The 53,970-nt window shown below is 63.7% G+C and carries 61 protein-coding genes and 1 tRNA gene (1 of these 62 running past the window's edge); 34 read left to right on the forward strand and 28 right to left on the reverse strand.

Annotated elements, in window-relative coordinates:
- Positions 1-440: 440 nt before the first annotated feature.
- The 3 genes from FJW08_RS06190 to FJW08_RS06205 form a co-directional block, all read right to left on the reverse strand.
- Complete coding sequence (locus FJW08_RS06190) at positions 441-4,988, reverse strand: PAS domain-containing protein (protein ID WP_140809656.1); 4,548 nt, start codon at positions 4,986-4,988, stop codon at positions 441-443.
- A gap of 587 nt (positions 4,989-5,575) precedes the next feature.
- Positions 5,576-5,812, reverse strand: a complete 237-nt coding sequence (locus tag FJW08_RS06200) for a hypothetical protein (protein ID WP_140754557.1) — start codon at positions 5,810-5,812, stop codon at positions 5,576-5,578.
- Positions 5,813-6,004: 192 nt separating this feature from the next.
- On the reverse strand, positions 6,005-6,835 hold the full coding sequence (locus tag FJW08_RS06205) for a DUF2865 domain-containing protein (RefSeq protein ID WP_246682220.1): 831 nt from the start codon (positions 6,833-6,835) through the stop codon (positions 6,005-6,007).
- Between the two features lie 338 nt (positions 6,836-7,173).
- On the opposite strand from FJW08_RS06205, the gene FJW08_RS06210 reads away from it, so the two are divergent.
- A complete protein-coding gene (locus FJW08_RS06210) occupies positions 7,174-7,389 on the forward strand; it encodes a hypothetical protein (RefSeq protein ID WP_140754559.1) in 216 nt (71 codons plus the stop codon).
- A gap of 105 nt (positions 7,390-7,494) precedes the next feature.
- Here FJW08_RS06210 and FJW08_RS06215 read toward each other — a convergent pair whose 3' ends face one another.
- The 4 genes from FJW08_RS06215 to FJW08_RS06230 form a co-directional block, all read right to left on the reverse strand.
- Positions 7,495-7,863 carry a cell envelope integrity protein TolA gene (locus FJW08_RS06215; protein ID WP_140809660.1) on the reverse strand — a complete coding sequence of 123 codons (369 nt, stop codon included), beginning with the start codon at positions 7,861-7,863 and terminating at the stop codon, positions 7,495-7,497.
- 799 nt (positions 7,864-8,662) lie between these two features.
- Positions 8,663-8,737: transfer RNA gene (locus tag FJW08_RS06220), tRNA-Glu, on the reverse strand.
- 91 nt (positions 8,738-8,828) lie between these two features.
- Positions 8,829-9,236 carry a VOC family protein gene (locus tag FJW08_RS06225; RefSeq protein ID WP_140809662.1) on the reverse strand — a complete coding sequence of 136 codons (408 nt, stop codon included), beginning with the start codon at positions 9,234-9,236 and terminating at the stop codon, positions 8,829-8,831.
- Positions 9,237-9,272: 36 nt separating this feature from the next.
- A complete protein-coding gene (locus tag FJW08_RS06230; RefSeq protein WP_140809664.1) occupies positions 9,273-9,656 on the reverse strand; it encodes a fimbrial protein in 384 nt (127 codons plus the stop codon).
- A 26-nt stretch (positions 9,657-9,682) separates the two neighbouring features.
- Here FJW08_RS06230 and FJW08_RS06235 point away from each other — a divergent pair, with 26 nt between their 5' ends.
- Entirely contained in the window at positions 9,683-10,738 is a 1,056-nt protein-coding gene (locus FJW08_RS06235; protein WP_140809666.1) for an RluA family pseudouridine synthase, read from the forward strand.
- Positions 10,739-10,928: 190 nt separating this feature from the next.
- Positions 10,929-11,840 (forward strand): RNA polymerase sigma factor RpoH, encoded by a 912-nt coding sequence (gene rpoH, locus FJW08_RS06240; protein ID WP_015315375.1) that lies wholly within the window; start codon positions 10,929-10,931, stop codon positions 11,838-11,840.
- 84 nt (positions 11,841-11,924) lie between these two features.
- Here the strand turns inward: rpoH and FJW08_RS06245 are convergent, their stop codons facing one another.
- The 4 genes from FJW08_RS06245 to FJW08_RS06260 all read right to left on the reverse strand — a co-directional run bounded on the left by FJW08_RS06245 (position 11,925) and on the right by FJW08_RS06260 (position 14,457).
- The gene (locus FJW08_RS06245) at positions 11,925-12,797 is read right to left on the reverse strand and encodes an MBL fold metallo-hydrolase (protein ID WP_140809668.1); all 873 of its coding nucleotides are present in this window, start codon (positions 12,795-12,797) and stop codon (positions 11,925-11,927) included.
- Positions 12,798-12,943: 146 nt separating this feature from the next.
- Positions 12,944-13,603, reverse strand: a complete 660-nt coding sequence (locus FJW08_RS06250) for a peroxiredoxin (RefSeq protein ID WP_140509714.1) — start codon at positions 13,601-13,603, stop codon at positions 12,944-12,946.
- 204 nt (positions 13,604-13,807) lie between these two features.
- Complete coding sequence (locus FJW08_RS06255) at positions 13,808-14,173, reverse strand: cell division protein ZapA (RefSeq protein WP_140754571.1); 366 nt, start codon at positions 14,171-14,173, stop codon at positions 13,808-13,810.
- A gap of 11 nt (positions 14,174-14,184) precedes the next feature.
- Positions 14,185-14,457, reverse strand: coding sequence for a DUF4164 domain-containing protein (locus FJW08_RS06260; RefSeq protein ID WP_006200774.1), 273 nt, complete (start codon positions 14,455-14,457; stop codon positions 14,185-14,187).
- Positions 14,458-14,717: 260 nt separating this feature from the next.
- Between FJW08_RS06260 and tkt the strand changes: the two genes are divergently transcribed.
- The 7 genes from tkt to FJW08_RS06295 all read left to right on the forward strand — a co-directional run bounded on the left by tkt (position 14,718) and on the right by FJW08_RS06295 (position 24,321).
- The gene (gene tkt, locus FJW08_RS06265; protein ID WP_140809670.1) at positions 14,718-16,709 is read left to right on the forward strand and encodes a transketolase; all 1,992 of its coding nucleotides are present in this window, start codon (positions 14,718-14,720) and stop codon (positions 16,707-16,709) included.
- A gap of 213 nt (positions 16,710-16,922) precedes the next feature.
- Complete coding sequence (gene gap, locus FJW08_RS06270; RefSeq protein WP_140809673.1) at positions 16,923-17,933, forward strand: type I glyceraldehyde-3-phosphate dehydrogenase; 1,011 nt, start codon at positions 16,923-16,925, stop codon at positions 17,931-17,933.
- A gap of 187 nt (positions 17,934-18,120) precedes the next feature.
- Complete coding sequence (locus tag FJW08_RS06275) at positions 18,121-20,001, forward strand: potassium/proton antiporter (RefSeq protein WP_140754577.1); 1,881 nt, start codon at positions 18,121-18,123, stop codon at positions 19,999-20,001.
- 157 nt (positions 20,002-20,158) lie between these two features.
- Positions 20,159-21,355 carry a phosphoglycerate kinase gene (locus tag FJW08_RS06280; RefSeq protein ID WP_140809675.1) on the forward strand — a complete coding sequence of 399 codons (1,197 nt, stop codon included), beginning with the start codon at positions 20,159-20,161 and terminating at the stop codon, positions 21,353-21,355.
- A gap of 148 nt (positions 21,356-21,503) precedes the next feature.
- Positions 21,504-22,529, forward strand: a complete 1,026-nt coding sequence (locus FJW08_RS06285; RefSeq protein WP_140809677.1) for a class I fructose-bisphosphate aldolase — start codon at positions 21,504-21,506, stop codon at positions 22,527-22,529.
- A 177-nt stretch (positions 22,530-22,706) separates the two neighbouring features.
- A complete protein-coding gene (locus FJW08_RS06290) occupies positions 22,707-23,450 on the forward strand; it encodes a thioredoxin family protein (protein ID WP_140809679.1) in 744 nt (247 codons plus the stop codon).
- A 154-nt stretch (positions 23,451-23,604) separates the two neighbouring features.
- Positions 23,605-24,321 carry an SGNH/GDSL hydrolase family protein gene (locus FJW08_RS06295; protein ID WP_140809681.1) on the forward strand — a complete coding sequence of 239 codons (717 nt, stop codon included), beginning with the start codon at positions 23,605-23,607 and terminating at the stop codon, positions 24,319-24,321.
- Positions 24,322-24,347: 26 nt separating this feature from the next.
- On the opposite strand, the gene FJW08_RS06300 is transcribed toward FJW08_RS06295, so the two are convergent.
- Positions 24,348-24,509: a hypothetical protein gene (locus tag FJW08_RS06300; protein WP_140754587.1), complete on the reverse strand. Its 162-nt coding sequence runs from the start codon at positions 24,507-24,509 to the stop codon at positions 24,348-24,350.
- A gap of 116 nt (positions 24,510-24,625) precedes the next feature.
- Positions 24,626-25,579, reverse strand: coding sequence for a ring-cleaving dioxygenase (locus tag FJW08_RS06305; protein ID WP_140809683.1), 954 nt, complete (start codon positions 25,577-25,579; stop codon positions 24,626-24,628).
- A gap of 265 nt (positions 25,580-25,844) precedes the next feature.
- On the opposite strand from FJW08_RS06305, the gene FJW08_RS06310 reads away from it, so the two are divergent.
- The 4 genes from FJW08_RS06310 to FJW08_RS06325 all read left to right on the forward strand — a co-directional run bounded on the left by FJW08_RS06310 (position 25,845) and on the right by FJW08_RS06325 (position 27,961).
- Positions 25,845-26,012 (forward strand): hypothetical protein, encoded by a 168-nt coding sequence (locus FJW08_RS06310; RefSeq protein ID WP_015315361.1) that lies wholly within the window; start codon positions 25,845-25,847, stop codon positions 26,010-26,012.
- Positions 26,013-26,096: 84 nt separating this feature from the next.
- The gene (locus tag FJW08_RS06315; RefSeq protein WP_140809685.1) at positions 26,097-26,687 is read left to right on the forward strand and encodes a DJ-1/PfpI family protein; all 591 of its coding nucleotides are present in this window, start codon (positions 26,097-26,099) and stop codon (positions 26,685-26,687) included.
- 74 nt (positions 26,688-26,761) lie between these two features.
- Positions 26,762-27,169, forward strand: coding sequence for a hypothetical protein (locus FJW08_RS06320; RefSeq protein ID WP_140809687.1), 408 nt, complete (start codon positions 26,762-26,764; stop codon positions 27,167-27,169).
- 72 nt (positions 27,170-27,241) lie between these two features.
- Positions 27,242-27,961: a YafY family protein gene (locus tag FJW08_RS06325; protein WP_140809755.1), complete on the forward strand. Its 720-nt coding sequence runs from the start codon at positions 27,242-27,244 to the stop codon at positions 27,959-27,961.
- A gap of 201 nt (positions 27,962-28,162) precedes the next feature.
- On the opposite strand, the gene FJW08_RS06330 is transcribed toward FJW08_RS06325, so the two are convergent.
- The 3 genes from FJW08_RS06330 to FJW08_RS06340 all read right to left on the reverse strand — a co-directional run bounded on the left by FJW08_RS06330 (position 28,163) and on the right by FJW08_RS06340 (position 30,627).
- The gene (locus FJW08_RS06330) at positions 28,163-28,858 is read right to left on the reverse strand and encodes a DUF1013 domain-containing protein (protein ID WP_015315358.1); all 696 of its coding nucleotides are present in this window, start codon (positions 28,856-28,858) and stop codon (positions 28,163-28,165) included.
- A gap of 456 nt (positions 28,859-29,314) precedes the next feature.
- Entirely contained in the window at positions 29,315-29,455 is a 141-nt protein-coding gene (locus tag FJW08_RS06335) for a DUF1127 domain-containing protein (protein ID WP_140754595.1), read from the reverse strand.
- 161 nt (positions 29,456-29,616) lie between these two features.
- Positions 29,617-30,627: an NAD(P)H-quinone oxidoreductase gene (locus FJW08_RS06340; RefSeq protein WP_140809689.1), complete on the reverse strand. Its 1,011-nt coding sequence runs from the start codon at positions 30,625-30,627 to the stop codon at positions 29,617-29,619.
- Positions 30,628-30,749: 122 nt separating this feature from the next.
- Here FJW08_RS06340 and FJW08_RS06345 point away from each other — a divergent pair, with 122 nt between their 5' ends.
- The 3 genes from FJW08_RS06345 (at position 30,750) to FJW08_RS06355 (ending at position 32,575) form a co-directional block, all read left to right on the forward strand.
- A complete protein-coding gene (locus FJW08_RS06345; protein WP_027141877.1) occupies positions 30,750-30,944 on the forward strand; it encodes a DUF1192 domain-containing protein in 195 nt (64 codons plus the stop codon).
- Between the two features lie 88 nt (positions 30,945-31,032).
- Complete coding sequence (locus FJW08_RS06350) at positions 31,033-32,280, forward strand: MFS transporter (protein ID WP_140809691.1); 1,248 nt, start codon at positions 31,033-31,035, stop codon at positions 32,278-32,280.
- Positions 32,281-32,311: 31 nt separating this feature from the next.
- Positions 32,312-32,575, forward strand: a complete 264-nt coding sequence (locus tag FJW08_RS06355) for a metalloregulator ArsR/SmtB family transcription factor (protein WP_140754603.1) — start codon at positions 32,312-32,314, stop codon at positions 32,573-32,575.
- A gap of 32 nt (positions 32,576-32,607) precedes the next feature.
- On the opposite strand, the gene FJW08_RS06360 is transcribed toward FJW08_RS06355, so the two are convergent.
- Genes FJW08_RS06360 through FJW08_RS06370 form a run of 3 tightly spaced genes read right to left on the reverse strand, consistent with a single transcriptional unit; the run spans position 32,608 to position 34,094 of the window.
- Positions 32,608-33,072 carry an SRPBCC family protein gene (locus FJW08_RS06360; protein WP_140809693.1) on the reverse strand — a complete coding sequence of 155 codons (465 nt, stop codon included), beginning with the start codon at positions 33,070-33,072 and terminating at the stop codon, positions 32,608-32,610.
- A 37-nt stretch (positions 33,073-33,109) separates the two neighbouring features.
- The gene (locus FJW08_RS06365) at positions 33,110-33,433 is read right to left on the reverse strand and encodes a metalloregulator ArsR/SmtB family transcription factor (protein ID WP_135920007.1); all 324 of its coding nucleotides are present in this window, start codon (positions 33,431-33,433) and stop codon (positions 33,110-33,112) included.
- A 4-nt stretch (positions 33,434-33,437) separates the two neighbouring features.
- The gene (locus FJW08_RS06370; RefSeq protein WP_140809695.1) at positions 33,438-34,094 is read right to left on the reverse strand and encodes a glutathione S-transferase family protein; all 657 of its coding nucleotides are present in this window, start codon (positions 34,092-34,094) and stop codon (positions 33,438-33,440) included.
- Positions 34,095-34,354: 260 nt separating this feature from the next.
- Here FJW08_RS06370 and FJW08_RS06375 point away from each other — a divergent pair, with 260 nt between their 5' ends.
- From FJW08_RS06375 to FJW08_RS06385, 3 genes are all read left to right on the forward strand, one after another.
- Complete coding sequence (locus FJW08_RS06375; protein WP_140809697.1) at positions 34,355-34,873, forward strand: helix-turn-helix domain-containing protein; 519 nt, start codon at positions 34,355-34,357, stop codon at positions 34,871-34,873.
- A 76-nt stretch (positions 34,874-34,949) separates the two neighbouring features.
- Positions 34,950-35,183: a hypothetical protein gene (locus FJW08_RS06380; RefSeq protein WP_135863133.1), complete on the forward strand. Its 234-nt coding sequence runs from the start codon at positions 34,950-34,952 to the stop codon at positions 35,181-35,183.
- 165 nt (positions 35,184-35,348) lie between these two features.
- Positions 35,349-35,780, forward strand: coding sequence for a heme-binding protein (locus FJW08_RS06385; protein ID WP_140754611.1), 432 nt, complete (start codon positions 35,349-35,351; stop codon positions 35,778-35,780).
- A gap of 3 nt (positions 35,781-35,783) precedes the next feature.
- Here FJW08_RS06385 and FJW08_RS06390 read toward each other — a convergent pair whose 3' ends face one another.
- From FJW08_RS06390 to FJW08_RS06400, 3 genes are all read right to left on the reverse strand, one after another.
- Positions 35,784-36,185 (reverse strand): hypothetical protein, encoded by a 402-nt coding sequence (locus FJW08_RS06390; protein WP_140754613.1) that lies wholly within the window; start codon positions 36,183-36,185, stop codon positions 35,784-35,786.
- Between the two features lie 248 nt (positions 36,186-36,433).
- The gene (rpmF, locus tag FJW08_RS06395; RefSeq protein ID WP_008834724.1) at positions 36,434-36,616 is read right to left on the reverse strand and encodes a 50S ribosomal protein L32; all 183 of its coding nucleotides are present in this window, start codon (positions 36,614-36,616) and stop codon (positions 36,434-36,436) included.
- A gap of 141 nt (positions 36,617-36,757) precedes the next feature.
- A complete protein-coding gene (locus FJW08_RS06400; RefSeq protein WP_140809700.1) occupies positions 36,758-37,519 on the reverse strand; it encodes a transglycosylase domain-containing protein in 762 nt (253 codons plus the stop codon).
- A 78-nt stretch (positions 37,520-37,597) separates the two neighbouring features.
- On the opposite strand from FJW08_RS06400, the gene FJW08_RS06405 reads away from it, so the two are divergent.
- Entirely contained in the window at positions 37,598-38,515 is a 918-nt protein-coding gene (locus tag FJW08_RS06405; protein ID WP_140809702.1) for a polyprenyl synthetase family protein, read from the forward strand.
- 110 nt (positions 38,516-38,625) lie between these two features.
- Positions 38,626-40,965 carry a response regulator gene (locus tag FJW08_RS06410; protein ID WP_140809705.1) on the forward strand — a complete coding sequence of 780 codons (2,340 nt, stop codon included), beginning with the start codon at positions 38,626-38,628 and terminating at the stop codon, positions 40,963-40,965.
- 17 nt (positions 40,966-40,982) lie between these two features.
- On the opposite strand, the gene FJW08_RS06415 is transcribed toward FJW08_RS06410, so the two are convergent.
- The 5 genes from FJW08_RS06415 to FJW08_RS06430 all read right to left on the reverse strand — a co-directional run bounded on the left by FJW08_RS06415 (position 40,983) and on the right by FJW08_RS06430 (position 44,474).
- Positions 40,983-41,573 carry a Stf0 family sulfotransferase gene (locus FJW08_RS06415; protein ID WP_246682222.1) on the reverse strand — a complete coding sequence of 197 codons (591 nt, stop codon included), beginning with the start codon at positions 41,571-41,573 and terminating at the stop codon, positions 40,983-40,985.
- Positions 41,486-41,734, reverse strand: a complete 249-nt coding sequence (locus FJW08_RS32865; protein WP_246682224.1) for a Stf0 family sulfotransferase — start codon at positions 41,732-41,734, stop codon at positions 41,486-41,488. Before FJW08_RS32865 ends, FJW08_RS06415 begins: the two co-directional genes overlap by 88 nt.
- 99 nt (positions 41,735-41,833) lie before the next feature.
- Positions 41,834-42,688 (reverse strand): lytic transglycosylase domain-containing protein, encoded by an 855-nt coding sequence (locus tag FJW08_RS06420; RefSeq protein ID WP_140809707.1) that lies wholly within the window; start codon positions 42,686-42,688, stop codon positions 41,834-41,836.
- A gap of 4 nt (positions 42,689-42,692) precedes the next feature.
- On the reverse strand, positions 42,693-43,946 hold the full coding sequence (gene ispG, locus FJW08_RS06425; protein ID WP_140809709.1) for a flavodoxin-dependent (E)-4-hydroxy-3-methylbut-2-enyl-diphosphate synthase: 1,254 nt from the start codon (positions 43,944-43,946) through the stop codon (positions 42,693-42,695).
- A 348-nt stretch (positions 43,947-44,294) separates the two neighbouring features.
- Positions 44,295-44,474, reverse strand: coding sequence for a YdcH family protein (locus FJW08_RS06430; RefSeq protein ID WP_127278461.1), 180 nt, complete (start codon positions 44,472-44,474; stop codon positions 44,295-44,297).
- 239 nt (positions 44,475-44,713) lie between these two features.
- Between FJW08_RS06430 and FJW08_RS06435 the strand changes: the two genes are divergently transcribed.
- The gene (locus FJW08_RS06435) at positions 44,714-44,917 is read left to right on the forward strand and encodes a YdcH family protein (protein WP_140754631.1); all 204 of its coding nucleotides are present in this window, start codon (positions 44,714-44,716) and stop codon (positions 44,915-44,917) included.
- A 35-nt stretch (positions 44,918-44,952) separates the two neighbouring features.
- Here the strand turns inward: FJW08_RS06435 and FJW08_RS06440 are convergent, their stop codons facing one another.
- A complete protein-coding gene (locus tag FJW08_RS06440; RefSeq protein WP_140809711.1) occupies positions 44,953-45,741 on the reverse strand; it encodes an IclR family transcriptional regulator in 789 nt (262 codons plus the stop codon).
- 170 nt (positions 45,742-45,911) lie between these two features.
- Between FJW08_RS06440 and FJW08_RS06445 the strand changes: the two genes are divergently transcribed.
- The 11 genes from FJW08_RS06445 to FJW08_RS06495 form a co-directional block, all read left to right on the forward strand.
- Entirely contained in the window at positions 45,912-46,742 is an 831-nt protein-coding gene (locus tag FJW08_RS06445; protein WP_210241177.1) for a transporter substrate-binding domain-containing protein, read from the forward strand.
- A 77-nt stretch (positions 46,743-46,819) separates the two neighbouring features.
- Entirely contained in the window at positions 46,820-47,485 is a 666-nt protein-coding gene (locus FJW08_RS06450; protein WP_140809715.1) for an amino acid ABC transporter permease, read from the forward strand.
- Between the two features lies 1 nt (position 47,486).
- Positions 47,487-48,137, forward strand: coding sequence for an amino acid ABC transporter permease (locus tag FJW08_RS06455; RefSeq protein ID WP_140809717.1), 651 nt, complete (start codon positions 47,487-47,489; stop codon positions 48,135-48,137).
- A 4-nt stretch (positions 48,138-48,141) separates the two neighbouring features.
- Complete coding sequence (locus tag FJW08_RS06460; RefSeq protein ID WP_140809719.1) at positions 48,142-48,936, forward strand: amino acid ABC transporter ATP-binding protein; 795 nt, start codon at positions 48,142-48,144, stop codon at positions 48,934-48,936.
- A 37-nt stretch (positions 48,937-48,973) separates the two neighbouring features.
- Positions 48,974-49,435 (forward strand): RidA family protein, encoded by a 462-nt coding sequence (locus FJW08_RS06465; RefSeq protein ID WP_140809721.1) that lies wholly within the window; start codon positions 48,974-48,976, stop codon positions 49,433-49,435.
- Between the two features lie 26 nt (positions 49,436-49,461).
- A complete protein-coding gene (locus FJW08_RS06470; protein ID WP_140809723.1) occupies positions 49,462-50,667 on the forward strand; it encodes an aminotransferase class V-fold PLP-dependent enzyme in 1,206 nt (401 codons plus the stop codon).
- Between the two features lie 138 nt (positions 50,668-50,805).
- Entirely contained in the window at positions 50,806-51,027 is a 222-nt protein-coding gene (locus FJW08_RS06475; protein ID WP_140809725.1) for a hypothetical protein, read from the forward strand.
- Between the two features lie 43 nt (positions 51,028-51,070).
- Positions 51,071-51,610 (forward strand): sigma-70 family RNA polymerase sigma factor, encoded by a 540-nt coding sequence (locus FJW08_RS06480; RefSeq protein ID WP_140809727.1) that lies wholly within the window; start codon positions 51,071-51,073, stop codon positions 51,608-51,610.
- Entirely contained in the window at positions 51,607-52,509 is a 903-nt protein-coding gene (locus FJW08_RS06485) for an anti-sigma factor (RefSeq protein WP_140809729.1), read from the forward strand. Before FJW08_RS06480 ends, FJW08_RS06485 begins: the two co-directional genes overlap by 4 nt.
- A 98-nt stretch (positions 52,510-52,607) precedes the next feature.
- Positions 52,608-53,105 (forward strand): 5-(carboxyamino)imidazole ribonucleotide mutase, encoded by a 498-nt coding sequence (gene purE, locus FJW08_RS06490; protein ID WP_023773946.1) that lies wholly within the window; start codon positions 52,608-52,610, stop codon positions 53,103-53,105.
- On the forward strand, positions 53,102-53,970 hold the 5' portion of the coding sequence (locus FJW08_RS06495; protein ID WP_140809731.1) for a 5-(carboxyamino)imidazole ribonucleotide synthase. It continues 208 nt past the right edge of the window; the window shows 869 of its 1,077 coding nt (coding positions 1-869); the start codon lies at positions 53,102-53,104; its stop codon lies off the right edge, out of view. The genes purE and FJW08_RS06495 overlap by 4 nt, the downstream gene beginning before the upstream one ends.

Genomic DNA, 53,970 nt, shown 5'->3' on the forward strand with positions numbered 1-53,970 from the left:
AGTTTCATGTCAGCCCGGTAACGCGTCGCCCGGACCGAGAAAGGCGCCGATGTCGGGCGCCCGCGGCGCGGTCCGGGTTTACCGCCGGAATCAGGAGCTTGAGCCGTCCGACGGCTGGAATGACCCGGGATTCGACCGGGCGTTCCCAAGTGAAAAAAATCCGGACGGGAGCGCGTTGCTCGCAGCCAGAGCGTGTCATGGCCGGGCCATCGCCAAAAACAGGTCCGTTGGGGTAGAGTGACGCTGTTTCTTGCAGGCGGTCGCTGCTCCCGCCCGTAACCGAGAAGGGCGGAATTCGATTTTGCTATTGTCCCGGCTCGGCATCGCCTTGGATATGGTGCGATCGCACCATATCCATTGCACGCAGGGGTGGCAGCAAATCCGCAGCTGATTCCCTCGATTTTGTCTCGCCGGATCCTGCAATCCCGGCGACGCGGGTGCTAGCCCGCGTTGCGATGGACCTGACGGCCGGCGCCGACCCAGCGCTCGACCTTCTCGAGCAGGGCCCTGGGGCTGATCGGCTTGGGCAGATAGTCGTCCATGCCCGCCTCCAGGCAGCGTTCGCGGTCGCCCTTGAGCGCATGCGCGGTGACGCCGACGATCGGCACATGCGTGCCGGTCTCCTGCTCCAGCAGGCGGATCGCGGCCGTCGCTTCGAGACCGCTCATCTCCGGCATAGAGACGTCCATAAGGATCATGCACGGATTGAGCGTGCCGAAGGCGTCGAGCGCCTTGCGGCCATTGGCGACGATCTCGAAGCGGTAGCCGGTCTCGCCGAGGATCTGGGTGAAGACCATCTGGTTCACCTCATTGTCCTCGGCCACGAGGATATCCAGCCTTTGCCCGCCGCCGGAGGCAGGCAGCCTGGGACGAACCGGCGGCGGCTGCAGCTGCGCACGCTGCTCGGCTATCGCCAGAGGGGCCCGCGGGGCAATCTCGAGCGCCTCGCCCGCTGGCGGCTGAACGGTGTGGCCGCTGGTGGCGTGGCGATGGCGCTGAATGGTCGCGACCAAGGTTTCCAGGAGCGCCGAGGAGCGTGCCGGCTTGATCAGCTGCGCGTCGATGCCAAGATCGCGGTAGCTGGTGTTGGCAAGCGACTGGTCGACCGAGGTCAGCATGATGATCGGCGTATCCGCGAGGCCCTCGGTGTCGCGCACGATGCGCGCCATTTCGGCGCCGCTCATTTCAGGCATCTGATAGTCGAGCACGACGCAATCGACCGCCACGCCATAGGCCGCCGCGGCGATCAGCACCTTGAGGCCTTCTGCACCGCTTTCGGCCGCGCAGGAATCGAACGTCCACGAGGTCATCTGCTCGGTCAGGATGGCGCGGTTGACGGCATTGTCGTCGACGATCAGCACGCGTGCGCCCGTCACGTCCACCGGCGTGATGCGCTGTCCGTTCTGTTGCCCGGCCCCAGGCAGCGTCACTGTGAACCAGAAGGTCGACCCCTTGCCTTCGGCGCTCTCGACGCCGATGTCGCCACCCATCAGGTCGACCAGCCGCGAGGTGATGGCAAGGCCAAGCCCGGTGCCCTCGTGGCGCCGTGTCGACGACGTGTCGACCTGGCTGAATTTCTCGAACACCAGTTTCAGTTTTTCCTCGGGGATGCCGATGCCGGTATCGGTGACAGAGATCGTCAGCCTGGTTCCGGTCGGAACCCGTTCGCCGGTCACATCGACCAGCACGTGGCCTTCTTCTGTGAACTTCACCGCATTGCCGAGCAGGTTGGTGACGATTTGCCGGATCCGGCCGACATCGCCGATGAACAGGCTTTCGAGCCGCGGCTCGATGCGCACGATGAGCTCGAGATCCTTTTCCTTGGCCCGTGTCGACACCAGCGTCGCCACGTCCTCGATCGCCTCGGCGAGATTGAAAGGCGCCGGGTCGAGCACCAACTGGCCGGCATCGATCTTGGAGAAATCCAGGATGTCGTTGATGATGGTCAGGAGCGCATTGCCCGATTTGACGATGATGTCGGTGAATGTCTTCTGCTTCGGGTCGAGATTGGATTTGGCCAGGAGTTCAGCCATGCCCAGCACGCCGTTCATCGGCGTGCGGATCTCGTGGCTCATATTGGCGAGGAATTCCGACTTGGCGCGGTCGGCGAGCACGGCGCGCTGACGCGCCTCGCTGAGCTCCGCCTCGCGCTGCTTGAGCTCCGTGATGTCCGTGGTCGAACCGATCAGGTAGAGCGAACCGTCGGAGGCGATCATAGCGCCCTTGCGGGCGAACTGATGCCTGACGCTGCCGTCGGGAAGGCGCACCGTCTCCTCGATCTCCTGGGTCTCGCCGGTACGCAGCACGGCGAGATCGCTGGCTACGAAGGCCTCGCCATCCGGCCCGAAGATTTCGACGTCGGTCTTGCCGATCGCCTCCTGCTTGCTGAAGCCGGTGAGGTCGCACCAGCCCTTGTTGACATAGAACTGCCTGAGATCGGAGCGCTTGGCGTAGATCGACACCGGTACATTGTCGATCAGGCTGCGGAACACCTCGTTCTCGCGCATGCTCTCTTCCAGAGCTTGCTCGCGTGCCTTGACGTCGGTGATGTCGGTGCTGGAGCCGACCAGATGCACCGATCCGTCCGTGGCCACCAGACGGCTCTTGCGCGTCATCAACTGCCGCACGGTTCCGTCACGATGGGTGACGGGCTCCTCGACCTCACGCACACTGCCGTTCGTCACGACATCGGTGTCGTCCTGGCTGAAGCCCTCTGCTTCCTCGCCGCTGAACAACTGGCGGTCGGTCCGGCCGATGACATCGTCCTTGGCGAGACCGGTCAGCGCGCACCAGGCCTTGTTGACGAATTCGATGCTCAGGTCCTGCGCCTTGATGAAGGCGGCTACCGGCAACTCGTCCATGACATGCCGGAAGAGATCGATCTGGCGCATCGAGTGATGAAGCGCAGCCTCGCGACTCTTCAGGTCGGTGATGTCGACGCGCACGCCGATGAACGTGCCGTCGTCGGTGCGCATGTCGTAGACCTGGTACCAGCGTCCATCCGAATTGAGGCGCTCATAGGAGGAATTCGGCAGACGGTAACGGGCCAGGATGCCGTCAAGCCAGCGTTCGGAATCGACTTCGTACAGGCTGTCGATCCCAGGATCGCCGCTCGAACGGAAATAGCCGACCGAATGGCCGAACTCCAGCGCTTCGCGGATAGTGCGGCCGGGCTGCCAGAAGGGCTTCAGCGCCGGCAGCGTATTCTGCAGCCTGTGGTTGGCGAAGACGAACTTGTCGTCCCGATCGTAGATGATAACGCCGGCCGGCAGCGATTCAAGCACGTTGGCGAGATGCTTCCGCGCTTCCTGCGCTTCGGTCTCGCGCCGCTTCATGTCGGAGATGTCGAAGAGAAAGCCGGCTACATAGTCGCGGCCGCTTGCCATGCGGACGCGGTTCTTCCTGACGATGCGCGAACGGCTGGCGCCGCCCGCCTCGAAGTTTTCCTCCACTTCATATTGCCGCCCGCTGGCCAGCACCTCACGTTCGCTGCTTTCGAACAACGCGACGTCGGCCGGCCCTAGGAAATCGCCCCCCGGTTTGCCAAGCATGGCTTGCGGCGCCTGCTTGAACAGCGCCGCGAAGGCCTCGTTGACGAAGACGAAGCGCAAATTGTCGTCCTTGACGAAGATCGGATCCTCGACGGCGTTGATCACGGTCTCCGCCAGCCGCGCCTTTTCCAGCGCTTCGGCAAGTTCGGCCTCGCGGTCCTTCATGTCGGTGACATCGACATAGCAAATGAGCAGCTTGCCGCCGGCCAGCGGCGCCATCGACGCGATCAGCGTCCCGCCGTCTTTGCGCGGGAACTGCCACGATCCGGCGGTGCCGGCTCTGATTTCGGCCTCGCGCTCGGCGACATGCCGCTGCCATGTCGCGTCGTCCGAGCCATAGGGGTCGGTGTTGCGGCTCGCGTTCATCAGATCGCGGAAGCTGCAGCCGGTCTCGGCGTCCTGGGCGTCGATCTGCCAGAAATCGTAGAAGGCGCGGTTGATGATCTCGACACGCATGGCGGCATCGAGGACGAGAACGCCGATCGGCATCTGATCGACCATGGTGCGGAGGTTGGCAAACGTCTCGGCGATCTTGGCGTTGGCGTTCTCGATCTCGGCGTCACGGCGCTTGACTTCGGTGACCTCATAGTAGGTCAGCAGGCGTTTGCCTCCCGACAGAGCGGTGACGGAGAACATCATGGTCCGCCCGTCGGCGCGGACAAACTCCCGAGGCGCGACGGTACCGGCCCTGATCTCCTCGACGCGGGTGGCGAGGTAGCGCCGCCATTGCTCTTCGTCGATGTCGCCATAGATGCCGTTGCGGCGGTTGAGTTCCATCAACAGACTGAACGGAGCGCCGACGGTCACGGCCCCATCCGGAATCCCGGAGAGATCGCGATAAGCCTTGTTGACGATCAGCGTGTCGAGCCTGGCATCCAGAAGCACGACGCCCATATGCATGGCATCCATCGTCCGCTCGAGATCGCCAAGATGCTGGACGGACTCGCCGTCAGCTGGCGGTTCCATGGCCTCGAAGGCGCTGGCCAGCGCGGTGACGTTGCGGCCTATGCCGCGATAGCCGGCGAATTTTCCGTCGCTGTCGAAACGCGGGAAGCCTGACGTCAGCACCCAGCGGCAGTCGGGGCGGCCACCCTTCAGTTCGTAGACGAAGTCGCGGAACGGCCGGTGCGCCTGCAAATCCTCCAGATGCGCTGCCGCGCTGCGGTTGCCCTTCAGGACCTGATTGAGAAAATCGAAGCGGAACCGGCCAAGCACATCAGCCGGATCGATGCCCGTCGCCGCCTCGTAGTCTTGTGAAAGCCAGGAAAAGCGAAGTTCCGCGTCGGTTTCCCAGCTCCAGTCCGAGCCCGCTTCGACGAGCTGGCGCAGCGCGCCGGCGCAATCCACGTCGACGGATGATCCATCGCCGCCATGCGCGGCTGCCTTGCCGGGCTCGCGCTTGCCGCGCGCGCCGATTGCTTCGTTCGATTCCGCCATGCTGTCCCCACCCCGAAAATCAAGGCCGAACCCTCCCTCCGCGGTTCGTCGGCGAAATGTGCCGCAGAAGCATTAACGATCCGCTAACCTTAACGGCGCAACCGGCCGGTTCCTGCTGCGTTATTCCGTCCGGTTGTGGCGCGCAGCGAGGCCGCGCTATAAGCATGTGCAGGGGTGTTGCTAATGTATGGACGGATTGTGCCTTTCTTGCTGGGCGTGGCGCTGCTTTTCAGCGGTGGCTGCTCGCGCAGCTATGACGGCACGGTCATCATCCCGCGGCCGCTCGATGCCCGGCGGATCTGGGACCGGCCGCCGCCCAATGTCGATTACCAGCCTCAGGTGGACAATGGCGCCTTTCGGGGGCCACCCCAGCCACCCGGACGGGTTTCCGAGCGCAAGGTCCTGAAACCTGCACCGCACCGACGGCATCGGACCAGGGTATCGCCGCAGCCTCCGCCGTCATCGGGCCCCGAAAAACAACTCGCATGCCGGAACGTGAGCGCACCCGGCCAAAGGGTTCGCATGGTCTGCGACTAGGACGGCTTTGCATTTGACAGGATCGCAGAACCGCTCCAGCGGACAGCGTCCTAGAGCGATGCCGCGCCCTTCCTCGGTTCCTTGGCCCCCAGTCTGTCGAGCGCAAGCCGAACCTGGCGCAGATCGTCCTGCCAGCCGTCGTCGTCGCCCATCGGGCCCTCCGTCGCAGCCCGCTGCAGCCCGCGCGCCTCGGATTCGATCTTGCGCAATTCGGCGATCTTCTGGTCGGAAGTCAGGGAGCCGTCTTCGACGATCTCCAGTATCCTCATTTCCCTGAACGTGGCCATGGTGTTCCTCCTGCCTGATACCGACCACAACGCCGCGAGCAGGTCCCTGTTCCAGTCGGATCCTGGTTCCAGCGGGCACGCGACAGGCTCATCGAGGACGGCTACGCGCTCGAAAACGCCCGTGGTCATTCAGCCGGAAAGAACTGGACCGACCACACGCACGGTCCGCTTGCCGGCCCCTATCGACTGCGGCTAGGCGGCACCCGGAGCCTCGATATCGGATTCTGGAATTGCCGCGACGCTGCCGAGGTCCGACTTTGCCTGAGGTAAAGGGATGATGGCATTGGTCATGTTCGTGGGCGTCACCGTCCTGGCCGTCAGTTCGGCAACCCGCTGATAATAACGCTTGACGTCACAGGCCTTGAAATTGGCATCGTCACGATACCGGAAAGCTGCCGGCAACTCGGTGTATGGTTTGCGCGTGTCGAGCGCCACCATGCTGTCGGTTTCCTTGCTGATATCGCTCAGCGTGTAGAGATCGACCGCCGGATCGTCGCAGATGTAACGGCATTGATCGGCCATTTCCTTGAGATCGCCGCTGCCGGCGAATTGCGACTTTGGCGCGGGGAAGAAATACCCGTCCGAAAGGCGGACGCAAAACAGCATCGCATTGCCGCTGGTCGTGGCCCCGGCCGCCGCCGTCGCGGATTGGGCCTTCGGCGCCGGGCGCTCCTGCTTTGCCCCCGACGGACAGCCGAGCGCTGCGAACCGAGCCTGCGGGCCGGAATTGTCACGCCCGGAATTGGACGCAGTCGCGATCTGGCGCTGCACCTCAGTCTGGTTTCGAGCCAGGTCGGCGCAAGCGTTGAAGAAGCCGCCCGCGGCAGTTTGCGCGGTACACTTGCGCTGCCTCTCCAGGCCCTGAATCGCCGCGAGCTGGCGACGAAGCTGAGCCAGTGCCGGGCTCGCGCCTCCGCCGCGGCCAGCGGACAGCAACTGATTTCTGATCGCACCACAACTGTCCGCGTAGGAAGATGTTGTGCCGAACCCAAACGCAACGATCGATACCAGCGCGATCATCATGAAAAGACAGAAACGGGTCATCTGAATGCCACGATCCTTGTTGCCGATAGTCCGGAACCACGCTATTTCGACTTGAGTAAATTGCCACTAAATGAGATATACGTAACATTATAAGACTTCTGTCCGAGAAGAGCTTCATCTAGTGCAATATAATCCTGCCTGTAAATTCGATATTACATTTTTATTTCAAGATTGAGGCGAACCGGGAAGCAATGGAGACAGACCTGCGGCCGTCGGCAGGCCGTTGCGTCGAGCCATGCGATCAATCAGGCGTTACCGGTGTCTGGCCTTGAAACCTTTGCCCGCGCTGCTGCGTTCAAGGGCGAAGGAGAACGCAGATGTCGATCCACTTCACGGTATCGGAACTGACAAGAAACCTTTTTCACACTCTCGGGCTGGATCACGAACGTGCCCCGCGGCCGCTCAATCCCGAGCAAAATCTGTTGCTCGAGTGCTATCTGGCCGGGCAGATTCCGGAATCGGCCTGGAGCGACTATGTCTTCGAGACTCCGGACCTGGCACGGCATGCCGAAGTACGGCGGCTGAGCCGTTGATCCGGCGATCGGGGGAAAGACGTTCGACCCCGCTCTCCGATTCAGACGAACCAGCCAGGCTGCACGCTCATGCCCACTCCATGGCAGGCTTTTTTGGGTGTGCCGCTACTGTTTGGGCGAAACGAATTGCTGCGTGAACACGTTGCCGGCAATTCCTTGCGACAGTTCCGGCGATAAACTCAGCGGCGTGCAATTCTTCACCGCAGTTATTGCCGCATCGATGAACGACTGACGCGCCTTGTCGTCGCCGGCCACCTTGACGGCGGTTGGTCGCGGCTGTCCGATCAGAGTACCGTCGCGCTTGAAACTGAAGCTCAGGGTTACAGTCGAATTCCCGGAGTCGCCAGGCGGCGTCCAGCACGACTGGATCGCGGCCCCGACATCGTCCATGGTGTTGAGCGTTGCGGCAACCGATGTGCATACGACACCTGCCGACAGCACACCCGCAATCACCAGCTTTGCAATGCCTTTCATCGCAAGCCTCATCGTCACGACCAGCCGGCAATCCGCGTCGGACTGCCGGAATCGATGGTAGGGTCGATCGAGGCGATGGCAATATCCCTTGCCAAAAAGTTGTTCGGAGAGAGCCGAGCGCGAAGCCGCCGGGGCGCCTGGCCGTGGCCGATGCGAGCCAATGCCGAAAGCAAAAAGGCCGGCACTGAGCCGACCTTTCCTTTCCGCCTCGACGGTTGCGCCAGTACATCCGTGGTCGCGGGCCGAAAGCGAATTGTTTCCAGTAGACAGGCTATTGGTAAACCAAACCTTAACGTGCCGACCGTCTCACGCACCAAGCACGAATCGATAGCCGCGAAGATCGCCTCTTTGCGGTAGGATGGCCTATGCGACCGCCCTGAACTCGGCTTCCGGCATCGTCCCGAGCCCGGCGCACTCCGCGCACACCACGGTCTTTCCGGGACAACCGCTTTGATGCGTCCCATGCGGGCAGCAATGCCCTTTTGACGCATGCCATCTGGAGCAATCGAAAACCTTGCCGCCGCCATGGCAGTGCGCGCATGTCATCTTCACGGAAGTCATTCCAAACTCTACCCGAACCCAAAATCCGCGTTGCCGCGAAAGCTACCCCCCGCACGCAAGTATCAGAGATCGCAGTGCTTTCAAGCGCCGCGGCCTGACTTAAATTGGGTGGATTCGGGCATGGGAAATTCCCGGACTCTCGCCGGGCATTGCGCGCTCTTTCGAGGCATGCAGAGCCCATGCGGGTACTGGTCCGAAATCGTTGGATTGTCTGGAGATCAACGACCACGCCGTTGCTTGGTACGCCCAAGGGGAATCGAACCCCTGTTCCCGCCGTGAGAGGGCGGTGTCCTGACCGCTAGACGATGGGCGCGTTCAAGAACCGGCGATATAGGCTGACGGCCAGGAAAAAGCAACTGGGGTTCGGCGGCTTTACCGCATCGAATAAAAAGCGGTCCTCCGCGTTACCGCCTGGGCTCGATCAGGTCCCAGAGATTGCCATGGAGATCGACGAAAACGGCCACGGTACCATAGGGTTCGAAACGCGGCGCCTCGCGGAATTCGACGCCCTTGTCCAGCATGGCGGCATGGTCGCGGGCAAAGTCGTCGGTTTCGAGGAACAGGAAGACCCTCCCGCCGGTCTGGTTGCCGATGCTATTCCTCTGCGTCTCGTCGGACGCCTCGGCAAGGAGCAGCCTAGCGCCCTGCCCGTTGGCGGGCGCGACGACCACCCAGCGCTTGCCGCGGCCGAGATCGACATCCTCGAGCAGCAGAAAGCCCAACCGCCCGACATACCATGCGATCGCTTCGTCATAATCGGCGACGACCAGGGTCACGGTCGCGACACGGCGATGTTCGGCGAATCCGGTCATGTCTGCGGCAAGCTCGTTTGCGGCATTGCTGCCCGCCTATTTGTTGCGGATTGCAAAACGGCCGATCAGGCGGCGCTCGGCGATATCATAGACGAAGATCGCACGGCTGCCGTCGGCAAGCTCGGCATCGACAGAGAGACGATCGCCCGACAAGGACTGGCTGACCACCCTGGCGCCCACCGGCAGCACGATATCGCCGCTGGCCGGCTCGCCAGCCGTCGTCTGGACGTCGCCGGACAGCGGCGGGTTGGCCGATGGCGCCTTGCGGGCTTTGTAGACAAGGGCGCCGATCACCACCATAAGAGCAACAAACAAGAGGCCGAGATTGATGACCATGAAGCGGATGAGCTTGCCGCGCAGCTTGTCGACCTCGGGGTCAAGCGGCTTTTCCTGGTCTTCGTCGGCATCGGGCCGGGCCATGGCAAATATTCCGGAATGGTTTTTCGATGAGCGCTCATAGCGAAGAGGCCCCCGAATTGATAGAGGACCCGTTGATGGAGGCCGCGCCCACCTTGCTGGTCGCGGGCGCGGATGCGGCGGGCCAACGCCTGGACCAGTGGCTGGCAGCCGCCCTTGGCCCGGACATGTCACGCAGTCGCGTACAGATGCTGATCAGGCAAGGCGCCGTCGTCATCGACGGCAAGCCGGTCGACGAAACCAAACGCAAGATGAGCGCGGGCGAAAATGTGTCGGTCGCCATGCCGGAACCGGAACCGGCGCAGCCGCGGGGCGAGAACATAGCGCTCGACGTGCTCTACGAAGACGACGAGTTGATCGTCATCAACAAGCCGGCAGGGCTCGTCGTACACCCCGGCGCCGGTAACTGGACCGGCACCCTGGTCAATGCGCTGATCCACCATTGCGGCGACAGCCTGTCGGGCATTGGCGGGGTGCGCCGGCCGGGCATCGTCCACCGCCTCGACAAGGAGACCAGCGGCGTAATGGTGGTCGCCAAGACCGACCGCGCCCACAAGGCCCTGTCGGAAGCCTTTGCCGACCACGGCCTGACGGGCGACCTCGAACGCGCCTATCTGGCGCTGGTCTGGGGCATACCGCAGAGGCCGACCGGAACGATCGATGCGCCGCTTGGCCGCGCCGCCGACCGGGTGCGCCGCGCTGTCGTGCCGGAAGGCCGCGACGACGCGCGCCACGCCGTCACCCGCTTTGCCGTGCAGGAGCGTTTCGGCGAGGACCAGCGGGAATTCGCCACCGCAAGCCTCGTCGAATGTCGACTGGAAACCGGCCGCACCCACCAGATCCGCGTTCACATGGCCCATATCGGCCATCCCGTCATCGGCGACCCTGATTACGGCCTGGCGTTCCGCACCAAGGCCAATCGGCTGCCGGAGCCCTTGAAAAGTCAGGTCAAGGCATTTTCCCGACAAGCTTTGCATGCCTGGCTCCTTGCATTTCGGCATCCCACTACCCATCTAACGATGAGGTTCGAGGCACCGATGCCGAGGGATATGGAGAAACTCGTCGACGGCTTCAGCAAACTCTGAACCGACCATCAAAAAACCTGACTGTCATTGTTCACTTCAGCGTGACACACTGTTTCGTGTTGAACAAATGCCTGTCTTTTCTGGTTTTGTTCCTGTATAAGATCTGTTGTCGCGGGCGAGCCTTTTGGTGCTCGCGTCACATGCCCGCCGCGTTTCGGGGGCATCACTCCAATAGAGAGGGGGCGCTATCATGGCCCAGTCATTACCCAGTATCGTGTCCGGCGAAGGCGGCCTCAGCCGCTATCTCGAAGAAATCCGCCGCTTTCCCATGCTTCAGCCGCAGGAAGAGTACATGCTCGCCAAGCGTTATGCCGAGCATGAAGACACCACGGCCGCGCACAAGCTCGTCACCAGCCATCTCAGGCTCGTCGCCAAGATCGCCATGGGCTATCGCGGCTATGGCCTGCCGATCGGCGAAGTGATCTCGGAAGGCAATGTCGGCCTCATGCAGGCCGTCAAGAAATTCGAACCCGAGCGCGGTTTCCGCCTCGCCACCTACGCCATGTGGTGGATCAAGGCCTCGATCCAGGAATACATCCTGCGCTCGTGGAGCCTGGTCAAGATGGGCACGACCGCCAACCAGAAGCGTCTGTTCTTCAATCTCCGCAAGGTGAAGGGCAAGATCCAGGCGCTGGACGATGGCGACCTCAAGCCCGACCAGATCGCCGAGATCGCCACGCGGCTGAACGTTTCCGAGGCCGAAGTGGTGTCGATGAACCGCCGCCTGTCCGGCGACGCGTCACTCAACGCGCCGATCCGGGCGACGGAAGGCGAGTCCGGCGAATGGCAGGACTGGCTGGTCGACGACCACGAAAGCCAGGAAGAAATGCTGATCGAGCAGGACGAGCTGGAAAACCGGCGCGGCATGCTGTCGGGCGCGCTGGCCGTGCTCAACGACCGCGAGCGGCGCATCTTCGAGGCGCGTCGCCTCGCCGAGGAGCCACTGACGCTTGAGGAACTGTCGGCCGAGTTCGACATCAGCCGCGAGCGCGTTCGCCAGATCGAGGTGCGCGCCTTCGAAAAGGTGCAGGATGCCGTCAAGGCCGCCGCCAAGCGCCAGATGCAGGCGCTGCGCACCATCGAGGCACAGCCAGCGGCGTAAAGCCGGGATCGGCTACGAAACAAACGGCGGCGTCAGGAAACTGGCGCCGCCTTTTTGTACGCCGCAGCCGGAGCCACGGTTGCCTCAAAGCCCATCCAGCGGAAACTTGAGGTACCGCCGGCCATTGGGTTCAGGTTCCGGCAGCCGCCCGCCGTTCATGTTGACCTGCAGCGCATGCAGGATCAGTCGCGGCATCGGCAATGTGCGGTCGCGCGCCTCGCGCAGCGCGACGAACTCAGCCTCTGTGCGCGCGGCGACAAGATGGATGTTGGTGGCCCTCTGCGCTGCCACGGTGCTTTCCCACAGGGGCTCGCGGCCACCGGCCTGATAATCATGGCCGACGAAGACGCGCGTCTCGTCCGGCATCGCCAGGATGCCCTGGATCGAGCGCCAGAGCCGCGCGGCGCTGCCGCCGGGAAAATCCGTCCTCGCCGTGCCGCTGTCGGGCATGAACAGCGTGTCATGCACGAAGGCCGCATCCCCCACCACATAGGTGATCGACGCCAGCGTATGTCCGGGTGAGAACAGCACCTTGACCGGGAGGGTTCCGATCCGGAACGTCTCGCCCTCGGCGAACAGCCTGTCCCACTGCGTTCCGTCGGCAGGAAAATCCGGCCAGTTGTAGATGACCTTCCACAGCGCCTGGACGTCGACGATCCTGTCGCCGATCGCCATCGACGCTCCGGTCTTCTGTTTCAGGTAATGCGCCGCCGAGAAATGGTCGGCGTGCGGATGGGTGTCGAGGATCCATTCGAGCTCCAGCCCATTTTCCCCGACGAAATCGAGCAGGGCATCCGCGCTCCTCGTACCAGTTGCGCCGGATTTCTCGTCGAAATCAAGGATCGGATCGATGATGGCGCATCGCTTCGTCGCGGGGTCCGCGACGACATACTGGATGGCCCCGGTCGGCTTGTCATAGAAGCCGCTGACCAAAGGCCTGGCCAAAGCTACATCCACATCCGGCTCCCTTACCCCAAGGCCGGCAGGAACGATTTTCTCTACCGGAACCCATTGGGAGCATCGTTGTCCGCTCCTGCGGGCCAGTCAAGCATGACTTGGCTCGCAGGAGCGGAAAAGCCAAAAACTGTTCCGACACGCTGGCTTCAGGCGGAAGGCTGCTTGGTCTTCCTGAGATAGGGCAGGATGGTCTCGTAGGCGCCGAAGCGCTTGATTGCATCCTCGTTGGAAACGGCGGCCGTGATGATGACGTCCTCGCCCTGCTTCCAGTTCGCCGGCGTCGCCACCTGGTGCTTGGCGGTGAGCTGCATGGAATCGACCGCGCGCAGGATCTCGTCGAAGTTGCGCCCCGTCGTCATCGGGTAGGTCAGCACCAGCTTGATCTTCTTGTCCGGTCCGATGACGTAGACCGAGCGCACGGTAGCATTGTCGGCGGGCGTGCGGCCTTCCGAGGTTTCGCCGGCGCCGCCTGGCAGCATGTCATAGAGCTTGGCGACCTTGAGGTCCTTGTCGCCGATCAGCGGATAATGCACCGAATGGCCGGTCGCCGTCTTGATGTCGTCCTGCCATTTACCGTGGCTTTCGACCGGGTCGACCGAAATGCCGATGATCTTGACGTTGCGCTTCTTGAACTCACCCTCGAGCCCCGCCATCGTACCAAGCTCGGTCGTGCAGACCGGCGTGAAATTCTTCGGATGGCTGAACAGGATCGCCCAACCGTCGCCGATCCAGTCATGGAACTTGATGGTCCCTTGCGTGGTCTCGGCGGTGAAGTCCGGCGCGATGTCGTTGATACGAAGACTCATGACCTATCCCTACCCTTGTGAAATATAGCCGGCATTCTTTTGCCGGCCGGCGCCGGCACCTAATCGTACCACCGCAGCGTGACTGATTAAACGCCGGAGATGACGGCTATCGCCCGACGGGCAAAATTTTTCCGCGCCTGCGGGGCGAAAAATAGAGCGTGACATCGGGCATGAGACAGACGTCAGGGATCGGGGAGGCGCGCCTCAGGCCTTGTTGATCGCCAGCGACGTCGCCAGATCTTCCATGCGCTGCGCCAAGGCCCCGAGAGCGTTGGTCAGCACGCTGTCGCTCTTGTCGGCCTTGGTCAGCGCCTCGTCGCGCGTCTTGCGCAAGGTCAGCACCTCGCTCTCCATGCCCTTGACGCGCTTCTGCAGCTCGGAGAGCTCGTCCATCACCATGATGCCGGCCATGACGGTCAGCCGCTGGTCGCCGATCTCGCCAAAAGAATCCTTCAGATGCGAGACATAACGGTCGAAGCGTTCGGCGAGGTCGATCAGATGCTCTTCCTGGCCCTCGTCGCAGGCCATGCGGTACTGCTTGCCGTCGATTGAAACCGTGACCTGTGCCATCGGGCCAGCTCCTATCTGTCCAACACGGCGCGGATGGTTTCCATCGCGGTCACCAACCGTCGCGAAACTTCCTTGTTGGCGTCTTCCAGCCGTTCGGCGCGCGCTTCGGAATTGTCGAGCTCCTGCGCCAGCCGGGAGCGATCGGCATTCATCCGCTGCACTTCGGCCTCGGCTTCCGAATAGTCACGCTCATGCTCGAGCTTGGCCGCGACGGCGTTTTCCAGCCCTTCTATGGCCTTACCCAGCCTGGCGATTACTTCCTTGAGCGTGGTTTCCCCGGTCATGGCCTTCGTCCTGCCCTGCCCATCACCGAATCGTTCGCGTTCAGAACGCGTTATCCAGGAAACATTAGGCACCGGGTGAAGGCAACGTCAACAAAGCTCTCGCGACTGTCCCCCGCTAACGCTAAAGTAGGCCTGCCTGCGGCATCACAAGACCGGCAAATCTGCACCCGATTTGTTGACTAAAAGCCCGCGCCTGCTATGTGTCGCGCACCCTTTTCAAGGGCTCTCCCAAGCCCCCAAACCCCCACCCTGGAGGTACCATGACGTCGCGTGAACAACATGACCGGATGGCCAATGCGATCCGTTTCCTCTCCATGGACGCCGTCGAGAAGGCGAATTCCGGCCATCCCGGCCTGCCCATGGGCTGCGCCGACATCGCCACGGTGCTGTTCACCCGCTTCCTGAAATATGATCCCAAGGCCCCGCACTGGGCCGACCGCGACCGCTTCATCCTGTCGGCCGGCCATGGCTCGATGCTGCTCTATTCGTTGCTGCATCTGACTGGCTACGAAGACATGACCATCGACCAGATCAAGCACTTCCGCCAGCTGGGTTCGAAAACGGCCGGCCATCCCGAATACGGTCATGCCACGGGCATCGAAACCACGACCGGCCCGCTCGGCCAGGGCCTCGCCAATTCGGTCGGCTTCGCGCTCGGCGAGCGCATCATGAACGCCGCCTTCGGCAACGACCTCGTCGACCACTACACCTACGTGCTGGCCGGCGACGGCTGCCTGATGGAAGGTGTTTCCCAGGAAGCCATCGCGCTTGCCGGTCACCTCAAGCTCAACAAGCTGATCGTCTTCTGGGACAACAACAACATCTCGATCGACGGCCCGGTCTCGCTCGCCGACAACACCGACCAGGTCGCGCGCTTCCAGGCCTCCGGCTGGAACGCCAGCCACATTGATGGCACCGATCCCGAAGCCATCGCCTATGCCATCGAGGCCGCCCGCCATTCCGACAAGCCGACGATGATCGCCTGCAAGACGACCATCGGCTTCGGCGCGCCGACCAAGGCCGGCACCAACAAGGCGCACGGCTCGCCGCTCGGTGCCGACGAGATCGCCGGCGCGCGCAAGTTCTTCAACTGGGATTCTCCGCCCTTCGAAATCCCGGCCGACATCCTCGATGCCTGGCGCACCGCCGGCAAGGCCGGCGTCAAGGCGCGCACAGACTGGGAAGGCCGCCTCGCCAAGGCCGATCCGAAGCTGAAGGCAGAGTTCGAGCGCCGCACCGCGGGCAAGCTGCCGGCGAACTTCGACGCCGTCATCGTCGACTACAAGAAGAAGCTTACGGCCGACAAGCCGAAGGTCGCCACCCGCAAATCCTCGGAGATGGCGCTGGAAGTCATCAACGGCGCGGTACCGGAAACCATCGGCGGTTCGGCCGATCTGACCGGCTCCAACAACACCAAGACCAGCCAGACCAAGAACATCACGCCGGACGATTACGGCCAGCGCTATGTTCACTACGGCATTCGCGAGCATGGCATGGCCGCGGCCATCAACGGTTTGACGCTGCATGGCGGCCTCATCGCCTATGGCGGCACCTTCCTGTGCTTCTCCGACTATGCCCGCCCGTCGATGCGGCTTGCCTCGCTGATGGGCATCCGCTCGATCTTCGTCATGACCCATGATTCCATTGGTCTGGGCGAAGACGGCCCGACCCACCAGCCGGTCGAGCACATGGCGGCCCTTCGCGCCATTCCCAATCACAATGTGTTCCGTCCGGCCGACGCGGTCGAAACCGCTGAATGCTGGCAGATCGCGCTCGAATCCGAAAAGACGCCGTCGACGCTGGCGCTGACCCGTCAGAACCTGCCGACCGTGCGCACCGAGTTCACCGAAAACAACCTGAGCAGCCTGGGGGCCTATGAACTCGCCGCCGCCAGCGGTGAAGCCGCGGTGACGATCTTCGCCACTGGCTCCGAGGTCGAGATCGCGCTCGGCGCCCGCGACCTTCTGGAAAAGCATGGCCACCCGACCCGTGTCGTCTCGGTGCCTTGCTTCGAACTGTTCGACAAGCAGAGCGACGCCTATCGCAAGAAGACGATCGGTTCGGCACCGATCAAGATGGCGATCGAGGCCGGCATCCGCCAGGGCTGGGATCATCTCATCGGATCCGATGGCATCTTCATCGGCATGACCAGCTTCGGTGCCTCGGGCACCATCGAGCAGCTCTATCCGCATTTCGGTATCACCGCCGATGCGGCTGCCAAGGCAGCGGAAGCCCGCCTGCACGGCAAATGAGGCCCGGGCATGTCGCCCAAAAGTGTATAGCGGTTTTGGGATAACGACATGCACGAAACAAAATTACCGGCGAGATCGCGTGAAAAGCGGTTTCGCCGGACTGGCCTAACCTAATCGATTTAAATCTAGCCCGCTGCGGCTGGATTCTTCGCCCGTCCGCCGCTATGAAGCTGCGGACCAATCGTCTGCCTTCCAGCTCCCAGGGAGAGAACAATGACCGTCAGAGTTGCCATCAACGGATTTGGCCGCATCGGCCGCAACATCCTGCGTGCCATCCATGAGTCCGGCCGCAGGGACATCGATGTCGTCGCCGTCAACGATCTCGGCCCGGTCGAGACCAATGCCCACCTGCTGCGCTTTGACAGCGTGCACGGCCGTTTCCCCCATGAAGTGTCGGTCGACGGCGACCAGATCACCGTCGGCAGGGAGAAGTTCAAGGTCACCGCGATCAAGGACCCGACGCAATTGCCGTGGAAGGAACTCGGCGTCGACATCGCGCTCGAATGCACCGGCATCTTCACCGCCCGCGACAAGGCCGCCGCCCACCTGACCGCCGGCGCCAAGCGCGTGCTGGTCTCGGCGCCTGCCGACGGCGCTGATCTGACCGTCGTCTACGGCATCAACCACGACAAGCTGACCAAGGACCACATCGTCATCTCGAATGCGTCCTGCACCACCAACTGCCTGGCGCCGCTCGCGGCCGTCCTGCACGAGACGGTCGGCATCGAAAAGGGCATGATGACGACGATCCATTCCTACACTGGCGACCAGCCGACGCTGGACACCATGCACAAGGATCTCTACCGCGCCCGCGCCGCCGCCCTGTCGCAGATCCCGACCTCGACCGGTGCCGCCAAGGCCATCGGCCTCGTCCTGCCCGACCTCAAGGGCAAGCTCGACGGCATCTCGATCCGCGTGCCGACGCCGAATGTCTCGGTCGTCGACTTCAAGTTCATCGCCAAGCGTTCGACCACGGTACAGGAAATCAACGAGGCGGTGATCGCGGCCTCCAACGGCAAGCTGAAGGGCATCCTCGGCGTCACCCATCACCCGAACGTGTCGATCGACTTCAACCACGATCCGCGCTCCTCGATCATGGCGCTCGACCAGACCAAGGTGATGGACGGCAACTTCGTTTCGGTGTTGTCGTGGTACGACAATGAATGGGGCTTCTCCAACCGCATGGGCGACACCGCCGTCGCCTTCGGCAAGACCATCGCCTGATCGAAGATCCGTCTTCTCGACACTCGAAACGCCCGGCTTCGTCCGGGCGTTTTTCGTTTACCGGAGCAGCAGCGCGAAAATCAGCGGCGCTGGGCAAAAAACCACCCTCCCGCCTTGCACTGGTCACGCCTTCGCCCCACTCTGCCGTAAAGCCAGGAGGCAGAGGAATTCGAGGGGCAAATCACGGATGGAGCATGCGATCTATCTCGTCACGCTGGTTGGCACAGCGCTTGTCGTCGCCGCCGCGTTTTCGAGCCTGATCGCCTTCCGCTTCGGCGCCCCGCTCCTGCTCCTGTTTCTGTGCATCGGGCTCGCCACCGGAACCGACGGCCTCGGCATCCAGTTCGACAACGCCCGTATCGCCTATTTTGCCGGCTCACTGGCGCTCGCCGTCATCCTGTTCGATTCCGGTTTCGGCACGCCGCTCAACGCTTTGCGGCAGGCGGCAGGACCAGCCCTGTCGCTGGCGACCTTCGGCGTGCTTCTCACCACCGGCCTGTTCGGCGCCGCCGCCTACTACCTGCTCGACCTCAGCTGGCTGGAATCCTTCCTGCTCGGCGCCGCCGTCGCCTCGACCGACGCGGCCGCGGTGTTCTTCCTGCTGCGCGCCGGCGAGATCAATCTGCGCGAGCGCGTGCGCTCCACGCTCGAGGTGGAATCGGGCACCAACGATCCGATCGCCATCTTCCTGACCATCACGCTGGTCGAGGTCATCGCCGCCCATGCCAATCCCGAAGCCAATGTCCTGGTCACCAATCTGATCCTCGGCTTCCTCGTCAACATGGGCCTCGGCGCCATCGTCGGCGTGCTTGGCGGCCTCGCCATCGTACGCCTGGTCGATCGGCTCAACCTCGACCATGGCCTGCTGCCGATCTTCGTGCTGACCCTGTCACTGATGGTCTTCGCCGCCGCCGGCGCGATTGGCGGGTCGGGCTTCCTGGCCGTCTATATCGCCGGGCTCATCGCAGGCAATTCCGATATCCGCGCCGTCACCATCCTGAAGCGTTTCCAGGATGGCATGTCGTGGCTGGCGCAGATCATCATGTTCCTCATCCTCGGCCTGTTCGCGACGCCCTCGCAATTTCCAGCGATCATGGTGCCTGCGATAGCCCTTGGCCTGTTCCTGATGTTCATTGCCAGACCTGTCGCCGTGTGGCTTTGCCTGGTCCCGTTCCGCCTGCCGCGTCCCGAAGTCGCTTTCGTCTCCTGGGTCGGGCTGCGCGGTGCCGTATCCATCCTGCTCGCCATCACACCGCTGCTCGGCGGACTGGAGAACGGCCGCACCATCTTCAACGCCGCCTTCATCATCGTTCTGGTGTCGCTGGTCATCCAGGGCTGGACCGTCGGTCCGCTGGCGCGTCGCCTGGGCCTGATCGTGCCGGCGCGGCTCGGACCTCTGGACAAGGTCGAACTGGAGCTGCCCGGCTCCGCGCATCACGAACTCCTTGCCTATCGTGTGGCGCCAGGCAGCCCGGTGGCGCGCGGCGAGCGCATCCCGCGCTGGGCGCGGCCCTCGCTGGTACTGCGTGACGGCCGCTCGATGCGTTTCCAGGACATGGGCCGGCTCGCCGCCGGCGATCAGGTCTACATCTTCGTGCCCGACCGCTATCCGCGCCTGCTCGACAAGCTGTTCGCCAGCCGCGCCGTGGTCGATCCGGAGGATGCCGATTTCTTCGGCGCCTTCGCCGTCGACCCCGAACGCTCCGCCGCTGAACTGGAAGTCGCCTATGCGCCTGGTCTCACCGAGGCCGAGCAGAAGCAAACAGTCGGCGCGCTGGTCACGGCGCGGCTCGGCGGCCATGCCGAATATGCCGACCGGGTTCTGCTTGGCCCAATCGAGCTGATCGTCAGGGATGTCGACGACAAGGGCAGGATCACAGGTCTCGGCCTCTCTTTCGAGCCGACCGCACCGGTGGCGCGCGTGCCTGTCTTCCTGAGCGCCGGCGAGATCGGCGACCGTCTCGGTGCCTTTATCCGCAAGTGGCGCAAGCCGGCAGGGGCGCAGGTAACGGCACAGGCGGATGACGCCCCTGAGCCTCCGGTCGAGAAGGCATCGGCCGAAAGCTGACGAGGGCGATCGTTGCACCACCCCGACATAGGCCGGACGGTCTTCACGGACTATGTCCCCGCCCGTTTCAAAATTTCGCGTCCGACTCCGGCCAAAGCCTTGCATCGCCGCCGATGCGGGGTATGGTCCCGGCGATTTTCAGACGAAAGGGACCGGCATGGCTGCCTTCAAGACACTGGACGATATCGGCAACATCAGCGGCAAGCGCGTGCTGGTGCGCGTCGACCTCAACGTTCCCGTCACCGACGGCAAGGTCACCGACACCACCCGCATCGAACGCATCGCGCCGACCATCGCCGAATTGTCCGGCAAGGGTGCCAAGGTCATCCTGCTCGCCCATTTCGGCCGTCCCAAGGATGGTCCTTCGCCGGAATTCTCGCTGGAGCCGATTGCCAGGGCAACCGCTGAGGTGCTCGGCCGCCCCGTCGACTTCGCCAGCGATTGCGTCGGCGACACGGCAGGCAGCGCTGTCGCCGCCATGGACAAGGGCGACGTGCTGCTCCTGGAAAACACCCGCTTCTACAAGGCCGAGGAGAAGAACGATCCCGCCTTCACCGAACGGCTCGCCGCCAATGGCGACATCTTCGTCAACGATGCCTTCTCGGCCGCCCACCGCGCCCATGCCTCGACCGAAGGGCTGGCGCACCTGTTGCCCTCCTTTGCCGGCCGCACCATGCAGGCCGAACTCGAGGCACTGGAGAAGGGCCTGGGCAATCCGGTGCGTCCGGTCGTCGCCATCGTCGGCGGCGCCAAGGTCTCGACCAAGATCGACCTGTTGATGAACCTGGTGAAGAAAGTCGACGCGCTGGTCATCGGCGGTGGCATGGCCAACACCTTCCTCGCCGCGCGCGGCACTGATGTCGGCAAGTCGCTGTGCGAGCATGACCTGGCCCCGACCGCCAAGCAGATCATGATCGAAGCCGCCGAGGCCGGCTGCGCCATCATCCTGCCGGTCGACGGCGTCGTCGCCAAGGAATTCAAGGCGGGTGCGGCCTGCGAGACCGTCGCCATCTCTGACGTGCCAGCCGATGGCATGATCCTCGATGTCGGCGCCAGAACCGTGACGACGATCGCCGAGTGGATCGATCGTGCGGCGACGCTGGTCTGGAACGGTCCGCTCGGCGCCTTCGAGATCGAGCCGTTCGATCACGCCACGGTGGCTGCGGCCAAGCATGCGGCCGCGCGTACAAAGGCCGGCAAGCTGGTTTCGGTCGCCGGCGGCGGCGACACGGTGGCGGCGCTCAACCATGCCGGTGTCGCCGACGACTTCACCTATGTCTCGACCGCCGGCGGCGCCTTCCTGGAGTGGATGGAAGGCAAGCCCTTGCCCGGCGTCGACGTGCTCAAGCGCTGAGGCGGTCGGCGGCTCGCCGACAATCCGATCAACTCGAGGGGAGCCGGCGGCAGCGCCGGCGACTTTCAATCGATTCGAGCTTTCCGGCATCATTCCTTTGGCGGTAGAGTTCCGTTAAACGCGAACGATACCGTCAAGGAGAGCAACCATGAGCGAACGTCTCGAAGACATTGCCGCCGCGATCGTGGCCAACGGCAAGGGCCTACTGGCCGCCGACGAAAGCTCCGGCACGATCAAGAAGCGCTTCGACGTCATCGGCGTCGAATCGACCGCCGACAGCCGCCGCGACTATCGCGAGATGATGTTCCGCGCCAAGGACGCGATGACCAAATACATTTCCGGTGTCATCCTCTATGACGAGACGATCCGCCAGAAGGCCGCCGACGGGACGCCGCTGGTCGACATCATCAAGGCATCAGGCGCCATTCCCGGCATCAAGGTCGATGTCGGTGCCAAGCCGCTGGCCGGCTTTCCCGGCGACACCATCACCGAAGGCCTCGACGGCCTGCGCGTGCGCCTTGCCGACTATTACAAGCTCGGCGCCCGCTTCGCCAAATGGCGCGCGGTGATCGACATCGACACGACCAGGGGCGTGCCCTCGGCCACCTCGATCGGCGCGAACACCCATGCGCTCGCCCGTTATGCCGCCCTTTGCCAGGAAGCCGGCATCGTGCCGATCGTCGAGCCTGAAGTGCTGATGGACGGCGCCCACGACATCGACACCTGCTACGAGGTTTCCAAGGCGACGCTGACAAGGCTCTACGACGAACTCTATGCCGCCCGTGTCGTGCTCGAAGGCACGATCCTGAAACCCAACATGGTGCTCTCGGGAAAGAAATCGGGTACGGTGGACAGCCCCGAGCAAGTCGCCGAAAGAACCATAAAACTGTTCCGCGAGACGGTGCCGGCGGCGGTGCCTGGCATCGCCTTCCTCTCCGGCGGCCAGGAGGACGAGGAGGCGACCGCCAACCTCAATGCCATCAACGCCATCGGCCCGCATCCGTGGAAGCTGACCTTCTCCTATGGCCGCGCGCTGCAGGCCGCGCCGCAGAAGGCCTGGAGCGGCAAGGCCTCGAACGTCGCCGCCGGCCAGGCCGCCTTCACCCACCGTGCCCACATGAATCACCTGGCGGCACTGGGTAAATGGAAGGCGAGCCTGGAACAGGCTGCCTGAAGACCACCTGCCACCCTTCCCTTCAAACCCGGGCCGACATGCCCGGGTTTTTTGTTTTGGCGCACCGGCCTTGGGGCAAGGCGTTCGCATTCTTATTTGCTCTGGGCATTCCTGGCAGCGGCGATGTCGGCTTGCGCCCATCCCGTACGTCCTTGGGATGCAGACAGGGAGAAGTTCATGCATCGCAACAAGGTCGTTTCGCGCGAAGATTGGTTCGAGGCTCATAAGGCACATCTGGCCCGCGAGAAGGAACTGACACGGTTACGCGAGCGCGTTGCGGCCGAGCGGCGCGAACTGCCCTGGTTGAAAATCCGCAAGGACTATGTCTTCGAAACCGAACAGGGGCCGAAGAAACTTTCCGACCTGTTCGGCGCCAACAGCCAGCTGATCGTCTACCATTTCATGTTTGGACCGGGATGTACGCATCATTGCGAGGGCTGCTCGTTCCTTGCCGACCATATAGACGGAGCCAATCAGCATCTGAGGCATCACGATGTCTCGGTGGTCGTGGTTTCACGCGCGCCGCTGGCGGAACTGCTGCCCTACAAGCAGCGCATGGGCTGGAAGTTCGACTGGGTGTCGTCCTATGCGTCGGATTTCAACTTCGACATGCAGGTTTCCTTCACCGACAGGCAGATCGCGGCTGGCGACACCACCTATAATTTCGAAACCCGTCCCCGGACATCGAAGGAGCTCCCCGGCATCAGCGTTTTCTACAGGGACGAGAACGGCGACACCTTCCTGACATTCGTTTCGCGTGCCCGCGGCGGCGAACAACTGATCGGCGCCTACCACTATCTGGACCTGACGCCGAAGGGCCGCGATGAGACCGGCCTCTATCGCAACCTGATGGATTGGGTGCGGCTGCACGACGAATATGCAGGCGAGCCGCAAGCGGAGCGCGATCGCCACGACGGCTAGAGTCCACCGAAGTGCGGAGCGGTTTTGCGTTCGGAATAGCGTAAAGCAAAGGGGTAGAGCGTTCGAGGCGATTCTGTTTTCGCCGGAAATGCTCGTTCACCTCGCCCGTGACATGCATTAGATGCTGGTCGCAAACCAGCTCAATGGACCAGCGATGCGACGCTTTCCGACCATTCTCACCTGGCTCGCCTTCCCTGTCTATGTCTGGCAGGGGCTGGGCGTGCGCCGCCGCACCTCGCGCATGCTGCCGGCGCGAGGCCCGGTCATGCACGATCTCGCCGGCAAGCCGCCGGTGATCTCGCTGCTGGTGCTGGGCGATTCCTCAGCCGCGTCGGTCGGCATCGGCAATTCCGAAAACGGACTTGCCGCGCAGCTCGCCGTCCTGATTGCACAGCGCACCGGCAGCGCTGTGCGCTGGCGTGCAGCCGGCTTCAATTCGGCGACATCGGGCCAGATTCGCGACCATGTCCTGCCCAATCTGTCGGCCGATCCGTGGACGCACATCGTGCTCGCCATCGGCACCAACGATACCAAGAACTTCCATTCAGTACCGCGTTTCAAGAAGGAGTTCGGCGGCCTGCTCTATGCGCTGCGCGCCAAATGGCCGGAGGCGCGCGTGGTATGGTCACCGGTGCTGGAGTTCACGCGTGCGCCGGCCATGCCGTCGCTGCTCGGCAAGATCCTCGAGATCCGCGCCACCGCGATGAACCGGATGGGCGAACGCCTCTGCCTGGAACGTGGCGCGGTGCCGGCGCCGCGCCTGCCGATCACCAATCCCGAGGCCGGTTTTGCCTCCGACGGGTTCCATGCCTCGGAGGCCGGCTACCGGGCCTGGGCGGAACATCTCGTCGGCCCTGTGCTTGCGGACTGAAAGCCGACGACAGGTGTCGCGAGGGCCTATGTCAAATGCCCGAGCACGGCCGCCAGCGAGATTGCCGCCATGGCGAGCAATGCCAATTTCCAGAAATCGGCGCGGCGCTTGAGCCCGGGCCAACCGACCGGCTTGATGATCTGGATCACCATGAACCCGACAATGACAAGGGCGAGGAGTTTGGTCATGCCGCCTTTGACCAGCAACGCTGTCACCTGTCAAAGCGGTTCGTTCCGTCTCCGGGAAAGAAAGGGCGCCGCGATCCCGGACCGGAACGCGGCGCCCGCCTTGACCGCGCAGCGATCTACTTCAGCGGTTTGAGGCCAGCCTCGATCGAAGCGCGTTTTGCCTCCAGGAACGGCGGCAGGGCCAGGCTTTCGCCGAGCGTTTCCAGCGGCTCGTCGGCGGTGAACCCCGGTCCGTCGGTGGCGATCTCGAACAGGATGCCGTTCGGCTCACGGAAATAGAGCGAGCGGAAGTAGTAGCGCTCGACCTCGCCGCTCGACGGCAGCCGGAATTCGGCCAGGCGTGCCGTCCATTGATGCAACGTCTCCTGGTCGGGCGCCCTGAAGGCAACATGATGAACCGCACCGGCGCCTTGCCTAGCCGGCGCAATCCCAGGCTGCACGGCTATATGAAGCTCCGCCGCCGGCCCGCCCGCGCCCATTTCGAAGACGTGGACCTGGCCCTCACCGTCCGGCGAAGCATAGTCGCGGGCCTTACGCATGTTCATCACGCTGGTCAGCACCGCCTCGGTGTTGGTGATGTCGGGAACACTGATGCCGATCGGCCCGAGCCCGCGGATCTGATGCTCCGCCGGCACCGGGCTCTGCGCCCAGGGATGGCTGCCGCCCTTGCCGCCATCGCTGACGAGCCGCAGACGCTGGCCCTCGGGATCTTCAAAATCCAGGCTGGGATAGCCGCCGATATCGGTAATCTCTCCTGTCACGATGCCTTCGCTGGCAAGGTGCTGCTGCCACCAGGCAAGGCTCTGCCGGCTGCCGACCCTGAGGCTGGTCCGCGCGATGCTGTGCGTGCCGCGCCGTTCGCGGCCGATCGGCCAGTCGAAGAAGGTGAGGTCGGTACCCGGCGTTGCCTCGCCGTCGGCATAAAAGAGGTGGTAGGCCGATGTGTCGTCCTGGTTCACCGTCTTCTTGACCAGCCGCAGCCCCAGCACCCTCGTGTAGAAGTGAAGATTGCCGGGCGCATTGGCGGTGATGGCGGTCAGATGGTGAATTCCCGTCAGTTGCAGGCTCATGGTCGTCTCCCTGTTTTTGGGGAAGGATTTTCTCCCTTCATATCAGAACTCCCGTCACGCCGCTGAAGGCCGCCTATCCCGACAGTCCGTCACCAATCGATGGACAATACTGCCCCGATTGGTCTCCTCATGGTGAACAATCCGCGCTCGCCTGACCCGTCACGGCAAGAACGGAACTGTCGTCGCACGACCTGCCATCCTCCTGACAGACTGCTGTCAGGAGGGGTGTGCGATATTGTTTCCAGTTAGAGAGAGGAGATTGGTCATGAACGGTTTTACCATTCTGCGTGGCATGCAGCACTATGTCGGCAAGATCCGCACGATGCGCAACGAGATCCGGACCCAGCGGTTCATGAACGCGCTGCCCGCCGACATTCGCAAGGATATCGGCTGGCCAGACATGTATGCCGAGCGTCGCCATCACGGCAATTGAGGCAGAATTTTCAACGCGGCGGTTGGATGCTGACCCGTCAGCACCCAGATATCAGGTCCGGCGCGCGAGGGATGGAGCGAGTTCATGCCCGATCAGAAGACAATCGGCTTTCTGTTCATCGAAGGTTTTGCCGACTGGGAATACGGGCTGCTGGCGGCCTCGGCGGTCGAATGGTTCGGCGCTCGCGCCGTGTCGGTTACGCCCGAAGGCAAGCCGGTCACCGGAATCAGCGGCTTTCGGCTGACGCCAGACCGGTCGGCCAGCGTCGATGAGAATACCGATCTCGATGCCGTGGCCGTCATCGGTTCCGACCAGTGGGCGGGCAAGGCGCCGCCGGATGCTTCCGAACTGCTGACGGCCGTCGCCAGGCGCGGCGGTGTCGTTGGCGGCATCTGTGCGGGTACGCTGGCGCTGGCCCGCGCCGGCATGTTCGAGAACGCCAAGCACACCAGCAACGGCCGCGACTGGATCAACCGTCACGAGGCCGGCTATGCCGGCGAGGGCAACTATCAGGACGTGCCGCATGCGGTGGCTGACGGCAGGATCGTTTCCGCGCCGGGTTCGGCGCCCGGCACCTTCGCCCTTGCCTTCCTGCGGACGCTCTACCCCTCTAGAGGCAGCGAACTCGCGCAGATGCGGACGCTATTCGCCAAGGAGTATGCTGAAGCCTCCTGACAGTATGCTGTCAGGAGGTGCGTGCGATGGTGCAGGATCGAGACACTGCGCGTCGACGGTCGGAAGGACGATCGATGAAGAGTTGGAACGACAGGCTGAACACACCAGGCATCAACGGCGTGAAACCAACGCCGCGCACGATGGGAGATGTCATCGAGGGCCAGCCTATGCTGGTGCCGACCGCGCGCCAGGTCGACGATTTCATTCGCTCGATTCCCAAAGGCGTCGAGATGGACGTTCGCGCGTTGCGCACGGCCCTTGCCATCGAGCACGGCGCCGAAGTGACATGCCCGGTCACCATAGGTTATCATCTGCGCACGGTCGCCGAAGCCGCCAATGAGGACCTTGAGCGCGGCATGACGCTCCGCGACATCGCACCCTTCTGGCGCGTGCTCGATGCGACGACGACGACAACGAGTAAACTGTCCTTTGGCGCGGAATTCGTCGCCGCGCAGCGCAAGCGCGAAGGGCTGAAACCGTAATGCATGTCACGTGGAAGTGGATCCGGTCCGGGAGCCACGGCATGCATGGGAAAGACACTGGGGAAGCAAACGATGCGCCGCGCCGACAGGCTCTTTCAGATCGTGCAGCATCTGCGTGGTGGCCGTCTGGTCACCGCCCAGAAGCTCGGCACATGGCTCGAGGTTTCCGAGCGAACCATCTATCGCGACATAGCCGACCTGCAGTCGACCGGGGTGCCGATCGACGGCGAGGCCGGCGTTGGTTACATGATGAGGGAGGGTTTCGACCTTCCACCGCTGATGTTCACGCGTGACGAGATCGTGGCGCTGGTTGCCGGCGCGCGCATGGTGCGCGCCTTCGGCGGCGCCGCGATGGCGCGGGCCGCCGACGAGGCGCTGGTCAAGATCGGTGCCGTGTTGCCCGATACCGAAAAGGACCGCATCGCCCGCACCGAGATCCACACGCCGATGTGGGTGGTCAGTGACGCTGCCCGCGAGGCGATCGACCTGATCGAGCGCGCGGTCGAAAAGCGCCAGGTGCTGACCATCGACTACTCGGACGAAGCCGGCCGCGGCACCGCGCGCGATATCAGGCCGCTCGGCCTATGGTTCTGGGGCAAGGTGTGGACGCTGGTCGCCTGGTGCGAGATGCGCGATGATTTCCGTGCCTTCCGCATCGACCGTATCGCCTCGGTGGTCATCGCAGGGCGCATCTTCAAGCCGGAACGCGGCAAGCAGCTTGCCGATTTCTACCGGGCGGTGGAGCGCAGCGAGGATTACGGCATGGCGCCGGACCGCGCGGCGCGAAGCTGACGGTTCCTTCCTTCTCCCCCTGTGGGGTCGGAAGGACGGGCGAGACCAGCGGCTCGCCCCAGGGCGGTGGATCGGCGCGCGGCGTCGAGACGGTTGAGGGGTGCGCGACGGAGTGCGTCGGTGCCAAGCTGGAACAGCCCTCATCCGACCGAGCTTCGCTCGGCCACCTTCTCCCACAAGGGGAGAAGGAAGAGGCGCTGCCTACTCCTCATCGTCCGTGTCGGTATCCTTCGACTTCAGCGCCGACAGCTTGGCGAAGACGGCGTTGGCGTCGAGCTCCGCGTCCTCGTCCTTCGGCTTCTCCGGCGCTGGTACCAGCCGCTCGGTCAATGCCGCCGGCAGCAGCGTGTCGCCGACCGGCTGCGCCTGTTCGCGACCCCGCGAGGCGCGGTTGACTTCCATGTCGAGGTCGATCTGCGAGGCTAGGCCCAGCGTCACCGGGTCCATCGGCTGCAGATTGGCCGAATTCCAGTGCTTGCGTTCGCGGATCTGCTCGATCGTCGACTTGGTGGTGCCGACGAGGCGCGAAATCTGCGCGTCCTTGAGTTCGGGATGATTACGCACCAGCCACAGGATGGCGTTCGGCCGGTCCTGGCGCTTCGACAGCGGCGTGTAGCGCGGACCCTTGCGCTTGGATTCCGGCACCCGCACCTTGGGGTCGGAAAGCTTCAGGCGCTGGTTCGGGTCTTTCTCGGCGCGCGCGATCTCGTCGCGGGTCAGTTGACCGGTCATGATCGGGTCCATGCCCTTGATGCCTTGCGCCGATTCGCCGTCGGCGATCGCCTTGACCTCGAGCGGATGCAGCCCGCAGAACTGCGCGATCTGCTCGAAGGAAAGCGCGGTGTTGTCGACCAGCCAGACGGCGGTCGCCTTGGGCATCAGCAGCGTATTGGCCATTTTTAAAAATCCTTCTCGTTCGCCCGCGTTCCCGCGCGGGCGGTGGTTTAGAGCCACCAAAATGGGAAATTCGGGGCCTGTATAACCGTTCCCTGCCTGTTTCGCAATGTTTTTGGAGAAGCCCACCGGAAACCGCGAACCGGCAGTTACCGGAACGGTTCCGTGCCCTTGAGCAACGCGACAAGCTAGCTCTGTTGGCGTGTTCCGGTCTTGGCGAATATCCGTTCGAGATAGGTTCGTCCGGTCTTCACGGTGATGTTGGCGCTTGCCGCCGCCTCCATCCAGGGTTCGCCCTTGTGCCCGATAGGGACGGCACGATTGCCTCTGCCACTATTTTTTCTGCCCCCAAAAGACAAAACCCGCCGGACAGGGTCCAGCGGGTTCGGAACCGGCGACGACAGGCGTCCGCGGCGGCTCTGCATTGCGACCCTGCCTTGCGGCGGGTCGCGCTTGCAATCAGGTCGCCTGACGGGCGATCCGTTCGATGTCGCCGCGGTTGATGCCGAGGTCGCTGAGCTGGCGTGCGTTGAGGCGGTTCAGTTCGCGAACGGTCTCGTTGTACATGCGCCAGTTACGGAAAGCGCGGATCGGGTTCATGGTAGTCCTCCTGAATTGGGTTCGTTTCGATGATGCTCAAATAGTGATCATCGATGAGGACTTGAATGGCTGATTTTGCATAGCAATGATGCAAATGCTGCATTGCACCATTAAGCTTCTGTTCACCTTGTAGGCAGCGACCCCATTCAGGGGATGTTGGCCTAGCCGACGTCGAGCACGATCTTGCCGATGTGCTCACCCTCCTCCATCCGCTCATGCGCCCTCCAGGCATCGGTGAGCGGGTAGATCATGTCCATGACCGGAGCGACCTTGCGCGTGCCCAGCAGAGGCCACACCTGCGCCTCGAGCGCCGCCGCGATCGCTGCCTTGAATTCGACGGTACGCGGCCGCAGCGTCGAACCCGTATGGGTCAGCCGCTTGACCATGATCTTGGAAAAGTCGGCGGTCGCCACAGCACCTGCCTGCACGGCAATCTGCACGATGCGGCCCTCGATGGCGGCGGCCTCGTAGTTTCGCTGGACATAATCGCCGCCGACCATGTCGAGGATGACGTCGGCGCCCCGGCCTTCGGTCGCCTCCTTGACGGCGGCGACGAAATCCTGCTCGCGGTAGTTGATCGCGTGGTCGGCGCCGAGCTTCAGGCAGGCGTCGCATTTCTCCTTGGATCCGGCGGTGGTGATGACATAGGCGCCGAAGGCCGAGCCGAGCTGGATCGCCGTGGTACCGATGCCGGACGAGCCGCCATGGACAAGCAGCGTCTCACCCTTCTTCAGTCCGCCGCGCTCGAAGACATTGTGCCAGACGGTGAAATAGTTCTCCGGCACCGCCGCCGCCTCCGTATGGGTGAAGCCCGCCGGCAGCGGCAGCACACTGCCTGCATGAACCCTAACATATTCGGCATAGGCGCCGCCGGGCGTGAGCGCGCAGACCCGGTCGCCGATGCGCCAGCGCGATATCTCGTCGCCAAGCGCCGCCACTTCACCCGACGCTTCGAGACCCGGCAGGTCCGATGCGCCGGGCGGCGGCGGATAGGCGCCCTTGCGCTGCTGGACGTCCGGCCGGTTGACGCCGGCGGCATGGACCTTGATCAGGATTTCGCCGGGGCCGGGCAGCGGCACGTCGCGCGTTTCCGGCTTCAGCACCCGGGGGCCGCCCGGCTCCGAGATCGCGATCGCCGTCATCCGTGCCGGAATTTTCTGTCCGCTCGCCATGAAGTTTCCCGTCTTTCCTCGCCGCACTCTTACCGGCTGTTTGCATCGACGCCCCTGCCCTATGTATGCTCATTGGCAAATCAGGCAAATGGCCAATCTGGTCTGGCGGAGGAGGAGCAACGATGGCGATCTTCGACGACGAACCCAAGAAGAAGGCGCGCCCGCACGAGATCGGGCAGGACCTGTCGTTGCTTTCCGTCGGTGAACTGTCCGAGCGCATCGGCATCCTGCGCGACGAGATCGCCCGGCTGGAAGCCGAACTCAAGACCAAGGACAACACCAAGTCGGCCGCCGAGGCTTTGTTCCGCCGCGGATAATTCGCTGCGGTAACCGTCCGCCGCCGAAAAGCCCGAATGCGACTGTCTTCGAACCTGCGTCCCTCCCAGTCCTCAGCCGGATCAAAAAATGCTCGCAGCCTACAGACCGATCCTTTCCCTGCTTCGCGGCACCGCCTTCCTTCTGGCGGCATCGGGACTGCACGGGCTGCTGTTGCCCCTGCGCGGCCAGGTGGAAGGGTTCTCGACCGCTTCGCTCGGCCTGATGGGCACGGCCTGGGCCGGCGGCTTCGTCACCGGCTGTTTCTTTGCGCCGCGCATCGTGCGCCGAGCCGGACATGTGCGCGCGTTCGGTGCCTTTGCAGCGTCGGGTGCCATCGTGGCGCTGCTCACCGGCCTGGTCATCGACGAATATGTCTGGATCCTGCTGCGTGCCTTCACCGGCTTCACCATGGCCGGCGCCTTCATGGTCATCGAGAGCTGGCTGAATGAGAAGGCCACCAACGAGAACCGCGGCACCGTCTTCGGCCTCTACATGATGGTCACCTATGCATCGATCATGGGAGGACAGATGATCGTCGCCGGCGGCGACGTGAAATCGGCCTCGCTGTTCATGATCACAGGCATCCTGTTCTGCCTCTCGCTGATCCCGACCGCTGTGTCGACGGCGTCCCACCCCAAGCCGCTGCAGGACGTCAAACTCGACGTCAAGGGGCTCTATGCCAACTCACCCGTGTCGGCGATCGCCTGCATGCTGATCGGCATCGCCAACGGCGCCTGGGGCACGCTAGGCGCGGTCTACGGTGCCCGCATCGGCATCCCGACTGCCGAGATCGCCTTGATGATGAGCCTTGTGGTCGTTGCCGGTGCCGCCATGCAGCTTCCGGCCGGGCGCCTCTCCGACAAGACCGACCGACGTTTCGTGCTGGCCGGCGCCGCATTCGGCGCCGCGCTATTCGCGCTCATGATCTTCCTGTTCGAACCGCGCTCTGGCGTCTTCGTCATCATCTTCACCGCTGCTTATGGCGCTTTCGCCTACACGCTCTATTCGATCGCCGTGGCGCATGCCAACGACCACGCGCGGTCGGAGGATTTCGTCAAGGTATCGGGTGGACTGCTGTTGCTTTACGGCTTCGGCACCATGATCGGCCCGTTGCTGGCGGCGGCGCTGATGGGCTGGATGCGCCCGGAGGGCTTGTTCCTGGCGACCGCCTTCGCGCACCTGTCGCTGGCTGGTTACACGCTGCTGCGCATCAGCCGTCGCGCGCCGGTGCCGATCGAAGACCGCGATGCCTTCAAGACGCAGCCGGCCGACCGCTCGGTGACCCCGGAAGCATTGCGGCTCGATCCGAGAAGAAAAGCAGAAGCAAACAGTTGAGATTTGAAAAACTTTGCCTCACAAATGAAGCATGATGTTTTCCGACGCCTTCATGGCGATCGCCGACCCCAACCGGCGCCATCTTCTGGAAGAACTTCGACGCGGTCCGAAGACCGTCAACGAATTGGCGGCCGGGCTGCCAGTCTCCCGCCCGGCCGTATCACAGCATCTGAAAGTGTTGCTCGACGCCGGACTAGTCAATGCCAAGCCTGAAGGCACGCGGCGTGTCTATACGGTCAGCAATGCCGGCTTCCTGAGACTCAACATCTGGCTCGATCAATTCTGGGAAGCCTGATCAGTTCTCGACGCCGCACCCGACCTGCTGGTTCAGGACTGCGAATTCACGAAAGCGTCGAGCGCGTCTAGCAGTTCGCCCGTTCCATGCTCGCGCGTGGCCGGGGTGTCGTGGCCATCGAAGAAGGCCCCCTGCTCCGTCATCACAAGCCGCGTGCCGCCGCTTTCCGCCACAAATTCGATCGTCGCCAGCGACACCGAGACACGGGTTTCGCCGAACAGCAACTCATAGCTATAGACGATGCGCTGGTCCGGCACGATGTCCTGATAGACCGCGTTGAAGAAATGCATCTGCCCATCGCTCGGGCAGCCGGCATTGACCTCCTTGCCGCCGACGCGGAAGTCCATCTCGTGCCGGCTTGGCGCCGGGTCATGGGGATCGACGAACCAGCGCCGCTTGGCATCCGGGCTGCTGAACGCGGAGAAGACTTTCGCCGGTGCCACCGGATAACTCCGCTCGACGACAAAGGTGGAATGGACAACGGATCGTTCAGTCATGAAACCTTCCTCGATCTTCGACATGACATATTCCTCTCTAGCTCTCGGCCAGGAAATCGCCGAGCCGATCCAGCCGGCGCTCCCATGACAGGCGCCGCTCATTGATCCAGTGCTCGGCCGCTCGCAGCGCCTTCGGATCGATCTGGCAGGTGCGCACCCGCCCGACCTTCTGCGTGCGCACGAGGCCGCTCGCCTCAAGGAGGTTGAGGTGCTGGACGACCGCCGACAGCGACATCGCCAGCGGCTCGGCCAATTGGCTCACCGAGGCGGGGCCGCGTGACAACCGGTCGACCATCTGCCGTCGCGCCGGATCTGCGAGCGCCTGGAACATCAGGTCGAGCTGGGCCGGATCGTGCAACACGCGATCAGCCGTTGTTGTAGGGGAAGAACTTGAAATAGGGCTGCGCCTCCTCGATCACCCTGATGAAGGCGGCGCGCTGCAGCAAGCGGTCGTGATAGCGCTTCACGGCGGGATAGTTGTCGCCGAACGGCTCGACCTTGTTGGCGTAGAAGAGTGCCGGAGACGCCGCGCAATCGGCCATGGTGAAGGCATCGCCCACAGCCCATTCTCTCGACTGCATCTCCCGTTCGATGATGGCGTAGGAATTGCGCAACTGGCCGCGCGCCTGCTCGACACCGAATGGATCGGTCTCGGCCTGCGGCCGCAACCTGTCACCGACGATCTTTTGCATCGGTTCCTGCACATAGAAATCATAGAAGCGGTCGGCCTGGCGGACCGCCAGCGCCAGGTCGATGTCGGCGGGAACGAGGTCGACCGGTCCCGGATAGTGCGCGGCCAGATATTCCACGACGATGGTCGATTCCAGCACCGTGCGGTCGCGCCTATCGTCGCGCAGCGCCGGCATCTTGCCGGTCGGCGAAATCTTCAGGAAGGCCGCGCGCGATTGCTCGTCGCCAAGGTCGACGATGACCGGCTCGAAGGCCGTGTCGTTCTCGTAGAGCGCGATCAGCGGCTTCCAGCAGAAGGAAGCCAGCGGATGGAAATGCAGGATCAGGGACATTCTTGTTCTCGTCTGTTTTTGCGGCAACACTGAAGCATTCACTTAACTATTGCGGCAAGCCTCGCTCGTCAAGGCTCACCCGCGAAGTCTCAACTGGATCGGACGTGCGCGACGATGGCCTCCGGCCACCGAGGCCATCGCGCCCATGATCAGCAGCAGCACCGGATTTATGGCCCCCCTCATCTGCTTGCATTTTGCAATCGGTTGCACGATACTAAGACCGATACGATAATGCAACCGGTTTTGTGGAGAAAAATCGAATGACCCTCGATCGCCGGTCCGGCTGCCCGATTAACCTCTCGCTCGAGGTGTTCGGCGACCGCTGGAGCCTGATCATCCTGCGCGACATGATTTTCGGCGGCAGGCGCCATTTTCGTGAACTGCTCAATGGGTCGATGGAAGGTATTGCCTCCAACATCCTCGCAGACCGGTTGAAGCGGCTGATGGAGCTCGGGATGCTGACCAAGGCGGACGATCCCAGTCACAAGCAGAAGGCGATTTACAGCCTGACCGAGATGGCCATCACGCTGGTGCCCATCCTGGCCCATCTCGGCGCCTGGGGCCGCGTCTGGCTGCCGACCAGCGAGGAACTTTCGATCCGCGCCGAACTCCTGGAAAAGGGCGGACCGCCGATGTGGGAGAAATTCATGGACGAGTTGCGCCATGAGCACCTCGGCACCCCCCTCGATGCGCCCGGCCCCTCTGTCCGCGCGACGCTGCAGGCCGCCTATGAAGCGGTGGTTGCCGGAAAGGCCCGCAGCGCCAGCCCGGCCGCCTGACCAACTATTTTCCCCGTTGAGAGGCCGGCTCTGCTACAAGGGACGGAAATCACACGTGACGGGATTGGATAGACTCTTGGTTGAGAACTCTAGGGACACTGCCCGCGCGCGTGCCGATCTGCGCTTCAAGAAGCAGGAAGAGGCGGCGACGGTCCGTCAGAAGGCCATGGCCGAGTATGTCGCCGAGAGCGACGCCCGCAAGGCCAAGACCGACAAGCTGCGGGCGCTGCGGCTCGCCAAGGAAGCCGAAGATCTGGCCAACACGCCTGCCGCCCCCGCCAAGAAGCCGGCCCGCGCCAAGAAAAAGTAACGCTCCCGCCTCTCCGCCGATTCCTCGCCATGAACCGAGCGGTCGTGACGCCATCGGACAGGCGCGCCTTCATCCCGCTGCTTCACGGGAAGCAATTTCAACCAAAACCGGGATTGCCTCGCCCGGCTGGCCGCCGATGATCGGGTTATTCAACAGGAGATTGCCATGACCGCGTTGTCGCTCGAAAAAGCCGTCGAGATCATCAATGCCGCCTTCGCCAGCGGCACCGATCTCAAGCTCAAGCCGCTCGGCGTCTCGGTGCTCGACGCCGGCGGACACCTGGTCGCCTTCCAGCGCCAGGACGGCGCTTCGTTCCTGCGCCCGCAAATGTCGGCGGGCAAGGCCTATGGCGCGCTGGCGATCGGCATGGGCTCGCGCAAGGTCGAGGCCTTCGCCAAGGAGCGGCCGCATCTGGTTGCCGGCATTTCCGACGTGTCGGGGGGACGCGTGCTGCCGGTCGTCGGCGGCGTGCTGATCCGCGACAAGGCCGGCGCCATCATTGGCGCCGTCGGCATTTCCGGCGACACGTCGGACAATGACGAGGCGGCCGCGATTGCCGGCATCGAAGCCGCCGGCTTCAACGCCGATCCGGGCTGAGGCTCAATTCAAATTGATGTCGCGGCTGGCCGACCGCATCGACACCGCGAAACCGGCCATCACGTCGAACAGCGCGATGATCATCAGCGTGAAGAAGATGGAGTGCGCCGCACCCTTCACCAGCAGGAACTCAACCAGGAAAGCGACGAAGACAAGCGTCGACAGGAGATGGTCCATGATCGACGCCGTGGTCGTGCGCGCCGACTTCACCATTTCGAGGAACAGGAAGATCAGCCCGATCAGCACGATCAGGTCGCCGAGCGTCATCGAGAACACGCCGCCCGACATCATGCGGAACGAGAATATCTCGCTCGCCCACGGATCGTCGCCGCCGCCGAATATACCGAGCAGGCCGAGATTGTAGAGCACGAAAGGCACGATCAAAAGCGGGACGGCACCGAACATCTGGCGTCTCCATATGGGGGCACCTTCTGTAGAATGCGCCGCAGGCACGGCGTCAAGATTTTTCGTGCGTGGCCGCAAACACGGTCGAAGACCGGATGCAACAACCATGTCAGCCGGTTGCCCGGCCGACATGGAAAAACGAGAGACGAAAGCTCAGCGCTTGAAGTAGCCGGCGTGTACGGCGAACCAACGCAAAAAAACCGGCCAGAGGCCGGTCTTTTGTAACTCTAACCTTCGGAAAGCTGGGCTCAGCTTTCCTTGGGCGTCAGCACCTGGCGACCGCGATACATGCCTGTCTTCAGGTCGATGTGGTGCGGGCGGCGCATTTCGCCGGAATTCTTGTCCTCGACATAGGTCGGGGCCTTGAGGGCGTCGGCCGAGCGGCGCATGCCGCGCTTGGACGGAGAGGTTTTGCGTTTCGGAACGGCCATGGATATGCTCCACTACATGGTCAAAAGCCCCGCCCGCCCTCGTGAAAGGGCCATGTCGGGGCCTAAATCTGAGAAAGTCGGGTGCCTATACACGCCTGACACCGTTTTGGCCAGCACTGCGGTGAATCTTTTTTGTGGCGGCTATTCCAGGCAGCCTACATAAGCGCCTGAGCGGCCCGCGCGCCGCTCGATCAGGTTGGCGAGTCGTCGGAGGCCCGGCCCGGGTTTTGCCGGATTGCGGGCGATCGGATTGGGCAGCGTAACGGCGAGCAACGCGGCCTGCCGGCGCGACAACTGCTTTGCGGAAATGCCGAAATGGTGCTGCGCCGCCGCCTCGATGCCGTAGATGCCCGGCCCCCATTCGGCGATGTTGAGATAGATCTCCATGATGCGCCGTTTCGACATCACCGCGTCGAAATAGACGGCCAGCGGCAGTTCGACGATCTTGCGCACGCTGCCCAGCGGCCGCGACCAGAGGAACAGGTTCTTCACCGTTTGCATGGTGATGGTCGAGGCGCCGCGCGTCGCCTCGCCGGCCAGCGCATCGTCGACGACGCCCCTGAGCTCGCCGAGATCGACGCCGCGGTGGAAGCAGAACTGCCCGTCCTCCGACATGATGACCGAATGGGCGAGCACGGGCGCCACGTCATCAATGGAAACCCAGCGCCGGTCGTAGCCGGAGAAGGTAGCAAGGTCCTTCAGCATCAGCGTCGATACCGGATGCACGAAGGACGGCAGGTAGAGAAAGGTCAGCACCACCGGGATAAGCGCCAGCACGGCGGCCACGACGATGCCACGCCGGACCCAGCGCCTGAGACTGCGGCGGTTCACGCCTCGCGATCTCGTCGCCATGTCCAGCTTTTCGGTATCATGATCGACGATCGGTTCCGCCAAGCCGCCCAACCCGTACTTCTCCTTGCTCCGGCATAATGGCGCTTGCCTTCTTGCGCAACGTCTGAGTGTCGGCTACCGGTCCCGGCCATGACGAATGAGGACGAAATGGCGTTCGAAATGGCGCTCATCAGGCGCGCGGCCGCCGTCGAGGTGATGCTGCGTCGGTTGCTCGACGATCGCCCGCTATCGGGCGAGATCGAGCGGCCCGATCGCCTGATGGCGGCGATGCGCCATGGCGTGCTGAACGGCGGCAAGCGCCTGCGCCCCTTCCTGGTCATGGAGAGTGCGGGCCTGTTCTCCGCCGATGGCGAAGCGGCGCTGCGCGTCGCGGCGGCACTCGAATGCGTGCATTGCTATTCGCTGATTCATGACGACCTGCCGGCGATGGATGACGATGACCTGCGCCGCGGCCAGCCGACCGTGCACAAGGCCTTCGACGAGGCCACCGCAATCCTGGCCGGCGACGCACTGCTGACGCTCGCCTTCGATATCCTCGCCGCCGAAGCGACCGCGCTGCCGGCCGAGCGGCGCGCAGCCCTTGTGCTGGCGCTGGCCCGCGCCGCCGGGGCCGGCGGCATGGTCGGCGGCCAGAAGCTCGATCTCGAAGCCGAGCAGGTGCGACCGGACGAGGCCGGCATCATCCGGCTGCAGGCGATGAAGACCGGGGCCTTGATCCGCTTCGCCTGCGAGGCGGGTGCAATCCTGGCCGGCGCACAGTCGGATGACCGCGAACGGCTGGCCGAGTTCGGGTCGGCGATCGGCCTTGCCTTCCAGCTCGCCGACGACCTGCTGGACTTGACGGCCGACGCCAGGCAGATGGGCAAGGCGACCGGCAAGGATGCCGCCGCCGGCAAGGGTACGCTGGTGGCCTTGCACGGCGCGGATTGGGCACGCAAGCAGCTCGACGGCCTCGTCGGCCAGGCGCACGCGCTGCTCGAACCCTATGGCGAAAAGGCGGCCCTGCTGAAGGCCGCCGCGACCTTCGTGGCAACCCGCGACAGCTGACGGCAGGCCCCTATCGGGTCGCGCATTGCACCTGTGGTTGTGCCAACGAAATCTTAATGTAAATGAAGCGTAATCCCAATTCTTAGAATGCGTATGTGTTGGGGTTGCGCATGCCGGAATATTCTTCCTTCATCCGGTCCGTCCGGATACGTTATCTCTCAGGATTGTTGGTTTTCGCGCTGGCTTCAGCCGCCATCATGGGTGCGCTCAATCGCGTCAATTCCTTGCGCCATGAAATCGATGCGCTGAGCAGCAACCTCGTCGTTTTCACCCGCGACCTGCGCAACGCCACCAGCTTCGCCGAGACAACCGGTTCCGCCTGGCGGATCGAGACGCGCGATGCGCTGACGGCTTCGGCGCGCGACCATTCCGAACGTCTGACCGGCGAGATCGAGACGCTGACCGCACAACTGGCCGCGATACGTCCGCGCCTGTCGGCCAAGACCGTCGATGAGCTCGCGGCCGCTTCAGTCAATGGCGATCTGTTCTGGTCGCCGCGTGACATGGTTCGCAACTTCAACCTGATGTCGGTGGCGCAAAAGACCGACGAATGGAGCTCTCGCGAAATCCGCAACCAGAACGACCTGTTCGTTCAGCCCATGCTGGTGCGTGTCCGCACCGCCATGGACGACGAACGCCATCTGGCGGACGCCTCCAGCGACCGGCTGCTTTTGTGGGCGAGCGGCCTGTTGTTCACCGTCCTGGCCATCGTCGCTTTCTGGATCTTCCGGCCGATGGAGCAGGCGATCCGCCGCGCCTTTGCCCAGTCGGCCGAATCCTTGTTCAAGGCCGAGGCCGCCGACCGCGCCAAGTCGGAATTCCTGGCCAACATGAGCCACGAGATCCGCACGCCGATGAACGGCGTGCTCGGCATGGCCGAATTGCTGGCCAAGACCGAGCTGAACCCGCGCCAGAAGACCTTCACCGACGTCATCGTCAAATCGGGCAACGCGCTGCTCACCATCATCAACGACATTCTCGATTTCTCGAAGATCAATGCCGGGCAGCTGACGCTCGACCCTGCCCCTTTCCGCCTCTCGGAGGCGGTGGAGGATGTGGCGACACTGGTCTCGGCGCGTGTCGCCGAGAAGAACCTGGAACTGATCGTGCGCGTCGACCCAAGGTTGCCGGCCTATGTCGTCGGCGACGCCGGCCGCTTTCGGCAGATCGTCACCAACCTGGTCGGCAATGCGGTTAAATTCACCGAGAAGGGCCATGTGCTGATCGATGTCGGCGGCGAAACCGTCAACGACGTCGTCCAGCTCAAGCTGCGCGTCGAGGACACCGGCATCGGCATCCCGGCGGAGAAATTGCAGAACGTGTTCGAGAAGTTCGCGCAGGTCGACGGATCTTCGACTCGCCGTCACGAAGGCACCGGACTTGGACTCGCCATCGCCGCCCGTCTCGTCGACCTGATGTCCGGCAAGATCGGCGTCGAGAGCGAGATCGGCCGCGGCTCCGTTTTCTGGTTCGCCGTGCCGCTGCCGGTCCATCGTGCCGAGGCGCGCGACGCGATCGTGCCGGTGGACGTCACCGGCGCGCGCGTGCTGGTCATCGATGACAATCCGGTCAACCGCGAGATCCTGCTCGAACAGCTCAGAAGCTGGAGCTTCGACTGCGCCGCCGCCGAAAGCGGCGCGGTGGGCCTCGCCTTCCTCGATCGCGCCTGCCAACTCGGCGCCAGCGTCGATTGCATCATCCTCGACTATCAGATGCCTGGCATGAACGGCGCCGATGTCGCCCGGGCCATCGCCGCGGACAGCCGGCTGTCCACCATTCCGGTCGTTATCCTGACCTCGGTCGACCAGGTCGATTTCGGCAAGATGATCATTGATTTCGGCATTGCGGCGCATCTGACCAAGCCGGCGCGGTCGGCGGTCCTGCTCGGCACGGTCATCTCGGTCATCCAGAAAGCGCGCTCGCAGGTCGGCAAGGCGCGGTTCGTTCGCGAGCCGGTCCAACCGAAGCCTCAGGCGACTCCGCCGGCCTTCACGGTTATCCGGGGCCCCGCCGTACCAGTCGCTACAGTGCCAGACTCGAATGCCGCGCCGAACAGCCCGATCGACATCCTCATCGCCGAGGACAATGACGTGAACCAGATGGTGTTCGGCCAGATCCTCAATGGGCTGGGCCTGAGCTACCGCATCGCCGGCAATGGCCGCACCGCGGTCGAGATGTACCGGTCGCTGCATCCGAGACTGGTTCTGATGGACGTCTCGATGCCGGAAATGAACGGCTACGAGGCGACACGCGCCATCCGGGCGATCGAGGCGTCGTCGGGCGGCCACATCCCGATCATCGGCGTCACCGCGCATGCGCTGAAGGGCGACCGCGACAAGTGCATCGAGGCCGGCATGGACGACTATCTGCCCAAGCCCGTTTCGCCCGATCGCCTCGGCGCCAAGATCGGCACCTGGCTCAGCGAGACAGTGGTGGCCAAGACGGCGTGACCACCGCCATCAACGCTTCAAACGGCCGCGTCCCGATGAAAGCGGCGCATCCAGTCCAGGCTTGTCGCGTCGGCGAGCTTCGCCACGCCGGGCCTGACATGCTCGGCATCCGGCGGCCGGACGCCCAGGGCTTCGCAGATGCGCAGCAATTCCACGGCCGGCTCGGCGGCAAGCCGCTCATAGCCGATCCGCAACGGTGCTATGCCCTGTTGCGCGAACCAGATGTTCCAGGCGGTGTCATAGGCTTCCAGCTCGTCGACCTCGCCCTTGATGCGCTCGAAATCATAGTGAGGTTCCCTGGCAGGCCCCACCCTTTCGATTTCGCTTCCGTCGGGGGCGATATGCCAAAGACCGGTTTGCTGTGCCTTGATCAGGGAGACAGCCTGGGCGAGCTTGTTTTCGCGCGACAGATGTATGTAGAGGACACGGCCAAAAGCCTTCTCGAAACGCGCTTTGTCCGACGCAAGCCCCGGAAAAATCCGGTCGAGGATCGCCGAAAGCTCCTCCAGATTTTCCCGCATCAGGCGCAAGCCGAAGATTTCAGTGCCACCCTTCCCGGCAGTGATTGCCGCATTGAGATAGGCAAGCTGGAATTCAAGCTCGCCCATCGTGTCGCGAGCGGGAGTCCCCAGTCCTCGGCCCACTCCGACACATCCTGCCGCCGGTAGAATGAGTGGGGATCGGCGGTCGTTCCGGTGGCCGCCAGCAGCTTGCACAGCAGGGTGCTGCCGGTTCTGGGCGTGCCGCAGATGATATATCCGTCGAACATGGGCGCTCGCGCATGACAGGGCTGCTGCCCAGGGGAAGATGGTGGCCGCCGCTATAGCTGAAATCGTTGCTGGATGCGACGGGCGCCGTCTTCAGGCCCTTACCGATTTCGCACCACCACGCATGCGCCACCGACGCTTTGCAGTTTCTGGCAGATGACATTGGCGGCGGCGCGGTCGTCGATCCCGATCCTGACGGCGTAGATGCCGCGCCGGCCGATCGGCGTGCGCACCCGGCTCACCACCGGATCATGCCCGGCAAGCAGGGCCGGAAAACGGCCCCGCACCCTGAGCCATTGGCTGATCGCGGCGCTGCGACGGAAATTACCCGCCACCTGGACGCCCCATGGCTTGATGTTGATCGAGGCCATCGCCACGGTCTTCGACATGATCACCGGCAGCTTGCGGCAGGCGACCGCGAAATCCAGCTTGGCATCGAGTGGCTCGACTTTTCCGGCATAGGCGCGGTCGGCGAACTTGTCGACCGGCTCGCCCATCACGTCGAACACATAGCTTTCCGTCTCCATCGGCAGGAAGCCGCCGGAGTTCAGCCAGCGCGACACCCGGCTCTCACCGGCATTGTAGGCGGCCGCCGCCAAGCCGAGATTGCCATAGCTGGTCTTCATTTCGGCGAGATACCTGGCCGACGCGGGGATCGCCTGGTTGATGTCGAAGGAATTTTCCAACCCCCGCATCTTGGCGGTGCCCGGCATGAACTGGGCGATGCCTTCGGCGCCGACGGGGCTTACGGCATTGGGATCGAAACGGCTTTCCTTCCAGATAAGGCGGGCGAAGAAGTCCCTGGGCAGACCGTTCTGGTCGGCATGCGCCTGGATCAGGTTGCAGACCTTGTCGATCAGCCGCTGCTTGGCCGATTGCGGCGGATCGGCCTCGGCAAGCGTCGACAAGGCCATGCCACACAGGAAAATCAGCGTCGCCCAAGGGAAACGCCGCATCTGCCTACTCTGCCGCTGCCTTGCCGCCCTGACCGAACCTCTGTTCGATATAGTCGGCGACCATTTTCTCGAAATCCGCCGCGATCGACGGCCCGCGCAGCGTCGCCGCCTTCTTGCCGTCGACGAAGACCGGCGCGGTCGGCGTCTCGCCGGTGCCGGGCAGCGAAATGCCGATATCGGCATGCTTGGATTCCCCCGGGCCGTTGACGATGCAGCCCATCACCGCGACCTTGAGGTTCTCGACGCCCGGATATTTCTCACGCCACACCGGCATGTTCTTGCGCAGGTCCGCCTGGATGTTCTGAGCCAGTTCCTGAAACACGGTGGAGGTGGTGCGGCCGCAGCCGGGGCAGGCCGCGACGATCGGCACGAACTGCCGGAAGCCCATGGTCTGCAGCAGTTCCTGCGACACCTGCACTTCGCGGGTGCGGTCGCCATTGGGCTCCGGCGTCAGCGAGATGCGGATGGTGTCGCCGATGCCTTGCTGCAGGAGGATGCCCATGGCGGCGGAGGAGGCAACGATGCCTTTGGAACCCATGCCGGCTTCGGTGAGGCCGAGATGCAGCGCGTGATTGGAACGGGTGGCGAGCTCGGTGTAGACGGCGATCAGGTCCTGCACGCCACTGACCTTGGCCGACAGGATGATTTTTTCGCGGCTGAGGCCAATCTCTTCGGCCATCTCGGCCGACAGGATCGCCGACTGCACGATCGCCTCGCGCGTCACTTCCTGCGCCGTCAGGGGGAAACCCTTGTCCTGGTTGTCGTCCATCAGCCGGGTCAACAGCTCCTGGTCGAGCGAGCCCCAATTGACGCCGATGCGTACCGGCTTGCCGTGCTTGATCGCCATCTCGACGATGTCGGTGAACTGCCGGTCCTTCTTGTCCTTGAAACCGACATTGCCGGGATTGATGCGGTACTTGGCCAGCGCCTCGGCGCAGGCCGGATGGTCGGCCAGCAGCTTGTGGCCGATATAGTGGAAGTCGCCGATCAGCGGCACATCGATGCCGAGCCGCAACAGTCGCTCATGGATGCGCGGCACGGCGGCGGCACTCTCGTCGCGGTCGACGGTGATGCGCACGATCTCGGAGCCGGCGCGGTGCAGCGCCGCGACTTGCGCGACCGTCTGGTCGATATCGGCGGTGTCGGTATTGGTCATCGACTGGACGACGACCGGTGCGCCGCCGCCGACGACCACGCCGCCGACATCGACGCCGACCGAAGTTCGGCGGGGGAAAGGTGAAGAAAAATATCCGGTCATGCCGGCAGCCTTTTGTCTCTGAGCGCCATGCGTCTCTCTGGAGCGCTATGCGTCTCTCCGAAGCCCGTGCGTCCGCTTGGACGCACAAGCCGGGTCCGATGCGCTGAAGTCCGGGCATGAGGTGGAGGAGCAAAGATGGCTTGTCAATGGCGACAGGTCGCCACTGGCAGCAATTGGTGCCGGCCAGGGTCCTGAAACAGCGCACGACCTGACGGCGGCCGGGCATAAATTGGCCTGACGAATATTAGCTTCGACTTGTGGAAGCGCTGAATTTAAAACCACTGCACCGGCGGCTGGCGCCGCCGGCAAGGAAGACCGCCAGTGGTGAGCGGCTATGTCAGGTGAGGATCAATGCGTGGTTGGTTGCGCCCTCAGTTTCTCAATCGCATCCTTGAGTGCCAGCTTGCGTCGCTTGAGATTTACGATCTCAAGGTCGTCCACCGATGGGTGGTTCATCGCGTCATCGATTTCGCGTTCGATGTCGCCGTGTTTCCGCTGCAACTCATCAAGATGGGATGCAAGAGACATGATTGGTTCTCCCTTTCATGGTTTCCTCGATTGCAGCCGCCAAAGGCACGTCCACCGCAGGTCGCATCTGTGACGGCACGATGACAGTGTGCCACCATCGGGCAGCGATGTCGAATGCTGCGTGGTAGCATTCCACGACAAGATGAAATGTGATATGGGCTGCGCGCCGGTGGCAGAAATTGCCGCCCCCGCCCAATCAGGCCCAGTTTTGGGCGCCGCAGACGTGCAGACGGTAGAGAATGTCCGATCAGGAACAGGCCGATACTCGCCTCGAATTTTCCCGGCTGAAGCAGGAGCACGCCGATTTCGATGCCGCGATCAACGCGATGATCGCCACGAATTGCGACCCGCTGCAGATCCAGCGCATGAAAAAGAAGAAGCTGGCCCTCAAGGACCGGCTGATGAAGCTGGAAGACAAGATCATTCCAGACATTATCGCCTGAGACGCGGAAGCCTCGCGCTCGCCGGCACTTTCCGCCTATCCGCCGATCGAGAGCCCGGCGGCGCGGCCGCGCAGCAGGCCGATGAGATCGGCGGTCCGCTCCTCCGACGTGTCGATGGGAACCACCAGGCACATCGTCGCCTCGACCTTGCCTGGCACTGAAAAGACCGGCACGGCGAGGCATTTCGTATAGGCGTCGACCAGGCCCGAGGTGACGCAATAGCCGGTCACCCCTGCCTTTGCGATGTCGGCGATGAAATCTTCGAGCCGCAGCTTGCGGCCGTCGGGCAACACGAGATCGTCGTCCGACACCATGGCTTCGATCGCCGCTCTATCCAACCCCGCAAGCAGCAGCCGGCCGGAGGCAGTCCAGGGCAGCGGTATCTGCAGGCCGGTGGCTGAACTGATGCGGAACGGCCTGGTGCCGGGACTGGAATGGACGATCGTATAGCGGCCGCTCTGCAGCATGCACAGTTCCGAGGTCTCGCCGGTCTCGCGCGACAGATGATCGACCTCCTGGCGCCCTCGCCGCAACAGGTCGTTGCCGCGCACATAGTCCATTCCGTAGAGGTAGAGCTTCTTGCCGAAATAGACGCGGTTGCCGTCGCCGGCCATTTCCAGCAGGCCGGCATCGACCAGCGACCGCACCAGCGTGTAGGTCGTCGAACGCGGCGCATTGACCCCCTTGGCAAGATCGCCAATGCCGATCGCACGCTGCGTCATGTGAAGGAACTCCAGGATCTCCAGGACCCGGTTGAGACCCTTTTCACGGGACCCCGGCATCTTCTCGTCGGCTGAAACAGCCAAAACGCTACCATCTTGCATTGTCGATTCCCGGTGTTAGTATCTGTCTTGTACAGGATACATGCGTCTCTTGTAAGAGACAATCCTTGACGATCACTGTCGCGTGTATGGCCTGTGCATAGGGGAACACAACACGAAAGGAGGTCGCCGTGAACGACACATCCGGAAGACGTGATTTTCTGAAATTGGGAATGGCGGGACTTGCGACGGCCGGCGTGCTGGCAACCGTCGATGCCCAGAAGGCCGCCGCGCAAGCCGCATCCGACAGCCTGCTGCGCACGGTGCTTGACCGCGGCAAGCTGATTGTCGGCACCGGCAGCACCAACGCCCCCTGGCACTTCGAGAACGATGCCGGCGAACTGGTCGGCATGGACATCACCATGGGCCGCATCCTGGCCAAGGGCCTTTTCGACGATCCGACCAAGGTCGAGTTCGTCATGCAGGACCCGGCCCAGCGCATCCCGAACGTGACGACCAACAAGGTCGACATCACCATCCAGTTCATGACCATGACGGCGCAGCGCTCGCAGTTGATCCACTTCTCGCGGCCGTATTACGTCGAGGGCGTCGCGCTGCTGACCCTGCCCGGCTCCGAAAACAAGACCTTCGACAAGCTCTTGGCGAACGGCGCCGCCACGCGTATCTCGATCCTGCAGAATGTCGACGCCGAAAGCTCGGTGCATTTCGCCTTGCCGCAGGCGCAGGTGATGCAGATCGACACCCAGGCCAACGTCTTGCAGGCGCTGGAATCCAAGCGCGTCGACGCCGCCGCGGTCGACCTCTCCACAGTGCGCTGGCTCGCCTCGCGCAACCCTGACAAGTATTTCGATGCCGGCAAGAGCTGGTACTCGATGCTTTACGGCGCGGCCGTCAGGCAAGGCGATCTCGACTGGCTGACCTATGTCGACCAGACCTTCACCATCGCCATGTTCGGCCATGAGACGGCGCTCTACGACGCCGCATTCAAGGACTATTTCGGCCAGGAACCGCCGGCACGCCATCCCGGCTTCCCGGTCATCTGACCCAGCCGGGGGAAGAGCGTCTTGAGCGTTCTTCCCCCGCAGCCTATCCTTGAATCGCTCGGCACCGAGAGAGGCGCATGGGCTATACGCTCAATTTCAACCTGATCTGGCGGCATTTCGACAAGCTGTGGGGCGGCCTGCTGCTCAGCCTCGAGCTCGCCGTGATCTCGATCGCCATCGGTGTCGTCATCGGGCTGGTGCTCGCGGTCTGGTATGTCTCGGCCGGACGCGTGGTGCGGGCGGTGATCGCGGCTTATGTCGAATTCATCCGCAACGTGCCCCTGATCCTGCTGGTCTATCTCGTCTTCTACGGCCTGCCGACCGTGGTCGACCTGGCCTACAGCGCACCAACCTCGTTTGTATTGACCCTGTCGGTCTATAGCGGCGCCTATCTGGTCGAGGTATTTCGCTCCGGGCTCGAGGCTGTCCCGCGCGGCCAGCTCGACGCCGGCAAGGCGATCGGCCTCACGCCCTGGCAAAGGCTGCTGCATGTGCGCCTGCCGACCATGCTGCGCATCACGCTGCCGGCGTTATCCAATACCTTCATCTCGCTGTTCAAGGACACCTCGATCGCCTCGGTCATCTCGGTGCCCGAACTCACCTTCGGCGCCCAGTGGATCAACTTCAACACCTTCCGCATCGTCGAGGTCTACCTCGTCACCACCGCGATGTATCTGGTGACGGGCTACATCATGCTTTTCGGGCTGCGGCTCGTCGAGCGCCGGTTCAGGGCGGCGCGCTGACATGCTGAGCCAGATCCTCTATGCACTGCCCTTCCTTGCCGCAGGCTTCGCCGTGACCTTGTGGGTCTCGCTGCTGGTCGTGGTCCTGTCGCTCATCGCCGGCGTGCTGCTGGGTGTCGGCCTGGTCTATGGACCAATGCCGCTGCGCTGGGCGGTGCGCATCTTCTCCGACACCATTCGCGGCATTCCGATCCTGGTGCTGATGTTCTTCGTCTATTACGGCCTGCCCGCGATCGGGCTGCATCTGCCGTCGTTCTGGGCCGCGGTTTCCGCGCTCACTCTGTTCAAGACGGCGCAGGTCATCGAGTATCTCAGGGGCGCGGTCGGCTCGATCCCGAAGGGACAGTCCGAAGCCGCGATGGCGATCGGGCTGACCTTTCGCCAGCGGCTCACCTACGTCATCTTTCCGCAGGCCTTCAGGCGCTTCCTGCCGCCTTGGATCAATGGCGTCACCGACGCGGTCAAGGGCAGCGCGCTGGTGTCGCTGCTCGGCATCACCGATTTGATGCAGGCCATCAACCAGGTGATCGGCCGCACCTATGAAGCGATGCCGCTCTATATACTGGGCGCGCTCATCTATTTCGCAGTCAACTACGCACTCTCGCTCGCCAGCCGGCGGCTCGAGCGGCGTTTCTCCTTCATCCGGGAATAGCACGATGTCCGAAACCTCGAACGCCAGTCCCGCGCTGCTCGACGTGTGCGATGTCTCGAAAGCCTTCGGCGCCGTCGAGGTGTTGCGCTCCGTCAGCCTTCAGGTGAAGCGCGGCGAGGTGGTGACCGTCATCGGCCCTTCCGGCAGCGGCAAGACCACGCTGCTGCGCTGCGTCAACTTCCTCGAAAGCTACGACAGCGGCTCGATCCGCATCGACGGCAAGGAGGTCGGCTATCGCGAGGCCGGGACGCGCCAGCGCCGCGGCGAGCGCGATCTTGCCGCCATGCGCGCCGAGACCGGCATGGTGTTCCAGAGCTTCAACCTGTTCCCCCACCTGACGGCCGCCGGCAACATCATGCTGGGCTTGACCAAGGTGCGGGGAAAGAGCGAGGCCGAGGCGCGGTCGATCGCCGAGCACTGGCTCGGCCGCGTCGGCCTCGCCCACAAGGCCGACAGCCTGCCGGCCGAACTGTCCGGCGGCCAGCAGCAGCGCGTCGGCATCGCCCGCGCCGTGGCCATGGAACCGAAGATCCTGCTGCTCGACGAAATCACCTCCGCCCTCGATCCCGAACTGGTCGGCGAAGTGCTGGCCGTGGTGCGCAGCCTCGCCGAGGACGGCATGACGATGCTGATGGTGACGCACGAAATGGCCTTCGCCCGCGACGCTTCGAGCCGCATCGTCTTCATGGCCGATGGCGGCGTCAGCGCCGTCGGACCGCCGAAGGAGATCCTCGCGGCGGAGACCACCAACGAACGCCTCCGCACTTTCCTGGCGCGCTTCCGCGCCTCGCATTTCTAAACTCAGGCGGCCAAGGCCGCCCAAGGAGCCTTCATCCATGACGCCTTATACCAGGCTCGCCGAACTCGGCCTGACGCTGCCCGAGCCGCCGACGCCCATCGCCAACTTCGTCACGCACGCCGAAAGCGGCCGGCTGATCTTCCTCTCCGGCCAGGGGCCATTGCGCGCCGACGGCACGCTCTGCACCGGCAAGGTGGGGGAGGATGTGACGGTCGAGCAGGCCTATCAGCATGCCCGCCTGACCGGGCTCAATCTGCTTGCCGTCATGCATGCCGCCGCCGGCGATCTCGGCCGCATCGTGCGCGTCGTCAAGCTGCTCGGCTTCGTCAACGCGACGCCGACCTTCAGCGACCATCCAAAGGTGGTCAATGGCTGTTCGGACCTGTTCGCCGATGTCTTCGACAAGATCGGCGGCCATGCCCGTTCGGCGATCGGCGTCGGCTCGCTGCCTGGAAACATCACCGTTGAAATCGAAGCGGTCGTCGAGATCGCCGCCTGACCTGCCACCCCACGGGATTAGCTCACATGAAAACCTATTCCGACACCGGCTCAAACACCACCATCCGCGAACGGCTGGGCTTGAGGCCGATCATCAACGTCTCCGGTACCATGACCGCGCTCGGCGCCTCGATCATCGTCCCGGAAGCCATCAGTGCCATGGCCGAAATGGCCTCGCAATGGGTGGAGATGGACGACCTGCAGCGTGCCGCGAGCACGGTCGTCGCGCGCCTCACCGGCGGCGAGGCCGGCTTCATCACCGCCTGTTGCGCCAGCGGCATCACCATGGCGATCGCCGGTGCGATGACCGGAACCAGCCTGCTCGCCATCGAGCGTCTGCCCGACGACACCGGCGACCTCAAATGCGAGGTCGTCATCCAGCTTGGCCACATCGTCAACTATGGCGCGCCGATCGACCAGTCGGTCCGCGTCGCCGGCGCCAGGGTGGTGCCCGCCGGCACGGTCAGCGTCACACAGGACTATCACGTGCGCGAGGCGATCAACGAGCGCACGGCGGCGGGCCTCTATGTCGTCGCCCACCACACCGTGCAGTACGGCATGCTGTCGCTGGAGGAATTCTGCGAGATCTGCCACGCCAAGGGCGTGCCTGTCATCGTCGACGCCGCGTCCGAATATGATCTGCGCGGTTTCCTGGCGCGCGGCGCCGATGTCGTCGTCTACAGCGGCCACAAATTCCTCAGCGGGCCGACCAGCGGCATCGTCACCGGCCGCAAGGACCTGGTGCGATCAGCCTATCTGCAGAACCGCGGCGTCGCCCGCGCCATGAAGGTCGGCAAGGAAAGCATCGCCGGCACCATGGCGGCGCTCGAAGCCTGGGAGAAGCGCGACCATGCCGGCATCCGCCGGCGCGAGGAGGCGGCGCTCAATCTGTGGAAGGATGCGCTGCAGGGGCTGCCAGGTATCGCCGCCATCATCATTCCCGACCCCACCGCCAATCCGCTCGACCGGCTGCAAATCTTCGTCTCGCCGGAGAGCCGCTTCACCGCGGCAGGGCTCGCCTCGGCGCTTGCCGCCGGCTCGCCGCCGATCATCGTGCGCAACCACGAGGTCGAGCGCGGCCACTTTTTCCTCGACCCCTGCAACCTCCATCCCGGCGAGGCGGAAATCGTCGCCGAACGGCTGCGCGCCGTACTGACCGCGAAGGAGCGCCCGGCCGACGCGATGAAAATTGCCCGCAAAGATTCGTCGGGCGTCTTGCGCTGGCCGGACTGATCCCCAAGCCGACCAACAATGGGAAAAGCACCGGCTGATCACGCGACCGTGAACAGCCGGATTTGCCCACGCGGGAATAAATCGCCTCCTCGACAAGTCTCCTCGACATACGCCAAAGCTGGCGTTGAGGAGATCGGCATGCCCCATCATCGCGAGCACAGCGAACCTGGCTGCGGCGTCAGCCACCGTCATGCGCTGGCGAGCATGATCGTCATCAGTCACTCCTCCGTGGCGCCCCTCCTTTCCATGGCGCTTGACACTGGTGACGCAGATGAATTCACTTTCAGCAAGGCAGGCGACTTTGCCAGTTTCCGGGGGCTTTGCTCCTGCAGGCAAGGCAAATTCGCTGTCGCATCTTGAGGCGGCACGCCCAGTCCATCCCGGAGGGGATCATGGTGCTGCTTTGAGCGAGAGGGCCCTGGCGGAGCGCTTCAACGAGGTGGTGCTGCCGCATCTCGGCGACGCGCTGGCGCTTGCCCGCTGGCTGACCGGCAATGCCGCCGATGCCGAGGACGTCGTGCAGGACGCCTGCATCAAGGCGCATGCGGGCATACCAGGCTATGCCGGCGGCAACGCCCGTGCCTGGCTGCTGGCCATCGTGCGCAACACCTCCTACACCTGGATGGCGCGCAACCGGCCGCGCGGCATGATGGCCGTCGGCGATCTCGGCGATCTCGACGACATGGCCGCCGCCCATGGCACCAGCCTGCCCGACGAGGACGGCCCGGAAGCGAGCCTGATCGCCAGGGCCGATACGGCGGCACTCGAGGCGGCGATCGCTGCCCTGCCGCAGCCGTTTCGCGAAACGCTGGTGCTGCGCGACATCAACGGTCTCAGCTATCGCGAGATAGCTGCCATGCTCGACGTGCCGATGGGCACGGTGATGTCCAGGCTGGCTCGTGCCCGTAGCCTGCTGGCATCTGAACTGGGGAGAGCGCCATGACCAGCCATGACGACGGACTGCCCAATGATCCGGAAGGTATCAGACTGATGATCCACGCCCTTGTCGATGGCGAGCTCGATGCGGCGGCGGCCCTTGCCGTGGAGCGTCGCATCGCCGCCGATCCCCGGCTTGCCGCCGAGCACGCCCGTATCGTTGCCTTGCGAGGCGCGGTCAGCCGCTTGCCACGCCCCGAAGTCAGCGATGCCTTTCTGGCTCGCATCGCGGCGATTGGTTTCGCGGGCACCGACCAGCAGGAGCCCGATGCGGCGCAGCCGCAGCGTGGCACGCCGTCGAAGCTCCCGGGATTGATTGCCGGCGCAGGCCAGAGACGGGAGGCGGGGACGCGTCCTTCGCAAGCGCGCACATCGCCAAGGGCACGCCGCTTCCGCTCGTTCGACTGGCGCGCCATGGCCGCGTCGATCATGATCAGCGCGGTGCTGGCCAGTGGAGCGACGCAATGGGTCATGCAGAGTGGCGTGGATGACGGCTTTGCCGCCGCTGTCGCCAGCGGCCATCGCCGCAGCCTGCTTGCCGCGAGTCCCCTCGACATCGTCTCGTCCGACCGCCATACGGTCAAGCCGTGGCTCGACGCCCGGATCGGCGTCTCGCCGCCGGCGCCCGACCTTGCCCAGGACGGTTTCGCCCTCATCGGCGGCCGGGTCGAGGTAATCGCAGGCCGGCCGATGCCGGCACTGGTCTACCGCCACCGCGAGCACCTGATTACGCTGGTCGCCGAACCGCAGCAGGGCGGCAAGGTCACCCAGCCGGACGATCTTTCCTCGGGCGGCTTCTCGATGGTGCACTGGAGCGACGGCGCTTTCTCCTATTGGGCGATCTCCGACATGGAGCGGCCCGAGCTCGACGACTTCGTCGCCCGCTTCCGCAAGGCGGTGGTGTGAGCCGGATGCGGCCGTCGGCATCTCGCCGGTGGCCTGAAATCCTTGCGGCCCCGCGCGAATTCCGCTAAGGCGCGCCTTTGTCGCCGGGGAGCAGAAGCTTGGACGATCAACGCGCCGACGTCGCCATCATCATGGGCAGCCAATCCGACTGGGCGACGATGCGCCAGGCGGCGGAGACGCTGGAGGCTCTTGGTGTCCCCCACAAACGGTTGATCATTTCGGCGCACCGCACGCCCGACCGGCTCTATGAATTCGCCAAGGGCGCCAAGGCGGCCGGCTACAAGGTGATTATCGCCGGCGCCGGCGGCGCGGCGCATCTGCCCGGCATGACGGCTGCGATGACGCCACTGCCGGTTTTCGGCGTACCGGTGGAATCGAAGGCGCTGTCCGGCCAGGATTCGCTGCTCTCCATCGTCCAGATGCCGGCCGGCATTCCTGTCGGAACGCTCGCCATCGGCAAGGCCGGTGCTGCCAATGCGGCTCTCCTTGCCGCCGCCGTGCTGGCGCTGAACGACGACAAGCTCGCCCAGCGCCTCGACGCGTGGCGCGCCTCGCAAACCGCCAAGGTCGCGGCCGAACCGACGGATACGCCGTGAGCCTGCCCGCCGGATCGACGATCGGCATCATTGGCGGCGGCCAGTTGGGTCGCATGCTGGCGATGGCCGCCGCCCGCCTCGGCTACCGCACCATCGTGCTGGAGCCACAGCCGGATTGCCCAGCCGCCCAGGTCGCCAACCGGCAGATCACCGCCGCCTATGACGACCCGGCCGCGCTTGCCGAACTGGCGGCGGCGAGCGCCATCGTCACCTACGAGTTCGAGAACGTTCCGGTGGCCGCTGCAACCGCGCTTGCCGCCAGGGTGCCGGTCTATCCGCCGGCGCGTGCGCTTGACGTGGCGCAGGACCGGGTGAGCGAAAAGACATTCCTCAACGGCATCGACATCGCCACCGCCGCGTTCCATCAGGTCGACACCGACGAGGAACTGACGGCGGCGCTGAAGGCGTTCGACGGCAGCGGCATCCTGAAGACGCGGCGCATGGGCTATGACGGCAAGGGCCAGCGCGTCTTCCGCAACATGGAAGCCGGGGGTTTCGCCGGCACCTGCGAGGGGATGGGCAATGTGCCGCTGATCCTGGAGGCCTTCGTGCCGTTCGAGCGCGAGATTTCCGTCATCGCCGCGCGGGGCCTGGACGGCACTGTCGCCGCCTATGATCCGGCCGAAAATGTGCACCGCGACGGTATTCTGCACAGATCGACCTTACCGGCCGGCATCAAACCCGAAACGGCGATAGCGGCACGAGTTGCGGCATCGAAGATATTATCCGCGCTCGACTATGTCGGCGTGATCGGCGTCGAGTTCTTCGTGCTGGCCGACGGTTCGCTGCTGGCCAACGAGATCGCGCCTCGTGTCCACAATTCCGGCCATTGGACCGAAGCCGCCTGCATCGTTTCGCAGTTCGA

Source organism: Mesorhizobium sp. B3-2-1, from assembly GCF_006439515.1.
Taxonomy (GTDB): Bacteria; Pseudomonadota; Alphaproteobacteria; order Rhizobiales; family Rhizobiaceae; genus Mesorhizobium.

Excerpts from the sequence above, each read along its gene's own strand:
- FJW08_RS06190 (WP_140809656.1), bottom strand. The coding sequence starts at position 4,988 with ATGGCGGAATCGAACGAAGCAATCGGCGCGCGCGGCAAGCGCGAGCCC.
- FJW08_RS06200 (WP_140754557.1), bottom strand. The coding sequence starts at position 5,812 with ATGGCCACGTTCAGGGAAATGAGGATACTGGAGATCGTCGAAGACGGC.
- FJW08_RS06205 (WP_246682220.1), bottom strand. The coding sequence starts at position 6,835 with ATGATGATCGCGCTGGTATCGATCGTTGCGTTTGGGTTCGGCACAACA.
- FJW08_RS06210 (WP_140754559.1), top strand. The coding sequence starts at position 7,174 with ATGTCGATCCACTTCACGGTATCGGAACTGACAAGAAACCTTTTTCAC.
- FJW08_RS06215 (WP_140809660.1), bottom strand. The coding sequence starts at position 7,863 with ATGAAAGGCATTGCAAAGCTGGTGATTGCGGGTGTGCTGTCGGCAGGT.
- FJW08_RS06225 (WP_140809662.1), bottom strand. The coding sequence starts at position 9,236 with ATGACCGGATTCGCCGAACATCGCCGTGTCGCGACCGTGACCCTGGTC.
- FJW08_RS06230 (WP_140809664.1), bottom strand. The coding sequence starts at position 9,656 with ATGGCCCGGCCCGATGCCGACGAAGACCAGGAAAAGCCGCTTGACCCC.
- FJW08_RS06235 (WP_140809666.1), top strand. The coding sequence starts at position 9,683 with ATGAGCGCTCATAGCGAAGAGGCCCCCGAATTGATAGAGGACCCGTTG.
- rpoH (WP_015315375.1), top strand. The coding sequence starts at position 10,929 with ATGGCCCAGTCATTACCCAGTATCGTGTCCGGCGAAGGCGGCCTCAGC.
- FJW08_RS06250 (WP_140509714.1), bottom strand. The coding sequence starts at position 13,603 with ATGAGTCTTCGTATCAACGACATCGCGCCGGACTTCACCGCCGAGACC.
- FJW08_RS06255 (WP_140754571.1), bottom strand. The coding sequence starts at position 14,173 with ATGGCACAGGTCACGGTTTCAATCGACGGCAAGCAGTACCGCATGGCC.
- FJW08_RS06260 (WP_006200774.1), bottom strand. The coding sequence starts at position 14,457 with ATGACCGGGGAAACCACGCTCAAGGAAGTAATCGCCAGGCTGGGTAAG.
- tkt (WP_140809670.1), top strand. The coding sequence starts at position 14,718 with ATGACGTCGCGTGAACAACATGACCGGATGGCCAATGCGATCCGTTTC.
- gap (WP_140809673.1), top strand. The coding sequence starts at position 16,923 with ATGACCGTCAGAGTTGCCATCAACGGATTTGGCCGCATCGGCCGCAAC.
- FJW08_RS06275 (WP_140754577.1), top strand. The coding sequence starts at position 18,121 with ATGGAGCATGCGATCTATCTCGTCACGCTGGTTGGCACAGCGCTTGTC.
- FJW08_RS06280 (WP_140809675.1), top strand. The coding sequence starts at position 20,159 with ATGGCTGCCTTCAAGACACTGGACGATATCGGCAACATCAGCGGCAAG.
- FJW08_RS06285 (WP_140809677.1), top strand. The coding sequence starts at position 21,504 with ATGAGCGAACGTCTCGAAGACATTGCCGCCGCGATCGTGGCCAACGGC.
- FJW08_RS06290 (WP_140809679.1), top strand. The coding sequence starts at position 22,707 with ATGCATCGCAACAAGGTCGTTTCGCGCGAAGATTGGTTCGAGGCTCAT.
- FJW08_RS06295 (WP_140809681.1), top strand. The coding sequence starts at position 23,605 with ATGCGACGCTTTCCGACCATTCTCACCTGGCTCGCCTTCCCTGTCTAT.
- FJW08_RS06300 (WP_140754587.1), bottom strand. The coding sequence starts at position 24,509 with ATGACCAAACTCCTCGCCCTTGTCATTGTCGGGTTCATGGTGATCCAG.
- FJW08_RS06305 (WP_140809683.1), bottom strand. The coding sequence starts at position 25,579 with ATGAGCCTGCAACTGACGGGAATTCACCATCTGACCGCCATCACCGCC.
- FJW08_RS06310 (WP_015315361.1), top strand. The coding sequence starts at position 25,845 with ATGAACGGTTTTACCATTCTGCGTGGCATGCAGCACTATGTCGGCAAG.
- FJW08_RS06315 (WP_140809685.1), top strand. The coding sequence starts at position 26,097 with ATGCCCGATCAGAAGACAATCGGCTTTCTGTTCATCGAAGGTTTTGCC.
- FJW08_RS06320 (WP_140809687.1), top strand. The coding sequence starts at position 26,762 with ATGAAGAGTTGGAACGACAGGCTGAACACACCAGGCATCAACGGCGTG.
- FJW08_RS06325 (WP_140809755.1), top strand. The coding sequence starts at position 27,242 with ATGCGCCGCGCCGACAGGCTCTTTCAGATCGTGCAGCATCTGCGTGGT.
- FJW08_RS06330 (WP_015315358.1), bottom strand. The coding sequence starts at position 28,858 with ATGGCCAATACGCTGCTGATGCCCAAGGCGACCGCCGTCTGGCTGGTC.
- FJW08_RS06335 (WP_140754595.1), bottom strand. The coding sequence starts at position 29,455 with ATGAACCCGATCCGCGCTTTCCGTAACTGGCGCATGTACAACGAGACC.
- FJW08_RS06340 (WP_140809689.1), bottom strand. The coding sequence starts at position 30,627 with ATGGCGAGCGGACAGAAAATTCCGGCACGGATGACGGCGATCGCGATC.
- FJW08_RS06345 (WP_027141877.1), top strand. The coding sequence starts at position 30,750 with ATGGCGATCTTCGACGACGAACCCAAGAAGAAGGCGCGCCCGCACGAG.
- FJW08_RS06350 (WP_140809691.1), top strand. The coding sequence starts at position 31,033 with ATGCTCGCAGCCTACAGACCGATCCTTTCCCTGCTTCGCGGCACCGCC.
- FJW08_RS06355 (WP_140754603.1), top strand. The coding sequence starts at position 32,312 with ATGATGTTTTCCGACGCCTTCATGGCGATCGCCGACCCCAACCGGCGC.
- FJW08_RS06360 (WP_140809693.1), bottom strand. The coding sequence starts at position 33,072 with ATGACTGAACGATCCGTTGTCCATTCCACCTTTGTCGTCGAGCGGAGT.
- FJW08_RS06370 (WP_140809695.1), bottom strand. The coding sequence starts at position 34,094 with ATGTCCCTGATCCTGCATTTCCATCCGCTGGCTTCCTTCTGCTGGAAG.
- FJW08_RS06375 (WP_140809697.1), top strand. The coding sequence starts at position 34,355 with ATGACCCTCGATCGCCGGTCCGGCTGCCCGATTAACCTCTCGCTCGAG.
- FJW08_RS06385 (WP_140754611.1), top strand. The coding sequence starts at position 35,349 with ATGACCGCGTTGTCGCTCGAAAAAGCCGTCGAGATCATCAATGCCGCC.
- FJW08_RS06390 (WP_140754613.1), bottom strand. The coding sequence starts at position 36,185 with ATGTTCGGTGCCGTCCCGCTTTTGATCGTGCCTTTCGTGCTCTACAAT.
- rpmF (WP_008834724.1), bottom strand. The coding sequence starts at position 36,616 with ATGGCCGTTCCGAAACGCAAAACCTCTCCGTCCAAGCGCGGCATGCGC.
- FJW08_RS06405 (WP_140809702.1), top strand. The coding sequence starts at position 37,598 with ATGACGAATGAGGACGAAATGGCGTTCGAAATGGCGCTCATCAGGCGC.
- FJW08_RS06410 (WP_140809705.1), top strand. The coding sequence starts at position 38,626 with ATGCCGGAATATTCTTCCTTCATCCGGTCCGTCCGGATACGTTATCTC.
- FJW08_RS06415 (WP_246682222.1), bottom strand. The coding sequence starts at position 41,573 with ATGGGCGAGCTTGAATTCCAGCTTGCCTATCTCAATGCGGCAATCACT.
- FJW08_RS32865 (WP_246682224.1), bottom strand. The coding sequence starts at position 41,734 with ATGTTCGACGGATATATCATCTGCGGCACGCCCAGAACCGGCAGCACC.
- FJW08_RS06420 (WP_140809707.1), bottom strand. The coding sequence starts at position 42,688 with ATGCGGCGTTTCCCTTGGGCGACGCTGATTTTCCTGTGTGGCATGGCC.
- ispG (WP_140809709.1), bottom strand. The coding sequence starts at position 43,946 with ATGACCGGATATTTTTCTTCACCTTTCCCCCGCCGAACTTCGGTCGGC.
- FJW08_RS06430 (WP_127278461.1), bottom strand. The coding sequence starts at position 44,474 with ATGTCTCTTGCATCCCATCTTGATGAGTTGCAGCGGAAACACGGCGAC.
- FJW08_RS06435 (WP_140754631.1), top strand. The coding sequence starts at position 44,714 with ATGTCCGATCAGGAACAGGCCGATACTCGCCTCGAATTTTCCCGGCTG.
- FJW08_RS06440 (WP_140809711.1), bottom strand. The coding sequence starts at position 45,741 with ATGCAAGATGGTAGCGTTTTGGCTGTTTCAGCCGACGAGAAGATGCCG.
- FJW08_RS06445 (WP_210241177.1), top strand. The coding sequence starts at position 45,912 with ATGGCGGGACTTGCGACGGCCGGCGTGCTGGCAACCGTCGATGCCCAG.
- FJW08_RS06450 (WP_140809715.1), top strand. The coding sequence starts at position 46,820 with ATGGGCTATACGCTCAATTTCAACCTGATCTGGCGGCATTTCGACAAG.
- FJW08_RS06455 (WP_140809717.1), top strand. The coding sequence starts at position 47,487 with ATGCTGAGCCAGATCCTCTATGCACTGCCCTTCCTTGCCGCAGGCTTC.
- FJW08_RS06460 (WP_140809719.1), top strand. The coding sequence starts at position 48,142 with ATGTCCGAAACCTCGAACGCCAGTCCCGCGCTGCTCGACGTGTGCGAT.
- FJW08_RS06465 (WP_140809721.1), top strand. The coding sequence starts at position 48,974 with ATGACGCCTTATACCAGGCTCGCCGAACTCGGCCTGACGCTGCCCGAG.
- FJW08_RS06470 (WP_140809723.1), top strand. The coding sequence starts at position 49,462 with ATGAAAACCTATTCCGACACCGGCTCAAACACCACCATCCGCGAACGG.
- FJW08_RS06475 (WP_140809725.1), top strand. The coding sequence starts at position 50,806 with ATGCCCCATCATCGCGAGCACAGCGAACCTGGCTGCGGCGTCAGCCAC.
- FJW08_RS06485 (WP_140809729.1), top strand. The coding sequence starts at position 51,607 with ATGACCAGCCATGACGACGGACTGCCCAATGATCCGGAAGGTATCAGA.